This window comes from Rhodohalobacter sp. 8-1, from assembly GCF_038150125.1.
GTDB lineage: Bacteria > Bacteroidota > Rhodothermia > Balneolales > Balneolaceae > SW132.
Map to the genome: position 1 here is coordinate 1 of NZ_JBBVMF010000003.1, position 57671 is coordinate 57671.

Consider the following 57671-nt stretch of genomic DNA (forward strand, 5'->3'; position numbering starts at 1 on the left):
TCAGCCGATTCCTTTGGAAACCATGAGTTTTTCCAACCCGGAGTTGTGCAACAGACTCGGCTGGCGGACCTCCAATCGTGGCGGGTTGATGAGGCTGGCACTTTTGCAAAAAGCTTATAAACCTGAGTTCGATTATTAATCTCATTGAATGTGGTCAAAAAGTCCACTCCTTTCTCAAAGAAGGGATTTTCCCGAAGGGATCCGCCAGCTGGCATGAAGGGGTGGTTTTGCCTTGGCCATCCCTGGAATAACAGTATTTTTTGAGTCTAATTTGAGCTCGAAACCTAAAGCTACCACCCCCTGCCCCTCCTTACACAGGAGGGGAGTATTCTTGCCCCGATTTACAATCGAACTCAGGTCATAAATCTATTCATACTTAGCTCAAACTGGTGCGCCACCACCCAACGCTTCGGGGATCCTCCGCATTCGCTTCGGACGTCCGGAGGTTGGATTGGGAGACCAAAAATAAAAAAACCCCGAATCGGAGTCCGATGCGGGGTTAAGTGCAAGTAGTGAAGAACCAGTCTTCATTTGTTTGCGATTTAGTTATTCATCAGCTTCTTGAAGTCGTCCATCGTGGAGCGGACTGCATCAGCTGATTCATCTAAAAGATCGCGTTCTTTTTCGTCTAAATCAACCTCAATGATCTCTTTGATGCCACCGTGTCCCAGTTTAACGGGCAGGCCGATGAAAATATCATCAATTCCGTATTGGCCGTTTGGTTTTACGGCACACGGAAAAATACGGTTTTGGTCGAGCATGATGGCTTCGACCATTTGCGCGGCTGCAGCTCCGGGGGCATACCAGGCTGAGGTTCCCATCAGGCCAACAATCTCGCCACCGCCTTTTTTGGTGCGGGCTACAATATCGTCCAGCTTGCTTTCATCAATCAGCTGTGTGACCGGGATTCCGGCTACTGTAGTGTATCGCGGCAGCGGCACCATTGTATCTCCGTGGCCACCCATCAGCAGCGCCTGGATGTCTTTAGGTGATACATTGAGCTCTTCTGCAAGAAATGCACGGTAGCGTGCCGTGTCAAGGATCCCGGCCATTCCCATAACTTTGGTATCATCCAGGCCTGATGAGGCGTGAGCCACATATGTCATCACGTCAAGTGGGTTCGATACAATAATCATGATGGTATCGGGAGAGTGTTTCACGAGCTCCGTGGCTACCTTATCCACAATTTTTGCATTTATTTCAAGAAGATCATCACGGCTCATTCCCGGCCGGCGCGGCACTCCTGCTGTAATCACACAAACATCTGAATTTGCGGTGTCTTCATAATCAACGGTTCCGTTCAGGCGGGTGTCGAATCCATGAATTGGTGATGACTCCCATTGATCCAGCGCACGGCCTTTTGAAGGATAAAACGTTTTATCGTCCTCTTTCTTCTCGATATCTACCATTACGACTTCTTTTGCGAAATCGCGTTGTGCGACGCTGAGCGCCACGGTAGATCCTACATTTCCGCCAGCTCCTACTACAGTTACTTTCATTTGTTCGTTTTTTTAGGTTGTTGGTTCGATTTAAAAAAATTAGTCATCTGACTGGCCATCTCGTCCCCGCCGGTTGTCGAGTCCCCACATCAGCTTATTTCGTAATGTCTCAAAATACGTCTGGTTTTTGAGCATCACCAACCCAATGCTTAGCCGGCTTTTTTGTATTTCTACTGTCGTGATGGCTTTATCAAACATACGGCCGTCAGATGAAAATAAGATGTGGTCGGGCCGTTCTTCAACTTCTATTACGAGTTTTTTGTCTGACGGCAATACCAGCGGCCGTGTTGTAAGCGTATGCGGGTTGATGGGGGTCACTATCATCACTGGTGTTCCGGGCATCACAATGGGTCCGCCGGCAGACAAATTGTAGGCTGTGGAGCCTGTGGGCGTCGAAATGAGCAGCCCATCGGCCCAAAACCGGTTTAATAGCGTGCCATCGTAGTCGGCCCTGAGGCTTACCATCGATGACGTATCTTTTTTGGTAAACAGGAATTCGTTAAGTGCATTAAACTCATCACCGTCTTTCGTGGCGGCATGAAGCATGGCGCGTTCTTCAATTTCAAACTGTCCCTCAGCCAGGTCGGTTAACGCCTCCGTAATCTGATTGGGCTGCACGTTGGCCATGAATCCCAAACGCCCGGTATTAATACCCAGTACGGGTGCATTCGAGTGTTTAACATATCGCGCGGCGTGAAGCATCGTGCCATCCCCTCCAATCGCGATGATAAAATCTGCTTCTACAACACACTTTTCTTCGGATGTCATCAGCTTTACGGTATCGTTAAAAGAAATACCGGCAACCGAATCGGCAAAAGCAGAGGATAGAAACACTGTGTGTCCGTTCTCATCACACCAGTGAAGAACCTGCTGAAGAGGGTCTTTTATAGAATATTTTTCAGGATTGGCAAGAATGCCGAGTTTCATGGAGTACCCGTTTGTTCTTCATTTACGGTGATGTTTTCAACAAACAATTTCCACGCTATATCTGTATCCGGGATTCCGCTCACGCTCAAATGTGAGAGTCCGTATCCGGAAGTGACCATCTGCAGCCATGCACCTGATTTTAAGGGAGATAATTTGTTGTGGTATGTATCATTCGAAAACGTATAAACTGCGGTTCTTGAGATGGGTGTTCTGATATCAGTCAGAGCAAATTCTGAATCGGGTACCATGTATTTTTGCTGGATGCTGGTTAGTAACATCCGTGCATAGGGGTCAGTTGTATATGTAACATAATATTGCTCGTCGGCGCCTCTGCCAGCTGAATCTGCTGCCTCAATCGGATTGGGGATCGATAGATCTCCCGAGGTAGCTATAGAATCGAGTGTGACGGCCGATAGCCGGTTTTTAAGCCAGGCCATGTTTGCCCGCCGGGTGTCATTAAAATAGACGTGTACGCGTCGCTCGCCATTTTGATGGAGAGTGTACTGGCTGTTATATCCGGGGGAGAGCGAATTATTGCCTTCCAGGGCAACGCGTTTTGTTTCAGGGCCAATTTCTGGAATCCAGTCCAGATCGTTTGCGGCAAATGCCTGAAAGAGCTGGCTTTCCCGGGGAAAGTAAGTGAAATCTATTCTGTTGAGGCGTGGTGATGAGAGGCGTTTCCCGTTTGAACGGGACTCATCACGGATTAAAATGAGTGTATTGTCGTTTCGCTCCTGGAACCGCAATGCACCGGTACCTACCGGGGATGTTTTAAGAGTTTTACCTTGTATTTGAAGTGCTTCGCGCGGATAGATGGCGAGATAGGGAGACGCAAGCTTTTTTGTGAAATTCGGATCTGGTTCAATCAGGCGGAAGCGCACTGTCTGTGAATTGACAACCTGAATTCCGGACACACCTTCGATTGCCCGTCTCTCGGAATCATAGATGTAGCGCTGATCTTCAAAGTAATCCTGGTATCCTTCTACATTCATAAGAAGTTCAGATGCATTATCAGGAACGGTTGCCCGCGCTGTTCTTTCAAACGCCCACTTGATGTCTGCCGCCTGAACACGCCGCCCGATGCCGCTGATAAAAACGTCACTATCGTGGTAAAAAATATCGGTATTGATATTAAATGTATATGAAAGGCTGTCGTCGGAAACAGTGACATTTCTTGCAATGGCCTGTGTGACGCTGCCGCTTTCATCAACAGTGAATAATCCATCGTAAATAAGCGAGAGCACCCGTTTGGAACTAAGATTGTTGATAAAGAGCGGGTCCATGTTATCCACGGGTTCTATTAAACCCACGTTAAGCTGCATGAAGGTCTCGACAGTGTCGGCTTTTGCAGGCCCTCTTTGGGCGATGTTTTGCGGGGAATCATCAACAACCCGAACCTGCTCACCTGAACCACAGGCTGCCAAAAAAGTAAAAGTTGTTATGAGAAACAGGCTGTAGTATCGATTGAGTGTGTTCATCAATTATTTTGAGGTTTTTAGTCCTTTCATTCCTTTAACGGCTTTCTGGCTAAGTAAGTTTGTTTCATAGCTTTGGACCCGCCCATTTTTTTTCTGATGCTGATCAACAGCAATGCTAAGCAGTTCCTCCATCAGATTATTGAAGCTGATGTTGCTCTCTTTCCACAGGTAAAATGAGAATGAGCCCGGGATGGTGTTTATCTCATTAAAATAAAACTGATTCGTCTCGCCATCCACAAGAAAGTCAAGCCGTGCCAGGCCGGATGCCTGTATCGTCGAAAAAACTTTTTTTGCCGTATCCTGAATGCTTTCGGCCAATTCAGGGGCAATATCGGCAGGGATGACCCGGTCGGCGGAAGCCATACCCTTAGCGCCCTCATCCTGCTGATATTTATCGGCAAAGCTTAAAAGCTCTTCCCGGCCCATGGGACGCTCACAAACGCTTACGCGATTCTTTTCAGGTGTTCCGAGAACAGAGCAATTGATTTCAACAAGGGGGGTAATTGCTTGTTCAACCATCAGGTGGGAATCATAGCGAAAAGCTGTTTCAATAGCTGTTTCTGCTTCCTCTGTATTTTTTACAATTTCAACGCCGATGCTGCTGCCGAGAGACACAGGCTTCACTATTGCGGATTCTCCGAGCTCTTTAATCTGTCCTAAAATCTGATCACGCTCGTCCACCCAGCGATTTTCACTAAAACTGATGCCATTCACCACGGGAATGCCCGCCGATTTACAGAGCTGTTTAGCAATGACTTTGTTCATACCGATAGCGGACCCCATCACACCGCTGCCGGTATATGGAATGTTGTAAACTTCGCAGATGCCCTGGAATGATCCGTTTTCGCCGGCTGATCCGTGAAAGGCCGGAAGCACCGCGTAGATCGGGACTTCTTCGGAACGCGAAAAAATGCCTGATACCAAGGTTTTAAGCACAGGGCGTCCGTCGCTAAGCCGGGTGAAGACGCAAGGCGAAGCGGTGGCCGTAAGTTTATTTAAATCCTTGTAGTTTTTTAGATCGCGCAGAATCTCTCCTGTGTACCACTGACCCGATTTTGAAATGTATAGGGGGATCGCCCGGTATGAAGAATCTTCAAGGGCGGCAAGCACCTGCATGGCCGTTAATACTGAAACTTCATGTTCAGGTGACACACCGCCAAATGCGACGATTACGTTCGGTTTGCTCATAAAAAAGTGATCTTAATTAAGACTGAATGATACAAAGTTCACCCGATAATAGATAGCGCCGGAATGGTAGTTCCAAATGTGCGAGTGGGGCATGATGATCAAAAAATGTGACCACAATGCTTAATACCGAAACAGGAAAGTTTTGCAATATTTTAAAGTCTGCAGTTCGTAACTTTTATTTCTTTGAGCAAGTCGTTTGCAACATGCTAAAGGTGTAACATGTTTTACGCAGTTAATACTGAGACAGACCATAAAAGATCCGTCCCAATTGAATTGCAATAATCACTATTGATAATATCACACAATCCATCATTCAGAAATTTATTTTATGAGTCGTTTTCTGCCTTTTCTTTTATTGCCTCTGATCTTTCTAACGTCTTGCAGCCTGTTCCGTACGGCTTCGAGTGATGGCCCGGTCCGATCGTCCGGCCCTTCATCAAACAGTTACAGCAGCGTCATTACCGGCGATGCAGTAACGACTGAGGGCGTGCTGGATGTTCATTATGTTGATGACAAGATTTACTACGAGATTCCTGACTCCCTTATTGGGCGAGATTTTCTGATGGTGAGCCGCGTGGCAAAAGTGCCTGGCAACTTTTTTGGGTTCATCAGCAGCGGAAGCAAGACGGCAGAACAGGTATTTGCTTTCGAAAAAACGAAAGATAAGATCAACATCCGGCAGCGCTCCTATAACAGCGTTGCAGCAGACACACTCCCGATTTATAAATCTGTACAGGCTAATAATTATGAACCCATCATCGCTACGTTTGATATTGAGGCGCGAGGGCCAGATAGTACTACATCTGTCATACAAATCAACGACTTCTTTGAAAACGATGTGCCGGCTATAACAGGGTTAGTCGGTTTTCTGCGGAATATTTACCAGGTACGCCGCCTCGACAGTAACCGAAGTTATATTGATACTGTCCGGACATATCCCCAGAATGTGGAAGCCCGCCACGTAATGACATACGAAGCGATGGAGTCGCCATCAGCCCGGGGAACAAACACTATTTCTGTTCTGATGAACCAGAGCATGATTCTGCTTCCAAAAGAGCCGATGATGCCACGTCACGCCGATTACCGTGTGGGCTATTTTACCGTCAACCAATTAAATTTCAGTTCAGATGCACAAAAAGCGGATACGAGAACGCTTATTCGCCGTTGGAAACTTGAGCCGTCCAATCCCGAAGCGTATGCTCGTGGCGAACTGGTTGAGCCTGTGAAACCTATCATTTATTACCTGGATCCGGCAACGCCTGAAAGATATCGCCAAAATGTGATTAACGGTGTGGAAGACTGGAATGTGGCGTTCGAGGAGGCCGGTTTTAAAAACGCCATCCAGGCCAAGCTTCCCCCTACTGAAGAGGAAGATCCCAATTTTGAGCCGGAAGATATTCGGTACAACATGGTGAGATGGATCGCCAACACCACCCGGAATGCCGTTGGCCCAAGTACAACCGATCCCCGGACCGGTGAAATTATTGCCAGTGATATTATCTGGTATCATAATCACATCCGCTCATACCGTAACCGTTTGATGCTGGAAACGGGCGCTGCTAATTCCGATGCGCGATCGCTTCCAATTGATGAAGAGTACCTTGGAACAGCAATCCGCCAAGTTATAGCTCACGAAATTGGCCACGCAATCGGTTTGCCTCACAATATGAAAGCAAACTCGTCTTACCCGGTTGATTCATTGCGGTCGCCAACATTTACCGAGGAATACGGTGTGTCGGCGTCGGTGATGGACTATGCAAGGCAAAATTACATTGCCCAGCCCGGTGATGGTGTAGAGCGATTCATCAGGAAAATCGGGCCGTACGACAAATATTCCGTGAATTGGGGTTACCGCGTAATCCCTGGTGCAGAGACAGCCGAAGAGGAAATCCCGACGCTCGACCAGTGGATTCTCGAAAAACAAGACGATCCGATGTATCGCTTTGGCACATCCACCGGGTACGACCCGTCAGCGCAGCGAGAGGCACTTTCTGACGATCCTGTTATGGCCTCAACGTACGGCATGATGAATCTGAAGGCGGTTACCCCGAATCTTGTTGAGTGGACAACAGCACCGGGTAAGGATTATGATGACCTTGAGGAGCTTTACGGTGAGCTGATAGGACAGTGGAGCCGGTATGTGGGACATGTAATTACCAATATCGGCGGCGTGTACCTCGAACGCATTACATCTGACCAGGATGGCCGCGTCTTCAGGCCGGTTCCCAAGGAAGTGCAGGAAGAATCGATGCAGTTTATGGTTGATCATGCGTTTACAACCCCTTACTGGCTGCTTGAAGAGAGCATTCTGAGAAATATTGAACACGCCGGCGCTATTGAGCGGATCAAGCGGCTGCAGGGTCGACATCTGTCTGAGGTGATGGAACCTGAGCGAATGAACAGGATTATTGAAGGCGAATCGTTTCGCGGAGACGAGGCGTATACCCTTGCTGAAATGCTTGAGGATGTGCGAATCGGAATCTGGAGTGAACTTGCTGGTAGCGAAACGATTGATCCTTATCGCAGAAATTTGCAACGTACGTATATAGATGCAGTTCGCGGCCTTATGGAAAGCGATGGCTCAGATGTGAATATTAGCGACATCAAACCAATGCTTCGTGATGAGCTGCGAATTCTGGGTGATCAAATAGATGATTCAGTCGGGAGTACACCCGACTGGATGACCCGAATTCATCTGCAGGATATTTCAGAGCGGATTGATAATATTTTAGATCCGTCTTAATAATCCCCGTCTGACGATTGTCTTTTTCGTCTGACGGGCAGGTAGGTTGAGGCTCCTCGGTCAGCCAAACATGGCATGTCTCGGAAGGGATCTGCACTCGGTTGCCTAAGCAAGTTTTATAACTGGATCCAAGCGTTTCAATAGCAATAGACATGCCATGTTTATGAAAAAGCCATTGAACTCGTCAGCCTGTCCCGCAGGAACTCCTATGAAGCAGAAACAGCATACAGATGAGGGCCCCGTCTGACGATTGTCTTTTTCGTCTGACGGGTGAGATAAGGATTCTTGGATATAATTGAGGAACTCTTCTGAACGGAGCTCAAGCCATTGGATATTATTGAAAAACAGAAAAAGAATTAAGTACAGAGTGTGATAAAACTGAGAATACAGCCTGAAATTCAATATTGATGCAGGCTTGGGCTCATCCGCGGGTCAGCGACGCCGCGGTACTATTTCCAGTGCGACTGCGCAATAGCTTCTTCGCTCTCAGCTTCGGCCAGGAATCGTTCGGCGTCAAGGGCGGCGCGGCATCCTGTTCCGGCAGCGGTAACGGCCTGGCGATAAATGGGATCCATTGCATCTCCGCTGGCAAAAATGCCCGGCAGATCGGTTTCGGTAGATTGCCCTTTGGTTTGGATATAACCTACATCATCCATCGTAAGAACGTCTTTGAACAGGTCGGTATTGGGCTTGTGGCCGATTGCAATAAATACGCCGGTAACATCATCAAGGACAGACTCTTCTTCAGTCTCGGTATTCTTTATTTTTACACCTTCAACGACTTTATCTCCAAGAACTTCAACCAGTTCTGAATTCCAGATAAATTCAATCTTTTCGTTATTAAACGCGCGGTTCTGCATCGCTTTGGACGCACGTAGTTCTTCGCGCCGGTGAATGACCGACACTTTGCTGGCGAACTTAGTTAGGAATGTGGCTTCTTCCATGGCGGTATCTCCCCCGCCTACAATCACAACGTGCTCATTTCGGAAAAATGCCCCGTCGCATGTGGCACAGGCGCTCACACCTTTACCGCGCAGTTTTTGCTCACTTTCAATTCCAAGCCATTTTGCAGAGGCTCCTGTGGCAATGATTATAGAATTTGCAAACACAGTGGTTTCCTCATCAACAGTGAGTTTATATGGCAGTTCGCCAAACTCTATATTATTTACAAATCCATAGCGGCAATCGGCACCAAAGCGTTTAGCCTGCTCCCTGAAATCGTCCATCATTTTTGGCCCCATTACACCTTCGGGATAGCCTGGAAAATTATCTACATCAGTTGTTTGCATGAGCTGTCCGCCGGGCTCAGGTCCTTCAAAAACAAGTGGCTTCAGGTCAGCCCGTGCTGCGTAAAGTGCTGCAGTGAAACCTGCAGGGCCGCTGCCGATGACAATAACGTCAAATGTCTTTCCTTCAATATCTTTCATGCGTGTATAGTTTGTTTATTTATTTTGGCTAAAGGTAACAAATTTTATGGCTCTATTTAGTCAATCTTGTCTATCGGTTATATAGCTTTTGGATAACATTTTTCTTATTTCTTTTGATGGAACCGTTTCCATGGGAAAGTTTATATTGCAAACATCCTAAAAATCTATAAGTTTATGGAAATTCTTATGTTGGAGGAAATAATTACATGATTGGGGTTTGTAAAGAAACGGGTAAAAATGAAAGCCGGGTAGCTCTTACACCGGAAGGGGTAAAAAAATTAAAAGATACCGGTCAGGATATTATCATTGAATCCGGGGCAGGTACAGCATCCAGTTATTCTGATGATGATTATACTGATGCAGGTGCTGAAATTGTTAACGATCGTACAAAGGTATTAACCGATTGCGACATTTTGTTAGCTGTTCAGGCTCCCGCCGCTGAGGATCTCGGTAAAATGAAAGAGGGCAGTGTGCTCATCAGCTTTATATGGCCGCTTCAGAACGAAGATTATGTGGAGGTCCTGAAGAAGAATAAGATTTCAGGACTGGCTATGGATACCGTGCCAAGGATCAGCCGGGCACAGTCTATGGATGCGCTATCGTCTATGAGCAACATCGCAGGTTATAAAGCCGCATTGCTTGGCGCCAATACGCTCGACAAGTATCTCCCGATGATGATGACTGCCGCAGGGACAATTCCTCCGGCCAAAGTGTTAGTGCTCGGTGCCGGCGTAGCAGGTCTCCAGGCAATCGCAACAGCCAAGCGCCTTGGGGCCGTTGTCGAAGCGTTTGATATTCGTCCGGCCGTAAAAGAACAGGTGGAAAGTCTGGGTGCGAAATTTGTGGAAGCTGAATCCGAAGATGACGCGGATGAATCATCAGAAACAAAAAGCGGCTACGCCAAAGAACAAACCGAAAGCGATAGGGAGAAACAGCAGAAGCTGGTTCACGAACATGTCGCGAAATCCGATATCGTTATTACAACAGCACTCGTTCCCGGCCGCCCGGCGCCTAAGCTCATTCCAAAAGAGATGGTGGACGATATGCAGGCCGGCTCTGTGATTGTTGATATAGCCGCAGAACAGGGCGGAAACTGTGAGCTTACAAAGCCCGGCGAAACAGTAAATCATAAAGGCGTACTCATTTTGGGGCCGCTTAATATGCCGTCGATGCTGGCGTATCACGCGAGTAAACTCTATTCGAAAAACCTGCTGTCGCTTCTTGATCTGTTGCTGGAAGACGGAAAACCCAATTTTAATTTTGATGATGAGATCATTGTCAACACTACCGTAACGCATGAAGGAGAGCTCATCTCTCCATTTGTGAAGGAGAACATGTAGCGGAAAAAACCAACCATGTACTCTGATGCCCGGCAATGATTTCGCTTATATTTTTTTGATACGATGTCTGCCACGTCGCCGGCCGGTCATACCCGGTCACTCATATAACCCAAGACTCACGATAAACATCTATGGAAGATCTGATATTTAACCTTTTCATATTCGTGCTCGCCTCATTCGTGGGGTTTGAGCTGATAACGAAAGTGCCTCCAACACTTCATACACCCCTGATGTCGGGTGCAAATGCCATTTCCGGTATCACCCTTATTGGTGCATTGATTATCACAGGCGGTTCCGACTCGCCGTATGCACAGTGGATCGGATTCGCAGCTATTGTGTTTGCCACCATAAATGTGGTGGGCGGATTTATGGTGACCGACCGTATGCTGGAGATGTTCAAGAAAAAGGAGGATAACTGATGAGTCAATTTTTACCGGAAGCAATTCAATCTGCACTCCCAAATATTATCCAGCTTTTCTACTTGCTGGCGACAGGTTTTTTTATCGTAGGAATTAAACGCCTTGGGTCACCGGCAACGGCCCGCTCAGGAAACCAGATGGCGTCTTTTGGGATGCTGATTGGAGTAGCCGTGACGCTTTTCGACCAGGAAATTATCAGTTTTGAGCTTATCATTGCAGGTGTTGTTATCGGCGCTCTTATTGGTATTGTTGCGGCCAAAAAAGTGCAAATGACCGCCATGCCCGAAATGGTTGCTATTTTCAACGGGTTTGGTGGCGGAGCGTCAGCGCTGGTAGCCTGGGGTGAGTTTGCCCGGGTTGACCCGACACTCATTGCAGTAGACGGCTTGATAACCACCGGGCTGAGTATTCTTATCGGGTCCATCACGTTTACCGGTAGCTTTATCGCCTTTGGCAAACTCAAAGGGTTTATTGACGGCGGACGCATTGCACTGCCGGGACAGAATATAATAAACCTGGTGCTGACGGCTGTAGCACTCGGCCTGGTCGGCTGGTTTACGATTGACCCTGCTTACCAGGTGGTGTTTTGGTCGCTGTTCGGGCTTGCGCTGCTGATTGGCGTGCTCACGGTTCTGCCCATTGGCGGGGCTGATATGCCTGTTGTAATTTCATTGTTGAATTCATATTCGGGAATTGCAGCATCTATGGCCGGATTTGTATTAGGTAACAATTTGCTAATCATCAGTGGTGCGCTTGTGGGAGCCGCTGGCTTGATCCTCACCAACGTGATGTGCAAAGCCATGAATCGGTCATTGGTCAATGTACTGTTTGGCGCATTTGGAGGCGGTGACGAGGGCGGGCCCGGCGATACAGGTGACAGTGATAAATCGGTTCAAAAGACATTTGCTGATGATGTTGCCATTCAATGTTCTTACGCCAATAAAGTGATTATTGTACCTGGCTACGGACTTGCCGTAGCGCAGGCTCAGCACGTATTGAAAGAAGTAGCCAATTTGCTTGAAGAAAAAGGTGTCGAGGTTGCGTATGGCATTCACCCGGTTGCGGGACGAATGCCGGGGCACATGAACGTGCTGCTGGCTGAAGCTGACGTTCCGTATGACCAGCTGTATGATATGGATGAAATCAACCCGCAGTTTAAAAATACAGATGTAGTTCTGGTAATTGGAGCAAATGATGTGGTAAATCCCGCTGCTAAAACCTCACCCGGAAGCCCGATTTACGGCATGCCAATTCTAAATGTTGATGAAGCCAAGCGCACAATAATTTTTAAGCGGAGCCTCAGCCCGGGATATGCCGGCATCGACAACGAACTCTTTTACAGTGATAAAAACCAGATGTTCTTTGGGGATGCGAAAAAATCTTTGCAGGAGTTATCTAAGGCGGTTAAAGAACTGGATTAAAAGGAGGGCATTTAGCTAACGATAAATGTTGAATAAAACCTGTCAGATTTTTGAGATTTCAACTTACTTAAAGTAACTAATACTTCAAACCTGACAGATTTAGGATGACATGATAACGGTCTTCCAGACAATAATTAGATATAATTTCTTCAAATAAGGTATAGTATAGCCATAAAAAACCCGGACAGCAATGATCCGACCGGGTTCAATAGATTTAAAAAATATCTATCAGTTTATTATTCCACAGGCACGATTCTGCTAAGAGTCCCTTCCGACTCATTGGTAAAGTAGATGTAACCATCAGGCCCCATCTCAACTTCCCTGATTCTGCCTATTCCATCAAGGAATCGCTCTTCATGAACGTATTCGCCATCTTCAATCACAACACGAGAGATCAGTTGAAATTTAAGAGCTCCATTCATAATGTCGCCTGTCCAGTTCGGGTAGCGGTTGCCTGTGACAAAGGCCATACCCGAAGGGGCGATTGACGGTGTCCAGTGCATCACGGGCTGTTCCATACCTGCTTTTGCCGTGTCAGGCGTGATTTCTGTACCGTCATAATTAACGCCGTGTGTAATTTCCGGCCAGCCGTAGTTATTACCCATTTGTGGGTTGTTAAGCTCGTCACCACCTCGTGCGCCGTGTTCGTTGGTCCAGATTTCACCTGTTTCCGGGTGAACGGCCATCCCCTGGATATTCCGATGTCCATACGAATAAATTTCATCAAGTCCGTTTTCGCCCACAAAGGGGTTGTCATCAGGTATACTCCCGTCAGGATTGAACCGGAACACGTTGCCGTTTGAAAGCGACAAATCCTGGGCCTTATTTCTTTCACCCCGGTCACCGATTGTAAAATAGAGGTAGCCATCACCGCCAAAGGCAATTCTGCCTCCGAAGTGGCGGCCAATGCTCGTGAATTCATTCCCGGTATAAATCTCTTCCCTGTCGACAAGCTCGTAACCATCAAGCCGCATACGCTCTAGTGATGTGACGGTTCCGCCATCAGGTCCCGGCTTGGCAAAGCTCAGGTAAATCCATCCGTTATCCTCATAATCAGGATGAAGGGCGAGATCAAACATTCCTCCCTGGCCTTCGGCAACTACTTCAGGTGTTCCCGAGAGCGGCTGATCCCTCAACATTCCATCTTCAACAATGCGAACGGTGCCATCTCTTTCAGTGATCAGAACAGATCCGTTGGGCAAAAACGCAACTCCCCATGGCACGCCAAGTCCCTCCACAACATTTTCCACGAATACGGAGTGTTCTTCGGTTTGAATAATCTCAGTGGGTTCACCCGGTTCAGCAAAATATTGAACATACAGTGAGTCGCTATTTGTCTGACATGAACTAGCCACCACACCAAAAAAAAGTGTGATAAGTAAGAGTAGTTGATTCCTTAATATCATATGAAGCTTTATATTTTAAATTTAAAAGATTTAGAATTGATTAAATGATGTAATTCATAATATGTTAACAAAGGTAAACTACGGCTAAACAGTAAAATATGCCTAAATCTTGAATTGCCGGGTGTTAAAAGTCATCAATATTAAATATGCCTTCGAGATCGAAGGGAACGCTCTGTTCTTCTGTAAATCCTTCGAGGTCAGCTGAAACGCGAGCCTGACCTGTCAGTCTATACTCAAACTCTTTTCGTCCACCCATCATTTCAACGAGTGCAGATCCCATTTGAGATGCACTGAGCTGCACCGGGATCGTAATCTCTCTCGTGTCAGAACCGTCTACCCGGATTGATTCGCCGAGCCGTGTGTCCAGCCACTCTTTTCCGTTTACCTGGAGAGCATAATCGGCTCCGGCAAGGGTAATGCCAAACGCATTTGGATTGCTTACACGGAATGATAATTCAATTTCTGCTCCTGAAAATGAGAGGCGTTTCATTTCAAAATCTCCAAACTGAATACGGGGTATTTTTGGGATAGGAAGTACACCTTCGGCCTGCACCGGTACGGTTCGGGAGCCGATCACAGGAAGTGAAAATGAAACGGCGGTATCCATCCGGTATGAGACGGAGTCCTGACGCAGGACTGATCGAAATGATTCATACAGGTTTGAAAACGTCATAGATACCGGCACCTGGACCGTGGAGGTGGATTCCCTGCCAATTTCAAGTCGTTCTTCCTGCGTTCCTGAAATAAACGACTGGCCATTGATGAAAAATTCGTAGTTGTATCTGTTGGCAGAAACGTCGAGCCGATTCGGGTTCGTCACATCAAAATCGAACAGGAGTGTGACTCCGTCGAAGTTTATCGTTTGGATAGACATGTTAGAAAATCGGACGGTCGGTTCCTGGATGTCTGCAGCATCGCGCAATGCAGCACAAGAGGATAGTATAGTCAGCATCAACATCAGAAAAGCCGGAAGTAAGTGCTTTTTCATTGGTATTATTCTTTGGGGTTCAAATCTCTGCAATATATTAATTTGATAGCAGGATGTTTGTACCCATAACAAAGAAATTGTTCCGATGCTATTCTCCACGGTTTCCTGTGAAATCGACACAGTGAATGAAAATTCTGCTTTTATGATTCATTTCCACTATACTTTCCGGACCAACCTAAACGATAAATCCTGCCACTTTATGAAACGCTTCTTAAGTACGCTTCTATTATTGATTGTGATATATGGATGCAGCACAACCAGCGATCAGCCATCGCATTTGTCGTTTGATACAGCTGACCCAGCTGAAGCCGGAGTCTATGCCGATTCTCTACAGGCCGTTACAGAATTTTTACAAGCTGCCGTTGATTCAAACAAAATTCCAGGCGCTGTGGCGATGATCGTGAAAGACGGAGCCATCGTGTATAACCAAGCGGTTGGCATGGCAGATATTGAGGAAGGTGAAGATATGGAAACGGATCACATTTTTAGGCTGGCATCCATGACAAAACCGGTAACGTCGGTTGCTGTTCTGATGCTTGCCGAATGGGATTCGCTAAGCGTTAATGATCCGGTAGCGGACTACATTCCAGAATTTTCTGATATTCGTGTGCTTGGCAGCGTAGACATGGCCGATACTACGTGGTCATCTGAGCCGGTTGATACACCGGTCACCATTCATCACTTGCTCACGCATACATCAGGCATTGCGTATGGATTTATCGATGAACAGCTGGGCGCAATTTATACCAAAGGCAATGTGCCTGACGGAACGGTTATGGACGGCCGAACAATTGCAGAAACGATGCCGGCACTGGCAGATTTGCCGCTTAAACATGAGCCGGGTATAAACTGGACATATGGCTTGAGTACGGATGTGCTCGGCCGCGTTGTGGAGATAGCATCAGGCAAGCCTCTTGATCAATTTTTCCTCGATGAAATTTTTGAACCGCTGGGAATGGACAGTACTGGATTCAATATCCCGGCAGAGATGCAGGATGAGATTGTGGCGCTCTACAGAAATCCGGACGAAAACACTCTTTCAAGGGTTTCCCGGCTTTCTATTGAAGGATCGGATTCATTGGACATGGATAGCGAACAGCTTCCCGAGATTACTTATTTTTCAGGAGGCTCAGGCCTGATGGGGACGGTGCAAGATTACCAGGTTTTTCTGCAGACCATCCTGAATGGCGGTGCCTTTGGTGGTACAAGAATTTTCAGTGATGAGACGGCACAATGGCTGATGGAAAGTCAAATTGATGACATTCGCCTTGGCCGGGATGGGTTCAGCTACGGTTTTTGTGTCACACTTCCGGATGGCGAGCTGATTAATATGCGGCAGCCGGGCAGGCTTCAATGGGGCGGACTCTTTCAAACCCACTTCTGGATTGATCCCGCAAGGAACAGCTCGGTTGTTTTGATGACACAGGTATTTCCGTCGGAACATCAGGAAGAACTATACAATGGCTTCGAACAAAGGGTAAACAGTGCATACAAGTAATTTCTGGAAAAAGAGACTTCGTCAAAACACAAATTGAGTTCATGAAATGTTCATTGAAAGCACCTATCTTAGTCAGTCTTTCAATCCCCGACCAAATTCATGAATAAACCGGCTCTTGCGACTGTATTTTTAGTGGTGATGATAGACCTGCTCGGGTTTGGGATCGTGTTGCCGCTGCTTCCGTTTTACGCGCAGGAATTTGCCGCCTCCGCTGTAACGATCGGGCTGCTCTACAGCGTCTATTCGTTTATGCAGCTCATCTTTTCGCCAATCTGGGGAAGTTTGTCCGATAGGATTGGCCGCCGCCCGATCATGCTGTTGAGCACATTTGGTGCTGTTCTGGCGTACATTATCTTTGGCCTTGCGGAAACATTGGGCGTCCTGTTCTTCTCCCGTATCATTGCCGGCGTAATGGGTGGCAACATCTCAACTGCACAAGCCTATATCGCCGATGTGACCGACAAGGAGAATCGTGCAAAAGGGATGGGTTTGATCGGAGCCGCATTCGGGATTGGCTTTGTAGTAGGCCCGGCATCTGCTACGCTGCTGATTCACTCCTCATTTCACGATTTTGTGGGGAGTATCGGGTTGATTGAGTTTGCCGACTGGATGCGAACAAATAAATTTGCCTTGCCGGGATTCTTCGCCGCTTTCCTGAGTTTTTGCAGCTTTTTGATGGTGCTCCTGAAGCTTCCCGAAACCGTGGATACATCAAAGGAGAAGCCTGCAGGAATGAGTCGCCCAAGTGTGTTTACGCCCCGCTTTTGGCGACAGCTATCAAAGCAAAAAAGTACGACCTCCCGCGGCTTTTTGATTCCGCTGATTATCGGATTCTTCCTGCTGTCGTTTGGTGAGTCGAGCCTCTACAGCGCCTTTCCGCTGTTTGCAGAACAGGAGCTGAATCTCACAGCAGAGCAGGTTGGTATTCAGTTTTTTTACATCGGGATTGTGGCCGTCATCATCCAGGGGTTTCTCATCAAACCGCTGACTAACCGTTTTGCCGAGGAGAAGATTTTTCTTGTTGGCAACGTTTTGATGATACTCGGTTTGGCATCAATTCCCCTTGCTGCCGATACATTTCAGCTTGCGATGGCGCTTTGTTTAATGGCGGTTGGTAAAAGCCTCAACACGCCAACTATCACCAGCCTGATTTCCCAGGAAGCCGAAGAGGAACATGTGGGCGCCGTGATGGGAACAGCCCAGGGAATGTCGGGTCTCGGCCGAATGATCGGCCCAACCTGGGGCGGCGCGCTCTTTGCCGTCTATTTTGGAATCCCGTTTGTTGCAACAGCGGCGATTGTGGGGGGCACACTTTGGATTGGGTGGAGTTTGGTTAGGACATCACCCACGGCCTGATTTTCTTGCAATGTAAAAAAGCATCTGCCAAACGGAAAATTGCGTTTCAATAAGCAACCTGCAGGACCGCGAACAGAGTGAGTATTTGGCAGAGTTGCGGATACGTCAACCTAAGATTCTGCTCCGATATGGCAGAGTTGTCGTAAGAACCCATTTAAAATTTCGCTTAAGCATACCCAAGTAGAATGAAGGGATATAACCTATAGCGGATGATAGTCAAAGATGGCTTTTCTTTAATGAAGATTTACTGTTTATGCGGATTGATCAAATTAAGCTGGTTAATATTCTTAAAATCACTGACATTCCTCGTTAGAAGAGTAAGATCATATAAAATAGCTGTTGCGGCAATGATTGCATCTGGTAGCTTGATTTTTGAAGCTTTCCGAACCTTTGCAGTCTCTAACTTGATGTTTTTTTCAAGTTCAAATACGAGAGAGTCATCTATAAAGTTTTGGATTACGACCATATCATTTTCTTTAGGCGCGTTCCAGCAGAGTAATTCAATTTCGGTAATGGCTGAGATAGCCGGTTCAGACTGATCCAAAATTTTATCAATAAATTTCTCAGATGATGGAGGAAACTGTTGCTGAAGATAGTAAATAACGGTATGGGTATCCCATAGATATTTTACTCCCATTCGTTACGTAATTCTTTTAATTGTTGATCAATCTCATTCAAAGGCTGTTTAGTCATAGCTCCTTTGTATTTACTCCAATCCCTTGAAGTCACGTTACGCTCTTTCTTGTCCTCACGCAATCGAATCAGTTTCAGTTTTTCCAAATCCCGCAACAGATTCATGGCCTTATCATTGATAATATCAATTTTTATTGAACGCATAATTATTACCAGCTTTTTGAAGAATGTGGATGCAATATGATTAAAAATGTGAAATATTGATTTACTATCCAATGTGTAAGAAAACAATTACAGAAATAGATGTTTTCACACGTATACTTGATCAAATATAAAAACCCTTTTATGGGGTGGATAATTGTCCGGGAGTTGCTTTTTTGCCCACCCTTAAAGTGAGAAGTTCAAAAATAAATTCAGGTTCTACTAAAAACATGCTTTACAGATAATCATATGCAAAAGTTAAAAATTCCTGAGATGGAATTTAAAATATGTCCAGAATCTGCAACTATAAACTTACTTGCCAAAGGAGAAGATTTTTCTCAATCAATCAAATAGTTCACACCAAAGAAATCTCAGTTCTCTTCGACCAGGCCATTTTCCAGCCCATATTTCTGTCCGTGCGTCACATTGTCCAGAATATCTTTCGGGTTGTTCTCTTCGTCTACCACAACAACGGTAGGCTGATGCTCTCTTGCTTCTTCGGGCTCCATTTCGGCATAGGCCATCACAATTACACGATCGTCAACCTGTGTCAGGCGGGCGGCGGCACCATTCATACAGCAGATCCGGCTACCTCTCTCACCGGGAATGGTATAGGTTTCAAGGCGGGATCCATTCGTGATGTTTACGACCTGCACTTTTTCATAGGGCAAGATATTGGCCATTTCAAGCAGATCTTCATCAATCGTGATGCTTCCCTCGTACATCAGGTTGGCTTCGGTGACCCGCATCTGGTGCAGCTTTGATTTAAACATCGTCAGTTTCATAATCAGTGTCGCTTATAATTCAATCAAGATATTGTCGATCAGCCGGGTTTTGCCGAGATAAGCCGCGCCGGCGAGGATGTAACGCTCATCCTTTGATAACGTTGTTACCGGACTGAGCGTTTTTTCCGTAAACACGTTAAGATAATCAATTTCGAACCCTTTTGCTTCAAGCTCATCTTTCTGATGTTCAATGAGAAGCTTAGGCTCATTCACACCAGATATAATTTGTTGCTCAATGTATTGCAGCGATCTAAACAAGCCGGGCGCTACTGTTCGCTGATCACGCGTTAAATAAGTGTTCCGGCTGCTCAGAGCAAGTCCGTCGTTGGCTCTTTGGATGGGTGCAGCTACAATTTCAACACCGTGATTAAACTCCTTCACCATCTGCCGAATGATCTGTATCTGCTGTATATCCTTTTGGCCAAAAACGGCAACATCGGGCTCAATCAAGTTAAAGAGCTTATTGACGATTAAAAGAATCCCTTCAAAAAAACCGGGCCTGCTGGCCCCGCACATATAGTCGTTCAGGGTGTCAATTTTGATGGAGAGGTAAGTCGAGTCATCGTACATCTCATCGCGGTCGGGGGCAAAGACAATATCTACGCCGGCTTTTTTGCATGCATCGACATCCTCTTGAAGTTGTCTCGGATAGCTGTCAAAATCCTCATTTGGTCCAAACTGTGCCGGATTCACAAAAATGGACACTATAACCGCATCGGTTTTTTGTTTGGCAATATCAATCAGTGAAAAATGTCCTTCGTGGAGGGCGCCCATTGTTGGAACAAAACCAATGGTTTGATTGCCGGCCCGAATGTTGCGGATAGCTTTTTTCAGCTCATCAACCGACGTACAGACGGTAAGAGTATCGGCAGGATCCGGAAAAACTGTGTCTTTACTCATAGTGTGGAGAAAAAAGAAGCGGGACCGATTTTCTCAATCCCGCCTTTTAAAAATTTAGTGAATCTGATCAGATAGCGCGATCAGGGTCGAAATCTTCGAGGAGCTCTTTCACGCGGGTGGTAAAAGCTCCGCCGTGGGCACCATCGATAATTCTGTGATCATAGCTCATCGACAGGAACATCATATGCCGGATGGCAATCACATCACCTTCGGATGTTTCGCGAACCACAGGTCGTTTTTCGATCACGCCTGTTCCCAAGATAGCAACTTGAGGTTGGTTGATGATTGGGGTTCCCATCAGGTTGCCTACACTGCCGTAGTTTGTCAGCGTGATAGTGCCACCCACAAGATCGTCGGGGCTCAGCTCCTTATTACGTGCTTTTGCGGCTAGGTCGCTTACTGATTTTGCAATGCCTGCAAGGTTTTTATCCTGGGCCTGTTTGATAACGGGAACAATCAAGCCGCCCTGGCCGCCTTCACCGAGAGCAACGGCAAGGCCAAAGTTGATATCTTTTTTCAGAATAATCTCATCACCGTCAACAGAGCTGTTGATCAGCGGGAATTCGCCGATTGCCTTAATAAACGCCTCAATAAAGATTGGCGTGAAGGTTAGCTTGATGCCGGTCTGATCCTGAAATTTTGCTTTATTCTTATTTCTCCATTTTACGATGTTGGTCACATCCACTTCGCTGAATGTGGTAACATGGGCTGAAGTCTGTTTGGACCGAACCATATGCTCCGCAATCATTTTGCGCATACGGTCCATTTTAATTCGTTCTACATTTTCTTGAGGTCGTGAGACGTTCAGTTCACCGGCAGAAATTTTGCCGCTTTCAGACCCCTGACGAGCCTGTGGCTGGGATGTCGGTTTCTGAAGGCCACCGGTGCTTTTCTCTTCGGCTGGTTTTTCAACCTTTCCTGCTTTGCGGTCTTCCAAATAGTTCATAACATCCTCTTTTGAAACGCGTCCTTCCTTACCGCTGCCTTCAATAGATTCAAGCTCTTCTTGTGAAATACCTTCCTCTTTGGCGATGGATCGCACAAGCGGAGAGAAGAATCGTCCATCGCTTCCAATACGCTGTGGCTCGGAGCCTTTGCCTTCTGATGGTGGCTGCTTTTCTTCTGAAGATGATTCTGTGGATTTAGCTTCGGCCTTTTCAGATTTTTCTTTGCTTCCTCCGTCACTTTTCGACGCCCCGCCACCGCCAGATGCTGCTTTGCCCGTTGCGATAATTGCGATGGGCTGACCCACTTCAACTGTATCACCCGCTTCAACGAGAATTTCTGCGAGTGTACCGGCTTCGGGCGACGGTACTTCCGTGTCTACTTTATCGGTGGCAATTTCAAGCAGCGGTTCATCTACCTCTACAGAATCACCCACGCTTTTAATCCATTCGATCACTTCGCCTTCCATCACGGATTCACCCATCTGAGGCATCACAACTTCAATACGCTCACCGCCTTCCTCACCTTTATCCTTATCTGTAGAAGCCGCGCCGTTTGATGTGGCCGATGCTTCTGAGGGCTCAGGTTTTTCCTCAGGCTGATCGTCGGTTTCTTCGGCAGATTCCTGCTCTTCAGATTCTGTCTCTTCTTCTACTTCTTCTTTTGATTCTTCATCACCGCTTTCAGATGATGACTCGGGCTCTCCGCCTTCAGTATCAATAATAGCAATAGGTTGACCCACTTCTACGGTTTCATCGGCTTCAACCAAGATTTCCACAAGTGTGCCGGCCTCAGGCGAAGGGACTTCGGTATCCACCTTATCAGTGGCAATTTCAAGGAGGGTTTCATCCACCTCAACGGTATCTCCTACACTCTTTAACCATTCAATAACCGTTCCTTCCATTACCGATTCGCCCATTTGGGGCATTACCACTTCGACCTTTGCCATGGTATATTTTTTACTTTAGCGTGTTATCAGAAACGTGATGTTTCTATATAGTTTTATATCGCTGAAAGATCAGAATAATCGGCTTTAGATCAAAATAATGCATGACCTCCATTTCAGGCTCCTGTAATCACTAATTGACGGTTCAGCAAAAAGAATGATATAATATGGAAGCGCTTCTTAATTATAAACGGATCTCGGTAATTTTGGTTGGCAAACTTCAGCATTTTGCAGGTCATTAGCTGGTAATATAAAGGGCATGATATAAGCCTGATTAAATTTTATAGTTACGAAAGAAAAGAGTGATACAAATGAAACAATCATTTAGCGCCTGGATGAGTAAGTTTGCAGTAAATAAAGCACCCGATATGAGAACATTGAAGATCTTATCCCTTATCTGCATTGCAGTATCAATCTCTGGTATAACAATGGGTTTTGCATTTCATGCCAATACCCCCGCTACTTTATCCTGGTTAACGATGGAGGAGGCTCAGCAAAAATCAATGGAAGACGGCAAGCCTCTCTTCGTGTTTGTTGAAGCAGAATGGTGCGGCATCTGCAAGAGGATGCTTCAAAATGTAATCGAATCAGCGAATCCGTGATAAACTCAGCGCTGACTATCATCCCGTTATGATCGACCTGGATTCAAAAAAACCTATCCTCTTCAATGGGAATGAAATGACAGAACGAGATTTTGCCAGGGAAATGAATGTTTCGGGTACCCCAACTACAATTTTCTTTGATTCATCAGGGAAAGAGCTGGGAAGGCAGGTCGGATTTATCGGTATTGAAGAGCTTCAGCGGTTGCTGGCATATGTCAACTCCGATCGATTCCATGAAGTGCCGTTTGAGGAGTTTGAAGGCGGCAGATAATAAAGTCCGGGGCCAATCGTGATTTAATCAATCATTAAAAGATTCAGCCACCGGAGGCGTTTAAAGAGGGTTTTGCAGCGCCCTTTTCAAGATATTACTCTCCTTCCTGGTAAAGCTCAATACCAGGGTAGAAATCAGACAGTGCAAACCAGTACCCGGTGTATCCGCGGGCGGCAGTCAATCTCTCACCGGCGTTGGGACCTTCGAGAGCGTAGCCGAAAATGTCCCATCCGTTTCCGTGCTGATCTCTCATTACAATAGGCAGCTGACCATTAACCGGTTCAAGCTCAAGGTTGTTCTCAAACTGTGTTACAAGTTTAAATGAGCTTACGAGATCAATCTCGTGGCTTCCCACCAATACAAAACTCTCTCCCATAAACTGATCTTTTATGATTGTCATACCTGTTTCAAAACCACTTAGTGGATACGCTTTTACGTCAGACTCTTCATTTGCGCCGGCCGGCAGCAGTGCGTGAACACGGTCTTTTCGCTGCAGCCTGTTATCCTCGTTCCGGATCGGAAATAGAATGCTGCTGTCGTTTGTGGTATAATCGCTGCCATATACGAAGATGTCATAATTATTATCGAATCCTGTATTCTTCGTCATTGCGTCAGAATCGGGATACATCTCTTTCCACTGTCCCCAGGTTGTTTCAATCACCAGGATGGTTTCTGCATCTGTACCTGAAAATTCCCCTCCAACACTTCTGAGCTGCATTTGCGACCACGTGCTTCTGGTTTCACGATCATACATAATCAGGTTATTCCGGAACAGCAGGCCGGATACTCCAAATTCAAAACCGCCGCCGGTTTGCTGCCTGTCGATGCCTATTGATGTTCCCGTGAGCGGGCAAAACGACAAAGTCACCGATCGCCTATCAACCTGGTGATTTACAATTTCGTGCTGGTCCATTATTTGATGCGGATAGGCTCTGAGTTCATCATCGATTCTTAGCGCAGCGACTCTGCGGCTGTCCTGGAAATCAGTGATATCGGATGCGGTCGCAAAATTCGGGTTTTCGATAGAGGGAATGCCATCGATTCCCGGCCCGCCATCCATAACTTCATTTTCATTGATGAGCCACTCATCAACCTCAAGGCCTCCGGATCCTGAGGAGTTGGACACATTACAGCCGGTGATTGTCAGTGAAATAGCCGCGAATAAAAACACGATATTAGTGTATGATTTATGTACAAGGTTAGTTATTTGCATGGATGAAGGTGTTTTGTGAACTGTTGATGTTTATAAAAAAGGACGCGGACACAGCATACGTTGTAGACGGCTGTAAGCCGTTGAGCTCGTGGTAAAGCGGAATTTGGCCGGATAACTTTATTGAGGTCTGGTCGGAGGTGGTAATGTAGAGATCGGGAATAAGAGTGATCCACTTGCCGCCGGTGTTAGGCAGAACGTTGTCGTTGCGTTCATCAGAGGAAGTAGACCGGTATCGGGCTTTAAGTTTATAAGAGATACGATCCGTAATTGTATCACTTAAACCCAGGATGCTTATAAATTCATTTCCGAACCGGTAGTCATCTCCTTCCACAAATCGCTCGTTTGTTCCTGTAAGGCGATAACTGTTTGTCAATGAAAGATTAATGGTACTTATCGGTAAAAAATTTAAGCCCAGGTTACTCCAGAGTACGCCATCCGTGGCTACTGTGCCCGGCTGCATATCTGCATTAAACCGGCGACCATTGGGGTTGTTTAGAGTAGTGCTGCCAATAGGTGCTTTTACACCACCGCCAGCAGCTATGTAATATCTGTTCCAAAGCGACTGTGGCAGTAAGGTATATCTTAGCAGAGCTATTCCATCGCCAATACCTGCTGTGGTGGATGTTTGCGTCTCCCCCGGAGTTCCTATGCCGCTTGTTCTCTGTTTACGCACGTATGAGAATGTGCCGGAGGCCGATAGGCGGTCGGTTATCCCGTAGTTGATTTCGATCAGGGCAGACTGGGTATTTCGATTAGCGCTGTCGTTTGTGATCTGTTCAGAACCGGTATACAGATTGGTAATTTGATTAAATTCATAGGTGACACCAATCAGTACATTTCCGGCCTCGGAAGCCCCCGAACTTTGCGTGCCCAGCAAAGGGGCGCCGGCACAGCTACAGATTTGAGCGTGCGTGGGCCAGGTAAATAAAAGGGTGAGTATAATGAGAGAGAATAAACTCGCAGTTGGCTTTTGAAAATTTTGCAGCATAGGTGAATAATTGTTGATTTATTCCCTCAACGATTCGTAAGTACATGGAGTTGTGCGTGTTAGAGAAACGTTATACAGAACACAGATTCGTGATTTTCTCTCTTTAATCAACATTTTCAAACGCGAAGCTGGCGCGGTAGATTTAGGGTAAAACGTTAATCAATAAAAAAAGCCACTCCGATTAAGAGTGGCTTAGGTATTACACAAATTATCGGATTGTTTGAGGCAATCCGTCAGATACCGGAGCTTTGGTTAGCTTTTTAGCTCTATATCTAGCGTAATCTTTGCGCCGGCCAATACCTTCGATACCGGGCAGCCTTCTTTTGCTCCATTGGCAATTTCCATAAATGTATCTTTGTCGATTCCGGGAACGTGCGCCTCAGAAACAAGTTTTATATGGGTTATTTCCGGATCATCGCCGCTCAGGTCAAGTGTTACTTCAGCTTTAGTTTCAACTGAATGTGGATCGTGACCTGCACTCGCCAGCTCATTCGAGAGAGCCATCGAAAAGCATGCTGCATGTGCTGCTCCAATCAGCTCCTCTGGATTTGTTTTGCTGCCGGTTTCAAACCGTGATGCAAAATTGTAGTCGGCTTCAAATGTGCCGCTTTCAACCTTAAGCGATCCGCTGCCTTTCTTTAAATCTCCTTTCCATACCGCTTCTCCAATTCGTACTGGCATAATAATTGTGTTTTAAGTTGGTGTTTGTTATTCATTTACATGAATACTTTTAAGCAGATATACGTTCAAACTCAATCCAAAAAACGTGATCATTTTTTTACACACTCCAGTGTTTAAAAAAGTATGTTAACGCATCTGATAACAGGAACCTAAACAGGCCAACGAATGGAGCATGCGCTTAACGATATACAGAAAAAGTGGATTGAAGAGAACCCATACGATTTTTCAGATCTGAAGGCACTATTTCTGAACTGCACTCTCAAAAAAACACCCGAGCTATCTCATACTGAACAACTCATGCAGCTCTCCCAAAAAATCATGAATGCTGTGGACGTCGAAACCGACATGCTGCGTCCGGTGGATTATGATGTTGCCTTTGGCGTGTATCCTGATATGAGCGAGCATGGCTGGGAAAAGGATGAGTGGCCACAAATTCAAAAGAAGGTGATGGATGCCGATATTCTAATCATTGGTACACCGATCTGGCTTGGCGAAAAATCCTCTGTGGCAACCATGGTGACAGAGCGGCTCTACAGCTATTCAGGGAAAACTAATGAGCACGGGCAGTATTCCTATTACGGCAGAACCGGCGGATGCATCGTCACTGGCAATGAGGACGGCGTGAAACATTGTTCCATGAGTGTACTCTACGGACTTCAGCACATTGGCTACACAATACCGCCCCAGGCTGATGCAGGATGGATTGGTGAAGTAGGGCCCGGTAAATCTTACGCCGATGAAGGATCCGGAGGGCCCGAAAACGACTTCACAAATCGTAACACCACCTTCATGACATGGAACCTGCTCCATACCGCCCGCATGCTCACCGATAACAACGGCATGCCCGCTCATGGGAATCAAAGAAGTATGTGGGAGTGATAAAATCGAAAATCGAATATCGGCCATCGCAAATCTTACAAATCGCAGATCTCTAAGTTTTTAACATATTGATGGATGAACTAAGGTACTATTGATTTCCGATTTGTAAGACGTTGCGATTTCCGATTTCCGATGTTTAGATACGAATATAAAATCCAATTGGGACTGATGGTTTTAATTTTTAATTTCTGGAGGCTGTTTCTACGCTTCTATAAAATATCGAGACTAGTTCATCACACTCAATTATCGCTTTTTCCATTGCTAATTTTAATGAGCAAGAACGGGATCGTTTAATAATCGTTTAATAATGGTCAGACATGTAAGGGATTCTCGTAATTCTCTCAACACGATGTTCATCTTGTTAATAAAATCCCTTTTTGAAATAGCACTTTGAGTTTCTCCATAATTTAACGCAGGGAAGTACAGGAGCGTGCAAGTTGGTTCGCAAGATTGTTAGCAAATTTATTGTTCGGCATCTCATTAATTATATCAGCAGTTAAAACTGCAAAATCAATGAGCCTTTCTTCAAGTTCAATTCTATCCATTTTTTTCCTTAATGAAATTATTGTTCAGTTATATGAGCAATATTTTTATCAAGCCTTACAGAAAAAATCTAATTAATTCATCGGTCATGGTAAATCCCATGTCCTTGAAAGGTGATTAGCGAGCAAGAATACGCTATTGATTTCCGATCTAATATTTACTGATAACTAGGCAAAGGACACCCAATCGAATATCGGACATCGCAAATCTCACAAATCGCATATCTCTAAGTTTTTAACATATTGATGGATGAACTAAGGTGCTATTGATTTCCGATTTGTAAGACGTTCCGATTTCCGATTTCCGAACCTTCTCAAATGAGCTATTAAACCCGCTCAAAATAATGCACGCTAAAATACTCCCGATCATCAGTCCAGGTTTTTTTGCGCTCGAAATAGTTTCCGGCGATATCCTCAAACTCTTCAACCGTGTATTTGTGAGAGTTTTCGGTGTGAATAGTTTCACCTTTTTCGAATGATATTCGATTACCGTTGATGTAGACGGCTTGATTTTTCAGGCTTTCAAGATGCATCTCGATACGGCCTTCCCGGACATTATAAAAAGCGCGATGCTGGAAATGATCTAAATCAAAGTTGGCGTCCAATTCCCTGTTAATCCGGACAAGGATATTTTTGTTGAATTCAGCTGTAATTCCTTTGCTGTCGTTGTAAGCGGCTTCCAACACACCCACATCTTTTTTTGAATCTACACCAATAAGTAAGCCGTCGCCGGGCGAAACGTTTTCACCCACCGTTTCGAGAAAAACCGACGCCCGTCCGCGGGTGAAATTTCCGATTGTGGATCCCGGAAAGTAGACAACTCTTTTTTTGATGGCGTCCGATTCAGGGACGTCAAAGGGAGTCGTGTAATCGGCTGCAACAGGCCTAATATCGAGGTCGGGATAATCAGCCTGGAGCTTTCTTGCGGTTTCATTCAGAAAAGTTTCGGATATATCCACCGGAACATACATCTCGAGGTCTTTGCAGTGATCCAGCAACAGGCGGGTTTTCATACTGCTCCCACTGCCAAGTTCAATCAGCTGAACGTGGTCATCAATGTATTCTGTGATCTCGTCGATCTCGTGCTGCATAATACTGACTTCACTGTCGGTGGGATAGTACTCGTCCAATCCGCAAATTTGTTCAAAAAGATCAGAGCCTCTTTCATTATAAAAATATTTACTGGGCAAATATTTTTGGCCGCTTGTCAGCCCTTCCAGAACGTCACGGTTGAACTCTGATACTTTGTCACTCACTACGATGTCTTTCATACTAAAACTTTTTGTTTATAAAGCATTTGATTTGGCACATTTTTCACTGCGAAAATCATCTCTATTTAGCAAGACGAATACTGGTAAACTGCCACCTGAATTTCGCATGAAAGAAATTCCGGTAGGTCTTCCGGTAGTGTGATTTAGACGTGGCGCATGATCCGCCTCTCAATACATATTGATTGCACATAAACTTGCCGTTATATTCGCCCAGTGCACCCGGGAATGTTTCATAGCCGGGATAGGCGGCATAGGAACTCCGGGTCCACTGCCAGGCGTCGCCGAACATTTGTTGCAACCCCGGTTTTGATGGTTGAGCCGGGGCAGGATGGAAATATTTTTTATCTACAAAATTGCCTTCCAGCGGCAGCGGTTCTGATGCCAGTTCCCACTCAAACTCGGTAGGTAAGCGGCAGCCTGCCCAGCGTGCATAGGCATCGGCTTCAAAATAGCTCACGTGGGTAACCGGCTCATTCATGTCGATGGGTTCCAGACCGTTTAGCGTAAAATGATGCCAGTTGCCGTCTTGTTTTTTCCAGTAAAGCGGTGCATTCCATTCATCGTCAACAACTGTGGCATAGCCTTCATCAAGCCAGAATTTTGGATCTTTATATCCTCCATCGTTCATAAATTCAAGATACTCTCCATTAGTAATAAGCCGGTTGGCGAGCTGAAAATCATGAATGTATGTTTTGTGGCGTGGGAACTCATTGTCATAGCCGAACTCTCCGCCGGGGTGACCAATTTCATAGACTCCTTCATCATAAGAGTGCCATGTTAACTCAGGCTGGGGATCAGCCGACGGCCGTTTTTCTGCTGTGTACACAGGATGAAGCGGATTTTGGCCAAACATAATTTTTAGATCAGTGACTAAAAGCTCCTGGTGCTGCTGCTCGTGATTGAGACCGACTTCAATAACGGATCGCCATTTCTCAAACTCCTCTTCGCTGCAAGTTTCTAAAAAGTCCTGCACGTGTTCGTTTACATATTTCCTGTAATCGAGCACTTCCTGTACAGTTGGACGGGAAAGATTGCCTCGTTTATTTCGGCAGTGCGGTTCGCCTGTTTGCAAATAGTATGAATTAAAGAGATATCCATATTTGGGATGTTTTGTTTTATAATCATCCATTGCCTTTTCGAGAAAAAATGCCTCAAAAAACCAACTTGTATGAGCCAGATGCCATTTTGCAGGGCTGGCGTGTTCCACAATTTGAATAATGAAATCTTCCGTTTTTAAAGGCTCCACAAGTTCCATTGTAAAAGATCGTACATCAAAAAAATGATCCAAAACATCGGATCTCTCCGTCAATGAAGTTTTTATTCCGTTCTCTGGTGTTTTTATTTCTGCTCCCATAATTTCAAGTTCTATTAGCGTTTTAAGATCATTATAATAAAACATTATGCGCCCCAAGAGTTCACGTCAAATTTATAAAATTACTAAAATGCTAAAAGCACTTTTTTTCTGTTTGATTGTTTTTGGTTCTGCCGACCTTCATGGCCAGGACCTTGTTAACTGGCGGGATTTACTAAGCGCAGATGTTACCCATTCATATGAGAGAATTCAGGTGGGCCCCGATTCGCTTCAGTTTGCCGACCTGTGGCTGCCTGATGACCATGGCTCCGGCCCGTATCCGGTTGTCGTGCTGATTCACGGTGGCTGCTGGCTGGGGATGTATCCCGGAGTGGCGCTCACACATCCGATGGCGGAAGCGCTGTCGGAACAGGGATTTGCCGTCTGGAATATGGAGTATCGCCGGCTTGGTCACGATGGCGGGGGATACCCAGGTACATTTCTGGATGTGGCAAACGCAGCAGATTACCTGGCTGAAATATCTGATAAATACAACCTGGATTTGAGCAATGTGATTGCCGCGGGACACTCCGCCGGGGGGCATCTCGCAACATGGCTTGCCGCCCGGAAAAATATCAGTCCGGATAGCGATCTTTATGATGAACATCCGCTACCTGTTGGTAAAGTGATTTCACTGGCGGGTATAAATGACCTGGAGAAGTATGCAGAATTTGGTTCATCACCGTGCGGCGATCAAACAGTAGAGAAACTGGTCTCGCTTGACGAACGTGGTGATGGCGCCTACAGCAATACGTCTCCCGCGAAACTGCTTCCATTTTCCGCAACACATTACGAGGTGGTCGCTGCGTTCGATCGTCCTGTCCCGGCGTTTCTTGGTCGCGAGTTTTCGATAGCCGTCACTGATTCAGGCGGTACATCGGAGCTTATCCTTCAAACCGACGCCGGCCATTATGAAATGACAGCCCCGTGGACAGGTGAATGGCAGCAGGTGTTGCAGCTGTTTACCGGTGAGTGAAAATCAGTTTGTGCTGCTGTACAGCTTCGGCAGCTCAAGATGAAACCGAACGGCAATGATGCGAAAGAGGGGCGTGCTTAAAATACCTGCAAGCTGGGCCGTGACCAGGGAGCCGGAAAGAAATTGTGTAGCAGCAAAAACGACTCCGCCCAACACCGCAGCAGATGCGTAAATCTCTTTTCTGAATATCAGCGGTTTGATGGCGGCCAGCACATCGCGGATCACCCCGCCGAAACAGCCGGTGACGGTTCCAAGGGCAACGGAAATTCCGACACTCATTCCTGAATTAAGGGCAATTTGGGTACCGGTGACTGTAAAGAGTCCCAGGCCAACGGCGTCAAAATAGAAGAGCCAGCCCTCCCATTTAGTTATTCTTCTGTAGAAGATAAGAGCGAAACCAAACCCCGTTAAAGCAGACCAAATTGTGATGGTATCCGTAAGCCAGTTGACAGGCGTATTGCCGATCAGCAGATCACGAAGAGTGCCGCCGCTAATCGCTGTAACAAATGCGAGGACCAATATTCCAAAGATATCGTAGCGGCTTCGAATAGCCGCAGTGGCACCTGAAACAGCAAAGGCAAACGTGCCGAGAGCATCGATTGTGGTCAGTAGATCAAAATCTATCAAGGCGAAAAGTGGTTATTCGAAAAGAAAGAGTAAAATCTATAAATCATTTGTCTCTTCATAACTGAATTATCCTTAGAAAATGAATCGAAAGACAATCCTGATTTTTTAGTTGTCATTCTTCGATTAAGAAGTGCCATTGCAGTATTTGACCCAATAACCAATCAACCATTTACCTCATAAACTAATCACTCAAACAGCAATCAGTTTTGAAAAACAGACGATACCAACGTTAAATTGGTCGGCTACTTTAAAGCCAGCACGTTCAAACAATTCGTTGCTTTGTTTAAGAGTCCAGAATTTCACGCCCCCCCATCCGGCCGGCCCCTGCAAGAGTTTTCCAGCGATGGAGTCGGCTTTGAGAAGGTGCATCATAAAAAAAGTGCCTCCCTTCTTGATAACACGCCGGCATTCGTACAGTGCTTTCAGCTCATCGGTGAGCTCATTCAGCGTGCCGCCCATCATCAGCCCGTCGAACATGCCTGCATAAAACGGCATGGTTCGCGCATCGGCACGAATCAGGAACAGGTCGCAATCTTCATTTGATGCTTTTTTTCGTGCCTCTTTAAGCATAGCCTCAGATATGTCGATCGCCACCGCAACGGATTTTTTTTCGGCCTGTTTTACCGTTCGCGCATAGAGCGCGGTTGAGCAGCCCACATCAAGGTAGAGTTTGTCTTTGATGGGTTCCAGCCAGTCGACCAGGAGTTCTTTTTCTTTCTCGATTGGAAATGATTCGCCTGTAAGTATATCCAGTGACCGGTTTCGCCAGACATCTTCGTAAACAGCGGCCGTTACGCTCAGGTGGTTGCTCCAATTTGCAATGGAGTAGTCATGTCCGTTACTCATCAAATCAGCGATATTGCCTTCAATTTTATATTCCCGTCCCTTTCCCGAGGAGAGCGTTCCGGTGTAACGGCTTGAAAGATCTGATACCTGGCCGGGTAGAAGTATCGAGTGTTGATCGCTGTCTGGCGCGCGTAGTTTAAGATCCATGATTCAGATTTAGATATTGACAAGTGTTAGAAGGTACGTCAAAACAGAAAAGGTGTTACAGGAGTTCTGATTGATATTTACTGCCGAATCCTTGTAAGCGAAACGGGTTGAAAAATAGCGTGGGTCTACAGTAGCGTCAGGCAGGTAGTCATGCCGGGCTCAGATCCGTAAAATTCTGTAAGTGACAGCTTGGGTAAAGTGTTGTTAATGTGCTTAAATTAATGTTCGTTGCCTTCATAAACACACCCCTCGTTACACTCATCCGGCGTTGCCGTTTCCTTTAAACTTTTCCCCTCTCGAGATGGGATTTTTATCCTATTACCAACAAAAAGGTGTTGCCAGCAAAACTATGTTAAATCTTTGTAGTGCAAGATTTCTTGGAAAAATTAGTGGTTACCACTAACAACGGATGGTGATCTCCTAACTCATCTGGAAGCGCGGAATGATGCTCTTTTGGAAAATCAAATTCTTAATTAATTGATGAGAGCTATTTTTGCACTACAATCGAGATCTGAGCGCCTTTTTCTACACCGAGCATTTCCCGGGCGTCGCCTTTGTTGATGGCAATTTCTAACACCCCGGAACTGCCAATATATGCAGCCGGCTCACCATCGGGAACATCGCCGAATGTATTCACAATAGTGTCGAAGATAGTATTACCCACATAGATTTTAAGATCGGATCCCGCGCCGGCTTCGCGGATCATAGACTCCGGGATGTTGGATATGAGGTTCCCAAAATGATCGATATGGACGATCCAGCCCTGCACGCCATCTTTATCGGAAATGGGTACGGCCCAGCGATATGTTTCGAGTTTTTCAATGGGTTGGCCGAGCTCGGAAAAATCAACGCCATTTGCAAGATGTGCCGCAACTGGCGCGAAAATATCACGCCCATGAAAAGTTTGGGATGGATTTGGTCGCCAGAATTTGGAGTTCGTCAGTTCAATACCTTTGTAATCGTACTGGTCAGCGATTAATGAGAAGGTTCCGTTATCGGGCCCGACAAAATATTGGTCTTCAATTTTTATCGCGATTGGCTTTCGCTGTGTTCCCACACCGGGATCAACCACGACAAGGTGGACACTCCCGGGCGGAAAGAGCATAGCAGAATTTCGCACGACCCAGGCGCCGGCCATAATATCCTGGGGCGGTATCTGGTGAGAAATATCGACAAGACGCGTATCAGGAGCGATTGAGAGCAGCACGGCTTTCAGAACTCCTACATAGTGATCCTTAACACCAAAATCTGTTGTAAGAGTTATGAGTGAAGGCATTAATCAGGCATAGCTGTTCAACATCACGGGCATGACGAGCATCAGCATTTCTTCCTCTTCCTCTTCATCAGACGGTTTTACGATACCGGCCCGGTTAGGAGTAGAGAATTCAAATGTGGCTTCGTCGCCGTCGACGTTGCTGAGGATATCAGCGAGATATTTTGCGTTAAATCCGATCTCCATTTCACCGGCATCATATTCGCAGCTGATTGTTTCCTTTGCTTCACTGCTCATGTCGATATCCTCGGCGCGGATTGTGATTTTGTCGGGACCGAGTTGAAGGCGAATTTGGCGCGTGGTTGTGCTCGAGAAAACAGCAACCCGTTTTACGGTAGAGAGCATCTGGTCTTTATCGATGCGCAAAATCTTATCGTTGTCACGTGGTATCACCGATTCATAGTTAGGATACTGCTCGTTAATCAACCGCGTGATGATAATAGTGTTGCCGCTCTTGAACTGAACGTGATCGTCAGAAATAGTCAGATCGCAATCGGCATCATCAAGCGCTTTGGAGACCAGGTTGAGTGCTTTTTCGGGAACAATGAAATTGAGTGGTGTTTCGGACGTAAGGTTTGAATTTACAAACCGGACCAGCCGATGACCGTCGGTCGCAACAAATTTACTGCCGCCTGTTCCAATGTCGAAATAGACCCCCATCATAGCGGGGCGAAGATCGTCAGTCGAAACTGCAAACATCGTGCGCTGAATGGCATTCACGATCAGGTCGGTGTCGGTACTTAGCTTAACACCTTCGTCCATATTCGGGATTTCCGGGTAATCATCGAAGTCTTCGCCAACAAGCTTGTATTTCCCTTTGTCAGTTCGAAACTGCACATTGTGATTTTCATCAACCTCAAATAAAACAGGGATATTCGGCAGCTGACGGAGTGTTTCCTGCAGTCGCTTAGCAGGAATGGCAACGGCTCCTTCTTCCTCAATGTCAGCACTTATGTATTCTACAATTGAAATCTCAAGATCGGTAGCGGTTAGTTTCAGCCGGCCATCTTCACTTTCGAACAGAATAGTTTCGAGAATGGGGAGCGTCGCTTTTGTTGGAACAGCACCAATAACTGCTGAGAGGCCTGCGTTTAAGTCACTGCTGGATACATTAAATTTCATACTCGGGAGTCAAAAAGTTGATCGGTAATAATGGTGTTATAGCTTCACAAACGCCTTAATTTCAGACTGTGTATACTAAGAAATCTTGCCTCTTACCGCAACCAATAAAGACGCTAAATTCATGGTGTTTTAAGCGTTCTCTTTAATGATGAATTAAGTGCTGACATAAACAGAGTATACAAAAACCGGGACCATGAAAAATTAATAGTATGATATTCTGCACACCACCATTACCTTTTTGTCTGCCCTTTATAAAGGGTATATTGCGCACTCAATGAAATCGTTTTATATGAGGTTTTTACTTTTCCTGGTACCGCTCGTCCTGCTATCGGCTGGTGCGTCTGGCCAATCTTTTACAAATGCAAAATACGGTGGCGATTTTTTATCCGTTGGAGCCGGGGCAAGGGCGCTCGGCATGGGAAGTGCACATGCCGCCATCACAAATGATGTAACATCGGCTTATTGGAATCCCGCTGGCCTGGCCGATGTGGAATCACTCGATATCGCGTATATGCACTCGGAACGGTTTGCCGGGATTGTAAGCTACGACTACGGTGCTGTAGCCTATCCGTTAAAAAATTCAGAGAGCACTATTGCCGTGAGCATGTTCCGGCAGGGCGTGGATAATATTGCGAATACTCTTAATGCCTGGGATCGAGAACGAAACCTGCCTCGTGAAAACCCGGAGGATTATATAGAACAGTTCAGCGTGGCCGATATGGCATTTATCTTTTCGTATGCCACCCGGGAAAGTGAGCAGCTCTCCTGGGGTTTGAACGCAAAGATTGTTAATCACAGGTTAGGTCCGTTTGCCGATGCCTGGGGCTACTCCATTGATGCCGGCGCAATGTACCGAATGGGCAACACTCAGTTTGGTGTTCACGTGATGGATCTCACCACGATGATGAAATTCTGGTCAGTTAACGAATCTGAGTTCGGTGATTTTGAGGAGAACTTTGGCGACGAGATTCCATCAGGCCAGAACGAGCGCGTGCTGCCGACGCTGAAAGTAGGTTTGGGTCACACCCGCCAGTTCGGCGATTTTCTGATGACAGGGGCGTTTGATGTGGATATGCGATTTGAGAACCGGCAGGCGTTTTTTATCAACCTTGGCCGTGTGAGCTTCGAGCCACATGCAGGAATCGAAGGAACGTACAAAGAGCGGCTCAGCCTCAGGGCGGGACTTACAGATGTAACGACCGATACGCGAAACAGCGTCTATATCTCTCCAACACTTGGTGCAGGCATTCATTTGAAAAATGTGTTTGTTGATTACGGCTTTGCAAACTTTGGCGGCGGCGCCACATCACTGGGTGTGACTCACAGGATCTCCCTTCGTGTAACAATTTGAGCCATTTGAAGGGCTAACTCAAATGCCACTGAGTCATGCCGCACTCCGATGCGGCATCTCCCATTAGTGATGTAAAATCTATTCTTAAGCAGGATTTAAATATCAATCAAAAAATCGAATCGACAGCACCTTTATCCGTAATTGACCAAACAAACCAAACCAACACCATGAACCATCGCATAATGATTGCGGGACCAACGGCGTCAGGCAAAAGCTCTCTCGCCGTGATGCTCGCGAAATGGATTAACGGTGAGATTATCTCCGTCGACTCACGCCAGTGCTATCGCCAAATTAATGTTGGGACGGCAAAACCCACCGAAAAGCAGCTTCGCGATGTGCCGCACCACAACATTTCTAATCTCGACCTTAGCGAGGAGGATTCTGCAATGGCATTCCATAGGCGGGCGATGCAGTGGGCAGAGGAGATTGAAGGGCGAGGCAGAACCGTTATTTTTTGCGGCGGAAGTACGCTCCATCTGCAAAGCCTGGTGCGGTCGCTTGATGATATGCCCTCATCAAGCGATGAGAACATTCGGGAGCTTGAAACCACGATGGAAAATGAGGGAGCAGACGTACTGTTTAAAAAGCTGAAGCAGGTTGACCCGGACTATGCCTCAGGGATGAACGACAGAAATCCGCGGCGTATCATCCGGGCGCTGGACGTTTGGATGCAGACGGGAAAGCCTTTTTCTCATTTTCATAATGATAAACCGTTCGAGCAGCCAGAGAATATGAGCGTCTTTGCCACGCACTGGCCGCGCAAAATGCTGCATCAGCGAATTGAAAAGCGGTGTGATGAGATGCTGGAAAACGGACTGATTGAAGAGACCCGTCAGCTACTGGAGTCCGGCTATTCTCCCGACCTTCAGGCGCTTCAAACCGTGGGCTACCGACAGGTGATTCAGTATTTGAAAGGAGAAATTACCCGCGAACAGATGGAGAAAGATTTTAAAACGGCAACCCGCCGGTATGCCAAACGGCAGATAACATGGCTGCGTCGCTGGCCGTTTTTAACGTGGCTCAGCTGTTCTGAAAACAGCCGTGCCGACCTTCTGGAAACGATTCAACAACAGGTAGCGGCTGACATGAATAAAGGTTAACTTTAAATTTCTCTTTTTAACGCTGAAAACGACCACTATGTACAAAGCAAACGTTCATATAACACTTCGAAAATCAATACTTGATCCGAAAGGGAAGGCGGCTCACCATGCGCTGCATAACCTGGGTCTGACGAGCGTGGAAAACGTTCGTATCGGTAAGTTTATCGAACTAGATATTGATGCTGCTTCCGAGAAGGAGGCTGCCGACATCGCTGATTCTGCGTGCGCACAGCTCCTGGCCAACGAGGTAATGGAAGATTATGAAATTGAGATTTTAAAGCTGGAAACTGAAAAGGGATGACAAAATTGCTTCACAGCGTACAGATGCAGATGGAGGAGCAGGCTCCCCAGAGAGGCCCCGAAACGGAGGTGCTGGATCTGCCCGAAGAAGATGAAGCTGAAGACACACCATGGCGTGTCATATTGTATGATGACGATATTCACACCTTTGAGGAAGTGATCAACCAGCTGCTTAAAGCCTTGGGCTGCTCCGTAGAGAAGGCGGAAGAGATCACCCTAAAAGTACACAATGAAGGAAAAGCTACGGCAAAAGAGGGCTCATTTGAGGAGTGCCTCAAAGTCAACTCAGTACTGCAGGAAATTCAATTAGTCACCGAAATTAAAGGATAAAACACGTGTCAAAAAAAATTGGCGTACTCGTATTTCCCGGCTCCAACTGCGACCACGATGCCTATCATGCCATGGGCAAGATTATGGGGGCCGATACCACATTTATATGGCATAAAGATACCGATCTAACCGGCATTGATCTCCTGATTGTGCCCGGCGGATTTTCCTATGGCGATTATCTGCGCTCAGGCGCCATCGCGCGTTTTTCACCGGTCATGCAGTCTGTTGTACACTATGTAAACGCCGGCCGGCCGGTGATGGGAATCTGTAACGGCTTCCAGATATTGCTGGAAGCCAACCTTCTTCCCGGTGCCATGCTGCACAATGAAAAACTGCGGTTTGTGTGCAAGAATACATACATCAGGGTAGAGCGAGGCGATTCCCAGTTTACATTACACCTCGAAAAAGGCCAGGTGTTGTCGATTCCGGTATCTCATGGCGAGGGGAATTATTTTATTGATGCTGACGGCCTGAAGAAACTTAATGACCAGGAACAGGTATTGTTTCGCTATTGTGATGCGGACGGCAACCTGACGGAAGAAGCAAATTTTAACGGCTCCGTAGATTCAATTGCCGGAATTCTGAATGAACAGGGAAATGTGCTTGGCATGATGCCCCACCCCGAGCGTGCAATGGAGCCTATTCTTGGAAACACAGACGGTAAACTGCTGTTTGATTCACTATTTGATGAACTCCAGATCGCCTGATAAATGGATTTTTCCCTTCTGAAAAAAATCGTTGAACTTCCCGGAGCTCCAGGCCACGAAACGCCCATCAGGGCGTTTATTCGCGAACAGGTTGAGCCTCACGTTGATGAAGTCTATACCGATTCTATCGGTAACCTGGTGGCACGTGTCAAAGGCGACGGCCCCACCGTGATGATGGCCGCGCATATGGATGAAATTTCACTGATAACCACCCACGTGGACGATAAAGGATTTATCCGGTTTTCAACACTCGGTGGCTTCGATCCCGAAACACTGGTGAACCAGAGAGTATGGGTGCACGGTTCAGAAACGGTTCCCGGCGTGATTGGCGGAAAACCGATTCATACTCAATCAGATGAGCAGAAGAAATCAAAAACAAAACTAAAAGAGCTGTTTATCGATACCGGCGTGCCGGGTGATAAGGTGAAAGAGATTGTGAAGGATGGATCCGTTGTGACCCGTATGGGTGAACTGATAGAGCTGGGCGACTGCCTGACGGGCAAATCGCTGGATAACAGGATTTCCGTTTATATTTTGATAGAAGCCTTGAAAAAAGCTGCATCCTGTAACTCTGACCTGCATGCTGTGTTTACCGTTCAGGAAGAAGTGGGCATTCGGGGAGCTCGCGTGGCTGCCCAGGCCATTCAGCCGGAGATCGGCATCGCCCTCGATACCACAATTGCCAACGACCTGCCGGGATCGGGAGATCACGAATCGTGTACAAAACTTGGAGACGGCACAGCCATAAAAGTGATGGACAAAAGTGTGATTTGTACGCCGGGGCTTGTCGCTCATCTCGAAGGACTGGCAGAAGAAAAGAACATAGCACATCAGCGTGAAGTGCTGACCGCTGGCGGTACTGATACGTCGGGGATGCAATATCTGGTGGGAATTGGTAGTTATGTAACTTGTATTTCCACTCCAACACGATATATACACAGTACGGTTGAAACCGTTTCGAGATCAGATGTGGAGGCCGGTATTGAACTTGCGGCCGCCACAATTGAATCGATTGGAGATTATAAACCCGAACGGGACTAATCCCCTCACCTAAATGCTCAAACTTCACAGTGATAAACTTGTAAAAAGCTACCGCGGCCGCAAGGTGGTGGATGAGGTATCCATCAATGTGAAGCAGGGTGAAATTGTGGGCCTGCTCGGACCAAACGGAGCCGGTAAAACCACTACTTTTTATATGTTTACGGGTGTGATTCGCCCGAATAAAGGAAACATTTACCTGAACGACAAACGCCTAACTAAGAAACCAATGTACCAGCGGGCACGCCTTGGTATTGGGTATCTTTCACAGGAGGCAAGCGTATTCAGGAATCTGACGGTCCGTGAAAACCTGGAGTCTATCCTTGAGTTTCACAAGGTGCCAAAGAAAGAAATTAAACAGAAAGCTGATCAGTTGATTGAAGAGTTTGGCCTTCAAAAAGTTGTGAACAGCAAGGGAATCAGTTTATCAGGCGGCGAGCGGCGGCGTACTGAAATTGCCCGGGCGCTTATCACTGATCCGAAATTTATATTGCTTGATGAACCATTTGCCGGAGTTGATCCCATTGCCGTTGAGGATATCCAGGAGATTGTGTCGGACCTTGGGAAACGAAATATTGGAATTTTCATCACGGATCATAATGTGCACGAAACATTAGCCATTACCGATCGAGCCTACCTGATGTTTGAAGGGCGGATTTTGCGTGAAGGAACCGGCGAAACGCTGGCCGATGATGAAGAAGCACGGGAGCTCTACCTGGGGCGGCAGTTTAAATTAGATCGCTATCAGTAATTTAATTCAAATTTAAAATATTCACTTTGTTCAATAAAAGTCCCCTCCTTACACAGGAGGGGAGTCGGTTTTACCCTTATTTTAAATTGAACTCATCTTTAAACCAACATTTGCATGAAAGAAACAACCGTACAGGAACTCAAAAAAAAGAAAGACCGAAACGACGATTTTATCCTATTGGATGTGCGTGAACCTCACGAGTTTCACATCTCAAATATCGACGGCACATTGATTCCGCTGGACGATCTGCCCGCTCGGACCGATGAGCTGGATCAGGATAAAGAGATAGTAGTGATGTGCCGCTCGGGTGCCCGCAGCGCTAATGCCGTGAAATTACTCGAGGAGAAAGGGTTCAAAAATGTCTCAAATCTTGTGGGCGGCGTAAACGCCTGGGCCAAAGAGATTGATACGTCGCTGCCGGTTTATTAGTCATCGATAGCCGCTAATCATGCTCCAATAACGCTGTAATACCATTTGGGAGGTCACATGAACAATTCTCGCCCCGCTAGGGATCTCTTCGGGAAAGGGAAGGGGAGTACTCCGGCTTGCGGAGGGAGTGGTGTCTAACGGATTTATTACAAAACCGAACACCAGACTCAGACGTCGTCATCATGCTTTTGAACACCCCTCGCACCCTGTTCTAAACGAACAGGATGACCTCCCCTCGAAGGGGAGATCTGACTCACAGCCGTTATAATTCAGGCATATCATACAAACCTGAGTTCGATTATTAATCTCATTAAATGTGGTCAAAAAGTCCCCTCCTTTCTCAAGGAGGGGATTTAGGGGTGGTTTTGCCTTGGCCATCCCTGGAATAACAGTATTTTTTGAGTCTAATTTGAGCTCGAAACCTAAAGCTACCACCCCCTGCCCCTCCTTACACAGGAGGGGAGTATTCTTGCCCCGATTTACAATCGAACTCAGGTTACAATTAATTTACAATCTGTTATTTGTAGCTTCTAATTATGCCCAAAAACGGGCAACATCAATTGAGAAGTGACAGAAAATAGAATTCCATGTCGAAAGGGGAAAAGTTTAAACGAAACGGCAACGCCGGATGAGTGTAACGAGGGGTGGGTTTCGTTGTCTGGAAATGGATAAGTTCCGTGATTCTGCTCCATGCCTTCACAGAACACACCCCTGAATCCCAAAACGGACGCTACTCGTTGTTTTGTGTTTCTGTCCCTCTCGAGATGGGATTTGAAAGCTTCCTACATATTTCAACTTTAATCTGTCATCGGTAATTCTTTCTGAATTCGCGTCGAACAATCATTCCGCAATCTGTTTTGAACACACAGCGTCAGCAGATTGGAAAGATCATTCAAATAAAAAAAGGCTGCTGATGCGGATTTCAATGAATCACATCAAACAGCCTTGTTTTATAAGTTTCTGATTTAAGGTTTTATAACTCTAAAAAGAGACATTAAACCATTGGCCCGCAGACGGAGCATTAAAACCTAAACTCTGCCGCCACAGTTGATTTCATCGGCATCTCGTCACGCGGCAGAATGTAAACGTTACTGCCGGTTTCAATGCCTTTAACAGCCAGCCAGTTTAACAAGTCTACGTCTTCGTTTGATGGCTCGTCCGTCAGGTGAACTTCATGATTGTCTTCATCATAATGTCCCCAGCGGTCTTCGTTCATGGAGATGAAAATGTTTTTAGATTTCCCCATCACTGTAGATTCAATGACTTCAGATAAGTTGTTGGACACCTTTGCGCTGGTCTGTTCCGTAAACTGATCGAGCGAATTGTACATGTCTTTCAGAAAGAAGTTCTGGATTTTCTCCCAGCCTGTCTCCTTCAGATCGTGCTCTTTCATGTCATCAGGATTAGCGTTAACAGCATCATCAACCGTTCTCTTGTAGCTGTTGATAGACTTGTAGTATCCCAGGTTATCTTCTAAGCCAACAAGAACAAGCGGGTTATTCTCCTTTTTCAGTTCAGTTGTGATGTCTTTTTCCAATTCTCGAAAGTAGGCTTCAATGATGCCCCGGTGATTATCCTCTCTATTGCCGTGGCCAAAGAACATTGTCTTATCCCGATTGGCCCCTGAGTGAAACTGGAGCTGTTTTTCCTGCACAACTTCCTGGTAATCATCAATATTTGTAGTTGCGGAATCGGGTGTTATATCTGTGGCCTCATTGCGAGTGCACCGAAGGAGCCTTGCGTCTTTTCTGCTAATGGCCAGTACATTGAACCTGCCGTCAAGGCTTACCATCGGCAGTATAGGTGTGATCAGAAAGTGAGTATTTACATACGCTTTCTCCTGCACACTAAAGGGAAGCTGAAAATAATTGAAATACCCTTTTGCAAGGTAAACCACCAGTCCGGAATCCTGATGAGACCAAAATATTGGTTGTTCCAGCAATTCTTTTGCAGGTTTTAAAATCTCATCAATTTCTGGCTGCTTCATTCCCCGGTCAGTGAGTGTATCAGAAACATCAGTTAATAGATTTTTTAACCGAATAGGATCTTGTTTAATTTCTTCGCCCACTCGGTGGGTGGGCATCGTTATGGAGATCAGTGGGTTGCCATCTTTTTCGATAATCTCTTCAACTGTTTTATCACTTACCATGCTTTACCTCATGTGTTTCTTGGGGTTATGGTTCTATTCATCTACTATTATAACAAAAAAATCTTTGCTATAATGGTTCCAATAGAATGATACGGAAGATAGATTAAATTAAATGGGCACAGGCTTAAAAAAAAGCATTGGGCCGGGGCTTGTAATGGCTGCGGCGGCGATCGGAGTTTCTCACCTTGTACAGTCTACCCGGGCAGGGGCTGAGTTTGGGTATGCACTGGTCTGGGCCATTATGCTGGCTAACCTGTTTAAATACCCGTTCCTGGAATTTGGCTCGCGCTATGCCATTGCAACCGGTAAGCATATGATCCACGGGTATGCAAAACTTGGCCGATGGGCACTTTGGGCGTATATACTTTTTACCGTGGGAACAATGTTTGCCATTCAGGCGGCCGTTACAATTGTGACCGCAAGCCTGGCTGCAGAACTGACCGGCATACAGCTGAACGCCGGCCTGTGGAGCGCTATTATTCTGGGCCTCTGCATCCTTTTACTCATTAAAAACAGCTATGCGGTACTTGACTCGGTGATCAAGCTGTTTATGATTGTTCTGGCTGTATCAACACTGGTTGCCGTTGTTGCGGCGGTGTTTCAGTCAACGGGTGGAGCCCAGGAGCCCATATTGGTTGCTCCAGAGATATGGACGGTGTCGGGCGTGGCGTTTTTAATAGCTCTTATGGGCTGGATGCCTATTCCAATAGACGCATCAGTATGGCACTCTATCTGGACGCTGGAGCGTATCAAGCAGACCCGCTACACGCCGAAACTACGGGAATCACTCATCGATTTTAACATTGGCTACATTGGGGCGGCACTGTTTGCCCTTGGCTTTCTTGTACTGGGTGCCGAGGTAATGTTTGGCTCAGGTGAAGCCTTTGCTGCCAGCGGCGTGCAGTTTTCTCAGCAGCTGATCAATCTCTATACCGTCACTCTGGGTGATTGGGCCTACCTGTTTATCTCAGCCTGCGCGTTTTCAACAATGTTCAGCACCACGTTTACAGTTACGGATACCTACCCAAGGGTTTGCAGCGAGCTATTGAATCTTCGAACCCCCGAAACAATTGACCGCGGCAATCTCCAGTATAGGGTTCTGCTGGTTGGAATCACCGCAACGTCTGTTGCTCTTCTTTTTTTGATGGGTGACCGGTTCCGGCTGCTGATTGATCTTGCAACAACTCTCTCATTTTTAACGGCGCCCGTCCTGGCCTACATTAACTACCGGCTTATTTTTCACAGCGATGTGGATCCTGAATTTCATCCGCCGGGATGGTTGCATTATCTTGCTATTTGCGGCCTGTTCTTTTTAACCGGCTTTGCTCTGTTTTATATATACTGGATGATAGGTATTTGACCCCAAACGCATGATGAAGTCATATTTTCTGCTACTGTTACTCGCAACTGCCCTGATCGGTGAGGCCAACGCTCAGTTTGGTCAGGTTAGAGCTCAGGTTTACGGCACGCAATATCGAATGCCAGGCCAGGATTGGCGACAGCTCCAAACCGACCGGTTCCGGGTGATTTATCCCGCCCGCTATGACTCCCTGGCGAAGGAAACGATGGCAATACTGGAGCTTGAATACGCCAATATTCAGCAGCTTGTAGGCGGTAACCTTCAAGATTTTCCGGTCATTCTTAACCCTGCCAATGACCGCTCGAACGGATTTGTCTCGCCGTTTAATTTCAGGTCGGAAATTGAGATCGCCCCGTTTTTGGGCAAATCCCTGAGCCCAAGCTCAGGTAATTGGCTCGAAACAGTGGTACCACATGAGCTTGTTCATGCGATGCATTTCAGCGTGAATCCGCCATCTATTGTACGTCCGTTGGGACTGTTCTCTCCAGACTTGCGGCGGTCAATCCACGCTGCAACACCTTTTGGATTTATCGAAGGCATTGCCGTTGAACATGAAAGCCACGGTGTGATGGATGGAGCCGGACGGGGCAATTACCCGTACTTCAATAATCAGTTCCTGTCAATGATTGGAGCCGATGATCCCTGGTCAATGGGCCAGCTTGTGCAGACATCAGCCTACACGCCGCCATTTAACCGGCACTATATCGGCGGTTATAGGTTTGTTCACTGGCTTCAGGATGGCTACGGAGAAGATGCGATGCGGGGATCAATCCGTCGTCATTATCAGCTGCCATTTCTGGGTTTCGGTGTTGCAGTGCGGCGAACGACCGGTCAGTGGCCGGGCGAGCTCTACGATGAGTTTATTGAGGAGCAGAGAGAATTGTTTAGTAAAAAAATGGATGATCTGAACGCCGATACGGACCTGAGCTCAGAGGAATTGCCATTTAACGCCACATGCCGTCGCGCAAGCCGGCCGGTATGGATCAGCAATACTGAAATACTTTTTTACGGGCGATCCTGCAACCGCCAAACAGGTTTTTATATTCACAATACCGTCAAGCAGGCCACGGAGTTGTTTCACGAGGTTAGCATTACCGGAGATTTTCATTACTCACTGTCAGGCGATAAATCTTCGCTGGTTTATTCGCGCTTCCATACAGATCCAATATATGACAACAGTTTTCTTGCTGATGTGCATGAGTTATCGCTTGAAACCGGTGAGGGCAGAAGGATCACGAATAAATTGCGGGTAACCTCCCCGTCGTACTGGAATGAAAACATCCTTGCAGCCCAGGCAGATGGCCAGACGCGTCGTTTAGTCGTTCTTGATTCCAGGTCAGGCGAGGAGTTGCGAACATATCAAAATGCTGAAAACGCTACGGTGATTAGCACGGCGCCAAAGCCAAATAACCTTACCGCAATTCTCGGAAAAAAACATGGTGTTCAGGCAATTTGGTTAGAGGATCTTACCGCGGTAAACACCCTGTTCAATCGAAAGCCTGACATTGTATTTGAGGGTGCATCCATTTTTGATCCGGCCTGGAATGAAGCAGGCGATGTGCTGTACTTTTCGGCGGACAAAGGTGGTGCTATGAATATTTATGAATTTGATATCGAAACAGAAACCGTCCGCAGGATCACCGATAGCAGATATATTGCTATGGAAAGCTCTGTTTCACCTGATGGAAATCGACTGGCCTACATCAATCAGAAAAAAAATGAACAGCTTCCGGTAATACTGAATTCGTCTGATTTCTATGATCAGCAGTTGTCAGGCGAAGAGTGGGGAGTCACAGAACACGTAAGTGAGATGCTCGACAGGCCGCTGCTGAACGACCAGAACGCGCAAAGATCACTTCGCGAAAATAATTGGGAGGAGTCTGGCTACTCCACTGGTCTCGGCTGGCTGAAACCACGATTGTGGCTCCCGGTAGCAGAAAGCGAAATTGATGACCTGGACCGGCTTGGTGTGTCGCTGGAAAGTGTTGACCTCCTCAGCCAAAACGCATACTCAATGGAGTTAACCTATTTCAGGAGCGCGTTTTGGTTTGATGGGACCTACCGGTATAAAGGCAAGTGGCCGGGTTTTGAGCTCGATGTGTTTAACCGGCCATCCGTGTTTACATTCAGTTTTGAAGGTGAAAATGAACAAACCCGGTTTCTTCCTACGATTGCTCAGCAGCGAGGCAGCACGTTTTCCTTACCATTTCGGTACAGACTGGAACAAAACACACGTTTTTCATCATTTCTCGCAGAGCCTGAGTTTTCACTGAGGCAGGTTCGGTTTATGAACTTTGATGATGCCTCACAGGCGATATCTGAATACGAACAGCCGATTTACACGCTCGGGCTGAATACAACGCTGAATCTTGGGCTGCGTCAGTATACGCGTGATGTGCAGCCCAATAGCGGCCTTCAGTTATTCACGCAATCGCGAATTGGCCTCAACTCAAGCGAGTACACAATTCCGCTACCGGGGGGCACATCCACAAACCCCATCCGGCGGCGAAGTGGATTTCGTGCCGGCGCGGTGTGGTATGTGGCTCCGCTGAGCCGCTTCAACCAGTCGCTGAGAGTGTCGGCCCAGGGATTTACACAAACCAGCGGTCTTGTATTTGATACCGAGTCGGTTGTGTCTAACCTTTTCGAAACCGGCGTGACCCGCGGCGCTACAGAGTTCGGGGTTCTGGACACCCGCTACACCATTCCGCTGATCTATCCCGATGACGGTGGCTTACTGCTGCCGGTTTACCTGTCCAATATTTATATGGTGCTTTTCTCACAAACAGTAGCCGATTTAGACCGGGTTCAGTCATCAGCCCGAACAATTCTGGGCGCAGGCATCCGGTCGAAATTTAAGATCGGCAACCTACAGCTGGATATTGGCATTGCAGTGGGATGGGAGCCGGCCCGGAATCGTGTGGATTACTTGCTGGGGAGTTTTTAGGGTTACCTATATGTCAGATCCGCAATGTCTCATTGAGACATTGCGGATCTTCAAAAATATCAAGGAGCCTGTGACTATACCCCATACCATTATCCGATACCCAGAAATTTGACTTCACACGTTCGATGCACATACACTGTGTGGATATTTGGAAACTTTTTCCTAAAGCATCCTCGTCGGGTGAGGTTTCAGCGAGGTTAAATCCTCAATTTTCACTGGCTTCCCGGATTCAATACTATTACGAGCGGCAATTCCGATCAGGATTGACATGGCCCCATCCCGGCTCCCGGCGGCAAGATTCAGAGGGTCATGGGTTTCCGTATCACGGAAGATTTGATTCTGGAGTCGTTCATCTCCGCCGCCATGCCCGCCGCCGCTTTGAGTTACTTTAATATGTTCATAATCAGCAGTAAAGTTATCCATTACCATAATTTCTTCGAAATCAGTGGCTTCGTCAATTTCTTCCTGCGACATCTCCTGGGCATGCAATTCACTTTGGTTAATCTTCTCCTGTTCTCTCCATGGAATTCCATGCCATGCATCAATCCGTCCATCAAATCCGTTGAAGCCGATCTTCATTCCTTCATAAGGGGAATATGTGGTTAGAGAATAATTTACCTGGACATCATTCGCGTATTTCACCTGGACAGACATTTTATCGTAAATATCAATCTCATGTCTCCAGAGACAGTTATCACGCAGGTAGCCATCATGATTTTCATTGGCTACATAGAGATCCATGTACGTATCATTTTCAGTGATGTCCCAGTAAAAATCACAACTACTTTGGTACGGACAGGTTCGGCATTTATTCCCTCTGAAGGGATTATTACTTCCATAATGCTCCAGCGAGCCTTTCGCATAGACTTCAACCGGATCTGAATTCAGCCACCAATTCAACAGATCAAAATGATGCGTGGCTTTGTGAACCAAAAGCGTCCCGCCACTCGCTTCAATGCCGTGCCACCGGCGAAAATAGGAAGCGCCATGATAGACATTCAGGTACCAATGAAAATCCACAGATGTAATTTTACCCACACGCTGATTCATCAGAAGTTCTTTGATTTTAGTGTGATGTGGGCTGTAGCGGTAGTTAAATCCAACAATTAATTCGGCATCTGATTCTTTCTCAGCATCCAGGATAGCTTGACATTTGTACTCATCGGTAGTCATCGGTTTCTCCGTGATTACATCGATATTCCGTTCGAGCCCTTTTATGATGAACTGATGATGCGTCGCATCCACAGTGGTCACAATCAACAGGTCCGGTTTCGCAGTATCCAGCATCTCATCAAAATCGGTGAAGGTGGGGCAATCGGCTCCAATAAACCCTTTTCCATAATCCAGCCGGCCGGGGTTGATGTCACATAAACCAACGAATTCAATCACGTCATTATATCTCTCCTGCAAACGTCGTCCCCAAAATGTAATTCCGCGAATTCCGGTCCCCACAAGAACCACTCTTCTTTTATTAAATAAATTATTGATGCCTCCTGCTCTGGAGAATGCTGGCCCTGCCAATAAAGCTCCTCCTACTGCTACTCCGGTTGATTTTATGAATTGCTTTCGGGTGTATTGGTCCTTTTTCATAGTTCGCTGGCTTTAAAGTGGCAGTTAAAAAAACACTCGGATTATCAATACTTGATTTAATATGTAACTTGAATGTATAAAAATGAAATACTTTCTAATGAATAGTCATCGGATGAGTTTGTCAACCCTTTGCCCTTTGCTTTTTTAGAGTATATTCACTCATTTTATGACTTAACCGTTACTCAAATCTGAAAAAAAATCAGTCGCATTCTGGTAACAAATCTTTTCAACAATCTTCCTGACACTATCCCATGACAACTGACAACAAGGATTGAAAATGATCCAGATGATTGCTTATGGATTAAGCACAGATCCGCAATGTCTCAAAAAGACATTGCGGATCTTGTTAAAGGTCACTTTTTTAAAGTAAGATTCAAGCACATAATCGGAGAAACATGGCTAATCCAAGAGAGCCTTTTGAACCAGACACTATTTACCATGTTTATAATCATGGAAATGGCAATGACCTGATCTTCAAAGAGGATAAAAACTATCGCTTTTTTCTTGAGCGATTCAGGAAGTACATGAGCCCGGTTGCAAAAATTTATGCCTACTGTTTAATGCCCAATCACTTCCATTTTTTATTGAGGATTAGGAATGAAGAAAAGTTGGGTAGTTATTTTGAAGAGCTATATCCGAAGGAAAGAAGATCCGCAATGTCTCAATGAGACATTGCGGATCTTGTTAAAAGTCACTTTACTAAAGAAAGATCCAAGCAACTAATCGGAGAAACATGGCTAATCCAAGAGAGCCTTTTGAACCAGACACTATTTACCATGTTTATAATCATGGAAATGGCAATGACCTGATCTTCAAAGAGGATAAAAACTATCGCTTTTTTCTTGAGCGATTCAGGAAGTACATGAGCCCGGTTGCAAAAATTTATGCCTACTGTTTAATGCCCAATCACTTCCATTTTTTATTGAGGATTAGGAATGAAGAAAAGTTGGGTAGTTATTTTGAAGAGCTATATCCGAAAGAAAGAAGATCCGCAATGTCTCAAAAAGACATTGCGGATCTGGTGTCGAGGCAGTTCAAAAATATGCTGATCTCCTATTCAAAGTCATTTAATAGCATGTATAACAGGCGGGGGAGCCTTTTTCTGGATAATATTGAACGCATCTCTATTCGCGACGATGAGTATTTCACAAATATGATCCGCTATATTCATTTCAATCCTGTGCTCCATGGATTTGCAGACACTCCGGAAAAATGGAAATTTAATTCTATTCATACTTACTACTACGCAGATAAACGGAGTTCTGTAAGCAGAAGAGAAGTATTTGAATGGTTCGGAGGTCCCGGCCAATTCAAAAGGTTTCATCAACATATACAAGAAGATGAGTTTGATACCATCAATCATTTGAAACTTGAATGAGGCAATGAAATGATCCATAAGAGATAGATCCGCAATGTCTCATTGAGACATTGCGGATCTCGTATACACCACCGTCCTTATCCTCGAACCGCAAACTTACAATAACAGTATCAGGTCAATTGATTCAATTTAAATTGACGAATTGACTGCCTCAAAAAACTCTCTCAGTTTCTGTTCATCAAGTTTGCCGTTTGTCCGAACGCCGCTGCATAGGTCAATACCAAAAGGCTGAACGGTTTTAATGGCCTCGGTAACATTTTCTTTGGTGAGTCCACCTGCGAGGAACAGGGGGATTGATATGGATTCTCTTATTTTTCTGCTGATGTCCCAGTTATGGGTCCGGCCGGTACCGCCAAGCTCTTTGACCGATGCTGTTGGATTGCCGCTATCAAGTAGAATTGCATCCACGAATTCCGAAATCTCAACGGCTTCTTTGATCGATGATTTGTCCATTACGTGAATGACCTGCACCAGCTTTACTCCCCGAAGTTGTTCACGGAGAAAGCCGTAATCCCGATTATTAAGCTCATCAACAAGCTGAATAGTGTTTGTATGAACCCGCTTGTAATGACTTACGATCTCTTTTGGATTGGTTTCGCTGGTCAGAAGAAACGTAGAAATGGGAGGAGGCACTGCATCAGCTATAATTCGAATTTGTTCATCATCGATCACACCAGGCCCGCTTGGCATTCGACTAACAAGTCCCAGCGCCGATGCACCGTGATTAATTGCCATTTCTGTTTCCTCAATACTGCTTATGCAACAAATTTTCACCCTTGGCCTTATCATGGAGAACTAAATTCTTTTGGGTAGTTAACGGTTCCCGACACATGTTGGAGTCCTCCCGGCCCAAGCTCAATCGCCATAAACGCTTCTGAAGAAACATCAAACGGCGCTTTGATTCCCCATTGTCCAGCAGGTTCAAATCCAAACCTTGGATAGTAGTCAGGGTGGCCCAGAACAATGACAGATTTAAAACCGAGATGTTTTGCAACATCAAATCCATGCCGTATAAGCCGCCCGCCAATTCCCTGGTTCTGCAGATCAGGACGTACGGCCATCGGGGCAAGCGCGAGGCTGTCATGTTTTATTCCGTCGCCATCATGGATTGATATCTTCGTGAACAGAATGTGCCCAGCAATCCCATTCTCTGATGCTGCAACGATTGAAAGCTCCGGGATAAAGGCAGATGAGTTTGTTCGTAGTGCATCCACAAGGTTAGCTTCATCCTCGCGATCAAACGCCGTGCGGTTCACATCGTAAACCTCTGCAATGTCCGAGGCTGTTTCTTTCCTGATCGTAAGTTGAGGGGGCATTTCAGTCAATGTTTTAAGCTTTATCTCGGGAATCCGGCAGGCAGCCGATAGGTCTATATGCTGTGCATTTCAGCTATTTATCTTCAGGAAGATTTTCGAACATCTCTTTTTTCTGCTCAAACCATTCCGTCATCGCATCCGGAGATTTCATCTTCTGCTGCATCTTTTTCATGGCATCGATGTGCGGCTGGTCCCCTTTCTGCATCATCTCCATACCGTGCGATTTGCTTAATTCAGCGATTTCATTAAAGCTGCCGGCGCTGAACTTCTTATCACAAGCACCGCCTAATTCCCTGCATGTCATTGTTTTCATACGATTTGATTATGTGAGTGTTGTTTGGTGATGAAAGCGATGCTGTCTGGCAGACACAGCAACATATGAAATTACAGGTACTTAAATCATGGATTATCATTGTTCAGTTCATTCGAATCACTCCGGATAAATCCGATAAGCTGCTCGCGGTTGACGCTCGATTTGATCTGAACTTCTTTTTCACGGGCTGCATCAGCCGAATCAAACGACTCTCTGTACATTAAATTCCAGGGCAAGCCGGTTTTGGTGTGTTTGTTTTTACCGGAATTATGCCGGGCCAGGCTTTTCTCCAGGTTTGATGTTTTGCCCACAAAATAGCGATCGACCAGCGGGCTGTAGAGTATGTAAACAGTAGTTTTCATCAGGTCTGATTCAGCTCCGATTATACGAAGGAATAATCAAACATAATGTAAATGGGGGAGATATCTGAGAGAAACGGATAAAATCATACATTAAAATGCAAAAGGTCACCTGCTAATCTCTTCAGCCTCCCTGGCAATTCTGTTGATCTGCCTTGGGTTGATGCCGGCCGTTTCAAGGCATGTTTTATCGTCTGCAATCTGAGTGCAAAAAATGATATCCTGGTTCAGAATCTGATATTTTTCCTCTTTCGTCAGAGTTGACAGGCAGGTGACCGGGTAGAGGTTTAAATAATCAACCAAATCTTTGACACCCTTTTTTCGGGGATAATCCCAGCTCAGCAGTTTCAACCCAATGCAGTTACCGTACTCTTCCGCGTCGTACGTGAACCGCGAATTAGTAACCAGCCAGGCTTTATGGATTTTTTCAGCAGGTTCCGTTCCGTCGCTCCAGTTCTGTTTTACATCCTGGAATCGGGACTGGACGTAAAGAGGCACATTTACATTGCAGCGCTGCTCATCGCGGGTACAAAATTTACACTCTACCAGGAGATATGCATCATCATTTTGCGCGATTACGTCAATGTCGTGGGTGATGCAGTTGCCAAGAACGGTTACGCCCAATTCAGTTTCGTACCCCAGTCGGCTAAGCAGTTCAGCAATAAACGATTCGAACGGAAATTCGGAATCACCCAGTTCGAAAAGAGCCTCCTTTAACCTGTAGCGTCCAGCCGATCTCTTTGAAAAACTCCGTAGAGATTTAAATGCTTCCTTATAAATGTCTTCTGTTGAGATGCCGTCATAAAGAATTCCCTGAACTCTGTTTACCGTTTCGTCAATTTGATGTTCAGGTGCCCCGGCACTTTGCAGGGATTGACGAAGTTTGGATTCATCATATGTTTCTGTATTTCCGGAATACTTGGTGACATGAACCGGGGCCATAGCAGGGTAGGTTAATTATGTTAGCTGTCTGAGGCCTAATATACAATGAAATTTGTTTTATGCTTGATTAACCCGGGTGTTTCTAAAGAGTATGGATGCTCCCGCATTTGGGGTGATCTTATGCATGAAGCCGAACTTACAGGAAGACAGCTCGTTCAATTTCGACGATTAGTTAAGAAACTCACCAAGAAGAACAATTCTCGAATGGCTAAGATGATTACCCTCCCTCTTAATCTTACCATATTCGGCTATTGGGGTAGTTTTGTAGAGGCACTTAATTGGGTTGAACAAGCGTATTAGGCTACACCACTTAAGCCAGACTCACCTTAGTGAAATTGGGTTCGTATTCGGTTGATCGCTTAAACTGCATCAAACAACCAAAATAAAAGTTGGTATGTCAAAAGTTGTACTTAGCTGTGAGTTGTTATCAGATCCGAATGGTATTGGGACTATGGGCTTGTTTATAGTCCCATACTTCGCCGTAATTAAATTTGGGATTGTTCGATCTCGTTTAGTTCTTGAGTAAGTTTTCTCTTTCTAAAATGATTGATAGTTGGTGTATTGTCGATCAAATATTTGGCATCGTAGATTTCACCATTTAGAGTCATTAAAATAGCTTTTCTCATGATATACATAATGCTCTGTTCTCCAACTATTAGTCTTAGTTTATCCAAGGTGTCACTCATTTGAGCAGTCTTCCCTAAAACTCTTAGGATCTCGAATTTTTGTATTAATGGATAAGGTGAATTGGGAAAATCTGCTATGCCATTTTCTGCATACTCCAAAGCTTTATCAGTATCCTTTTTGACAATTTGGTAGTATCTACTTTTTGTTGTTAGCTCAATTTCTTTTCCTCTTTCTGTTTTTACCTTTTCAAGGTCATGAATCAGTTGATCCAATGTAGAAACAGTCTTTTTATCATATCTATTTGTTGTATTGAGAATGCAAATAAAATAAGATTGAATATGCAAAGGGTTAGTTGTACTGTGAATATAATTCTCTTTAGCATACTTTTTTGCATTCTTGTAATCATTATTATCCATATATGACTGGACTAATTCATGCTTTGCTCGGTGAAAATTAGGGCTGTCTTGTAACGCTAGTAAAAATCTATCAATTGCTTGATCAAATTTACCAATGCGACGATAATAGTAACCGAGTAGGAAATCATATTCTCGTGTGTGTCTGAAAAACTGTACTTCTTCTAAAAATTTTTCACTCGCCATTCGAGCATAAGAAAGACAAACCCAATATTTTATCTCTCGTAAAATAAATTCATCAAGGTTTTCTTCGTTCTCTAAAATTGTTCTTCCAAGGTCTATAACTCCAGAATAATCTCTGTCATTTTGATACTTATCAATCATTGATTTTAAGTAGTGAGAAGGAATTAGATACTTTTTTGGAATTTTAAACCCGTTGTTTAGCGCTTTTTTAATTGAAATAAAAAAGTTGGAAATATCTTCTACGTGTAAGTCTTCGTTTTTTACCCATTGATCGACGTGCCTCTTTAGATTTTTTTCATATTTATTGGATAATTTTTTATTCCCTCTCATTATATAATTCCGGACAGCATCTATCAGTCGGATGTATTCTTTATTACGTCCGAATAGTTCACAAATCGCCTTGTTAATGAAATCATCGATATAATTTAATGATATTTCTTCATTTTCGAGAAGCGTTGAAAGAAAGTCATAACTGATAAAGTCAAATTCAGATAATAGACGAAGTAGTTCGAAAGCTTTGGCATCATCTTCAAACTCAGTCAATAAAGTGCTTATTTGGTCATGATTGAACTCCCTTATTTTGTCAACATTCTTTTTTGCATAAGGAAGGCCATTTTTCTTGATGAAATTCGAGGTGTAATATACATGCATTGGATAACCGGAGAGATGCTGGGAAAAGAATTTAAGGTCTTCTGAACTCAATCTAAGACCCTTAAGGTCACAGTATCTCTTGAAGAGCCCCTTACGTTCACTTCGAGATAATTCTGGTACCTCCATATAGTAAATTGAATCGTACCTATTTAAAAATCCCTTGTTGGTGTTGAATCTTGAAGATATGCACAAAGCAATTTTGCTTTGGTTTATACATCCTAATTCTAAGATCTTCAAAAACCAATTTGCTATATGTCCACCAGGTAAGATGATTCCACCTGTATCTTCAATGAATATTATTTCATCTGAAGATTGAATATCATTAATCAATTTACATGCAATATCTGCTTTCTGTTCAATACTCTTACTAATAAGATTATCTGTGCTTATGTCAGCAGAAATACCCAAGTCATAACATTTGAGTATGAAATCTTCGATACTTTCATGGCTGTCAATAGGTATAACATATGGTTGAAAAGACTGCTTCAAAACTACATTGGACTTAATTAAGCAGTGTTTCATTAATGATTTTCGACCAATATTAGGCAAGCCTGAGGCAAAAATTACACAAGGTAAGTCCAAATCATAATCATCAATTCTTTGCTCAAACTCTCTAATCAATCCGTTTCTTCCTACAAAGATTGATTTTCTTGCTTCAAGTGTAGGATGTTTTTCCCAAGATAGCTCTTGGAGTTTTTGTTTGATTAATCTTGAGAAAATGACAGGTCTTGCCACATACTTAACATTATAGTGATCTGTAAGCCATTTTGGTATGTCGGTTGATTTATAGGATATATTTGGATCTATTATTATTGGTAATATTTTTACTAGGTTTCTCTCTTCAAGGCCTTGCGCTTGGTCCATTTCCCGCTCAACCCACTCAGATTTAAGTGAGTTTTCAGATATAAATAAGACAAATAAGTCAGTTTTATTTAATCCATTCATTATTTCATCTAAAGTTTTTCCTCCCGCCTCAAATGAGAATTCATCGTAGATTATATCGGATTTTCGCAGTTCTTTAATTACTTGTCTAACATATTTTTTGTCTTTACTGCTGTGTGATAGAAATACTTTTGGCATGATGAAATACTTTTTTGGTATTAGTTGTGTCTAGCTCTTTCTTTTGCTTAAAGACTAATAGAAAGGGTTATTTTAACATATGCAAATAAATAATGTTTGTACATATGTTTGTGCCACATAATATAAAAGCCTTGCAAGTCATTGACTTACTAGGCTTAGTGTGCCTTCGTCTAGATTTCTGAAGCTCTTAATGTTTTGAGAAAAGATTTGACATCAATTTTTATAGAGATTTTATCAAAGTGCTCTCAATAAAGATTAGAATGATAGAGGATATTATGTGTTTGTTATCACTAATGTTTGCACCATAAAATAAAAAAGCCCATGTAAATCAATGACTTACATGGGCTTTTAGTGGGCGCTGAGGGATTCGAACCCCCGACCCCCTCGGTGTAAACGAGATGCTCTAAACCAACTGAGCTAAGCGCCCTGTTTTTCAAAACAGACTTAAATATACGAAGCTTAGAATTCCGAGCAAAACAGATTTTGAATGGTTTTGAAATTTTTTTGGAGAAAATATCACCATTCGAAAAAACAACTTAGAATTACCTTAGCCAGGAGTAGTTAACGCAATGTATGATGTGACAGGCGAACTTGCACTGGTAGGATCCGAACACCCCTCGATCCGCCATCGGGCGGACCACTCCCCTCAAGGCGAGATATTCTGTACCCATTTTAAAATGAATTATTTAAGGCTGTAGCGGCCTCACCTGCACATCCGTATAATGAAAGTTCTGCGGGCATTTTAGCATGTGAACGACCGATGCCGCAAGATCCTCTGGCTGCAGTTTGTTTTTATTTGATTCAGAAAATCCGGTATCTACCGAGCCGGGTGAGAGGCAGCTGACCTTCACTCCAAAATCGCGAAGCTCCTGATGGAGCGATTCCGTGATTCCGTTCACAGCGTACTTAGTCCCGCAATAGGCACTCATTCCGGCAATACCGTTTGTGCCTGCTCCGGAGCCGATGTTAATAATATGTCCGCCCTTCTCTTTTTTCATCAGGGGAATGATCCGCTTTGTGGTATAAAAAATTCCGTGCACATTCAGATCGAACAGTTGCCGCCACTTGTCACTCGGCATCTCTTCCATTACCCCGCGATATCCCATGCCCGCATTGTTGATAAGAATGGGAATAGAATCGCCAAGTGTTTCGATGGTAGACTGAAAGGCTGTTTCCACAGATTCCTCTATTGTCAGGTCCGCTTTGATGTGATGGAAATGCTCATGAGAAAACTCTTCCGGCGGCGTTCGGCTCCATCCGGCAATGGTTACGCCTTCATTAACGAGTGCTTTTGCGATTGCCAGCCCGATTCCCCGGCTGGCTCCTGTGACAATGGCTGTCTTGTTTTGAATGTTCATGATGTGAAATTTTATTGAGGTTTACTCGTCATTCCGGCCTTGAGCCGGGATCTCCAAAATCGGTTATGAATAGATACTTTCCAATGGTAAAATCTAAAGTCCAAAAGAAA

53 protein-coding genes and 1 tRNA gene are annotated in these 57671 nt (G+C 45.4%); 22 read left to right on the forward strand and 32 right to left on the reverse strand.

The genetic code is table 11. The annotated features are described in order from the left end of the window. Window positions 1-542 precede the first annotated feature (542 nt). From mdh to AABW11_RS03200, 4 genes are read right to left on the reverse strand one after another with little or no spacing between them, the layout of a single operon-like run. Complete coding sequence (gene mdh, locus AABW11_RS03185; RefSeq protein ID WP_340103323.1) at window positions 543-1499, reverse strand: malate dehydrogenase; 957 nt, start codon at window positions 1497-1499, stop codon at window positions 543-545. 39 nt (window positions 1500-1538) lie between these two features. After that, a complete protein-coding gene (locus AABW11_RS03190; protein WP_340103324.1) occupies window positions 1539-2426 on the reverse strand; it encodes an NAD(+)/NADH kinase in 888 nt (295 codons plus the stop codon). After that, window positions 2423-3904, reverse strand: a complete 1482-nt coding sequence (locus AABW11_RS03195) for an ABC transporter substrate-binding protein (protein WP_340103325.1) — start codon at window positions 3902-3904, stop codon at window positions 2423-2425. The genes AABW11_RS03190 and AABW11_RS03195 overlap by 4 nt, the downstream gene beginning before the upstream one ends. A 3-nt stretch (window positions 3905-3907) precedes the next feature. After that, a complete protein-coding gene (locus AABW11_RS03200; protein ID WP_340103326.1) occupies window positions 3908-5092 on the reverse strand; it encodes a D-alanine--D-alanine ligase in 1185 nt (394 codons plus the stop codon). Between the two features lie 328 nt (window positions 5093-5420). Here AABW11_RS03200 and AABW11_RS03205 point away from each other — a divergent pair, with 328 nt between their 5' ends. After that, a complete protein-coding gene (locus AABW11_RS03205; RefSeq protein WP_340103327.1) occupies window positions 5421-7835 on the forward strand; it encodes a zinc-dependent metalloprotease in 2415 nt (804 codons plus the stop codon). A gap of 449 nt (window positions 7836-8284) precedes the next feature. On the opposite strand, the gene trxB is transcribed toward AABW11_RS03205, so the two are convergent. Then, entirely contained in the window at window positions 8285-9262 is a 978-nt protein-coding gene (gene trxB, locus AABW11_RS03210; protein ID WP_340103328.1) for a thioredoxin-disulfide reductase, read from the reverse strand. 206 nt (window positions 9263-9468) lie between these two features. On the opposite strand from trxB, the gene AABW11_RS03215 reads away from it, so the two are divergent. The 3 genes from AABW11_RS03215 (at window position 9469) to AABW11_RS03225 (ending at window position 12442) form a co-directional block, all read left to right on the forward strand. Continuing rightward, complete coding sequence (locus AABW11_RS03215; RefSeq protein ID WP_340103329.1) at window positions 9469-10602, forward strand: Re/Si-specific NAD(P)(+) transhydrogenase subunit alpha; 1134 nt, start codon at window positions 9469-9471, stop codon at window positions 10600-10602. A gap of 131 nt (window positions 10603-10733) precedes the next feature. Then, the gene (locus tag AABW11_RS03220; protein WP_340103330.1) at window positions 10734-11021 is read left to right on the forward strand and encodes an NAD(P) transhydrogenase subunit alpha; all 288 of its coding nucleotides are present in this window, start codon (window positions 10734-10736) and stop codon (window positions 11019-11021) included. Further along, window positions 11021-12442: an NAD(P)(+) transhydrogenase (Re/Si-specific) subunit beta gene (locus AABW11_RS03225; RefSeq protein ID WP_340103331.1), complete on the forward strand. Its 1422-nt coding sequence runs from the start codon at window positions 11021-11023 to the stop codon at window positions 12440-12442. The genes AABW11_RS03220 and AABW11_RS03225 overlap by 1 nt, the downstream gene beginning before the upstream one ends. A gap of 236 nt (window positions 12443-12678) precedes the next feature. Here AABW11_RS03225 and AABW11_RS03230 read toward each other — a convergent pair whose 3' ends face one another. Both AABW11_RS03230 and AABW11_RS03235 read right to left on the reverse strand, forming a co-directional pair. Next, entirely contained in the window at window positions 12679-13848 is a 1170-nt protein-coding gene (locus AABW11_RS03230) for a PQQ-dependent sugar dehydrogenase (protein WP_340103332.1), read from the reverse strand. Window positions 13849-13972: 124 nt separating this feature from the next. Then, a complete protein-coding gene (locus AABW11_RS03235) occupies window positions 13973-14836 on the reverse strand; it encodes an LEA type 2 family protein (protein ID WP_340103333.1) in 864 nt (287 codons plus the stop codon). Window positions 14837-15035: 199 nt separating this feature from the next. Between AABW11_RS03235 and AABW11_RS03240 the strand changes: the two genes are divergently transcribed. Beyond that, window positions 15036-16334: a serine hydrolase domain-containing protein gene (locus AABW11_RS03240; protein ID WP_340103334.1), complete on the forward strand. Its 1299-nt coding sequence runs from the start codon at window positions 15036-15038 to the stop codon at window positions 16332-16334. Between the two features lie 99 nt (window positions 16335-16433). Next, a complete protein-coding gene (locus AABW11_RS03245; protein WP_340103335.1) occupies window positions 16434-17690 on the forward strand; it encodes an MFS transporter in 1257 nt (418 codons plus the stop codon). 244 nt (window positions 17691-17934) lie between these two features. On the opposite strand, the gene AABW11_RS03250 is transcribed toward AABW11_RS03245, so the two are convergent. The 5 genes from AABW11_RS03250 to sucB form a co-directional block, all read right to left on the reverse strand. Further along, window positions 17935-18327: a type II toxin-antitoxin system VapC family toxin gene (locus AABW11_RS03250; RefSeq protein ID WP_340103336.1), complete on the reverse strand. Its 393-nt coding sequence runs from the start codon at window positions 18325-18327 to the stop codon at window positions 17935-17937. Next, window positions 18318-18527 carry a hypothetical protein gene (locus AABW11_RS03255; protein WP_340103337.1) on the reverse strand — a complete coding sequence of 70 codons (210 nt, stop codon included), beginning with the start codon at window positions 18525-18527 and terminating at the stop codon, window positions 18318-18320. Before AABW11_RS03255 ends, AABW11_RS03250 begins: the two co-directional genes overlap by 10 nt. A 368-nt stretch (window positions 18528-18895) precedes the next feature. Beyond that, window positions 18896-19309, reverse strand: coding sequence for an aspartate 1-decarboxylase (gene panD / locus AABW11_RS03260; protein ID WP_445263734.1), 414 nt, complete (start codon window positions 19307-19309; stop codon window positions 18896-18898). Between the two features lie 12 nt (window positions 19310-19321). Next, window positions 19322-20209, reverse strand: a complete 888-nt coding sequence (panC, locus tag AABW11_RS03265) for a pantoate--beta-alanine ligase (RefSeq protein ID WP_340103339.1) — start codon at window positions 20207-20209, stop codon at window positions 19322-19324. Window positions 20210-20276: 67 nt separating this feature from the next. Next, the gene (sucB, locus tag AABW11_RS03270) at window positions 20277-22103 is read right to left on the reverse strand and encodes a 2-oxoglutarate dehydrogenase, E2 component, dihydrolipoamide succinyltransferase (RefSeq protein ID WP_340103340.1); all 1827 of its coding nucleotides are present in this window, start codon (window positions 22101-22103) and stop codon (window positions 20277-20279) included. A 308-nt stretch (window positions 22104-22411) separates the two neighbouring features. Here sucB and AABW11_RS03275 point away from each other — a divergent pair, with 308 nt between their 5' ends. Together AABW11_RS03275 and AABW11_RS03280 are read left to right on the forward strand one after the other, a co-directional pair. Beyond that, on the forward strand, window positions 22412-22702 hold the full coding sequence (locus AABW11_RS03275; RefSeq protein WP_340103341.1) for a thioredoxin family protein: 291 nt from the start codon (window positions 22412-22414) through the stop codon (window positions 22700-22702). 28 nt (window positions 22703-22730) lie between these two features. Then, window positions 22731-22973, forward strand: a complete 243-nt coding sequence (locus AABW11_RS03280) for a thioredoxin family protein (protein WP_340103342.1) — start codon at window positions 22731-22733, stop codon at window positions 22971-22973. Window positions 22974-23067: 94 nt separating this feature from the next. Here the strand turns inward: AABW11_RS03280 and AABW11_RS03285 are convergent, their stop codons facing one another. From AABW11_RS03285 to AABW11_RS03295, 3 genes are all read right to left on the reverse strand, one after another. Beyond that, the gene (locus AABW11_RS03285; protein ID WP_340103343.1) at window positions 23068-24186 is read right to left on the reverse strand and encodes a DUF3179 domain-containing protein; all 1119 of its coding nucleotides are present in this window, start codon (window positions 24184-24186) and stop codon (window positions 23068-23070) included. Then, entirely contained in the window at window positions 24173-25174 is a 1002-nt protein-coding gene (locus tag AABW11_RS03290; protein WP_340103344.1) for a hypothetical protein, read from the reverse strand. Before AABW11_RS03290 ends, AABW11_RS03285 begins: the two co-directional genes overlap by 14 nt. A gap of 252 nt (window positions 25175-25426) precedes the next feature. After that, window positions 25427-25855, reverse strand: a complete 429-nt coding sequence (locus AABW11_RS03295) for an OsmC family protein (RefSeq protein WP_340103345.1) — start codon at window positions 25853-25855, stop codon at window positions 25427-25429. A gap of 165 nt (window positions 25856-26020) precedes the next feature. On the opposite strand from AABW11_RS03295, the gene AABW11_RS03300 reads away from it, so the two are divergent. Further along, complete coding sequence (locus tag AABW11_RS03300; protein WP_340103346.1) at window positions 26021-26734, forward strand: flavodoxin family protein; 714 nt, start codon at window positions 26021-26023, stop codon at window positions 26732-26734. Window positions 26735-27001: 267 nt separating this feature from the next. Here the strand turns inward: AABW11_RS03300 and AABW11_RS20070 are convergent, their stop codons facing one another. The 3 genes from AABW11_RS20070 to egtB all read right to left on the reverse strand — a co-directional run bounded on the left by AABW11_RS20070 (window position 27002) and on the right by egtB (window position 29946). Continuing rightward, window positions 27002-27160, reverse strand: coding sequence for a four helix bundle protein (locus AABW11_RS20070; protein ID WP_445263737.1), 159 nt, complete (start codon window positions 27158-27160; stop codon window positions 27002-27004). A 442-nt stretch (window positions 27161-27602) separates the two neighbouring features. Further along, complete coding sequence (gene egtD, locus AABW11_RS03305; protein WP_340103347.1) at window positions 27603-28547, reverse strand: L-histidine N(alpha)-methyltransferase; 945 nt, start codon at window positions 28545-28547, stop codon at window positions 27603-27605. A gap of 61 nt (window positions 28548-28608) precedes the next feature. Then, the gene (gene egtB / locus AABW11_RS03310) at window positions 28609-29946 is read right to left on the reverse strand and encodes an ergothioneine biosynthesis protein EgtB (RefSeq protein ID WP_340103348.1); all 1338 of its coding nucleotides are present in this window, start codon (window positions 29944-29946) and stop codon (window positions 28609-28611) included. 43 nt (window positions 29947-29989) lie between these two features. Between egtB and AABW11_RS03315 the strand changes: the two genes are divergently transcribed. Further along, window positions 29990-30874, forward strand: a complete 885-nt coding sequence (locus AABW11_RS03315) for an alpha/beta hydrolase (protein ID WP_340103349.1) — start codon at window positions 29990-29992, stop codon at window positions 30872-30874. A 3-nt stretch (window positions 30875-30877) separates the two neighbouring features. On the opposite strand, the gene AABW11_RS03320 is transcribed toward AABW11_RS03315, so the two are convergent. From AABW11_RS03320 to dnaN, 4 genes are all read right to left on the reverse strand, one after another. Then, the gene (locus tag AABW11_RS03320) at window positions 30878-31501 is read right to left on the reverse strand and encodes a trimeric intracellular cation channel family protein (protein ID WP_340103350.1); all 624 of its coding nucleotides are present in this window, start codon (window positions 31499-31501) and stop codon (window positions 30878-30880) included. A gap of 189 nt (window positions 31502-31690) precedes the next feature. Next, window positions 31691-32494, reverse strand: coding sequence for a class I SAM-dependent methyltransferase (locus AABW11_RS03325; protein WP_340103351.1), 804 nt, complete (start codon window positions 32492-32494; stop codon window positions 31691-31693). A 487-nt stretch (window positions 32495-32981) separates the two neighbouring features. Further along, the gene (locus tag AABW11_RS03330; protein ID WP_340103352.1) at window positions 32982-33770 is read right to left on the reverse strand and encodes an SAM hydrolase/SAM-dependent halogenase family protein; all 789 of its coding nucleotides are present in this window, start codon (window positions 33768-33770) and stop codon (window positions 32982-32984) included. A 3-nt stretch (window positions 33771-33773) separates the two neighbouring features. Further along, window positions 33774-34889, reverse strand: a complete 1116-nt coding sequence (gene dnaN / locus AABW11_RS03335) for a DNA polymerase III subunit beta (RefSeq protein WP_340103353.1) — start codon at window positions 34887-34889, stop codon at window positions 33774-33776. A gap of 289 nt (window positions 34890-35178) precedes the next feature. Between dnaN and AABW11_RS03340 the strand changes: the two genes are divergently transcribed. The 8 genes from AABW11_RS03340 to AABW11_RS03375 all read left to right on the forward strand — a co-directional run bounded on the left by AABW11_RS03340 (window position 35179) and on the right by AABW11_RS03375 (window position 40895). Beyond that, window positions 35179-36240, forward strand: coding sequence for a PorV/PorQ family protein (locus AABW11_RS03340; protein WP_340103354.1), 1062 nt, complete (start codon window positions 35179-35181; stop codon window positions 36238-36240). 35 nt (window positions 36241-36275) lie between these two features. After that, window positions 36276-37340: a tRNA (adenosine(37)-N6)-dimethylallyltransferase MiaA gene (gene miaA, locus AABW11_RS03345; RefSeq protein WP_340103355.1), complete on the forward strand. Its 1065-nt coding sequence runs from the start codon at window positions 36276-36278 to the stop codon at window positions 37338-37340. Window positions 37341-37377: 37 nt separating this feature from the next. Continuing rightward, on the forward strand, window positions 37378-37641 hold the full coding sequence (gene purS / locus AABW11_RS03350; RefSeq protein WP_340103356.1) for a phosphoribosylformylglycinamidine synthase subunit PurS: 264 nt from the start codon (window positions 37378-37380) through the stop codon (window positions 37639-37641). After that, a complete protein-coding gene (locus AABW11_RS03355; RefSeq protein ID WP_340103357.1) occupies window positions 37638-37970 on the forward strand; it encodes an ATP-dependent Clp protease adaptor ClpS in 333 nt (110 codons plus the stop codon). The genes purS and AABW11_RS03355 overlap by 4 nt, the downstream gene beginning before the upstream one ends. A 5-nt stretch (window positions 37971-37975) precedes the next feature. Then, the gene (gene purQ, locus AABW11_RS03360) at window positions 37976-38677 is read left to right on the forward strand and encodes a phosphoribosylformylglycinamidine synthase subunit PurQ (protein ID WP_340103358.1); all 702 of its coding nucleotides are present in this window, start codon (window positions 37976-37978) and stop codon (window positions 38675-38677) included. A gap of 3 nt (window positions 38678-38680) precedes the next feature. Further along, window positions 38681-39718, forward strand: coding sequence for a M42 family metallopeptidase (locus AABW11_RS03365; RefSeq protein ID WP_340103359.1), 1038 nt, complete (start codon window positions 38681-38683; stop codon window positions 39716-39718). Between the two features lie 13 nt (window positions 39719-39731). Beyond that, window positions 39732-40466, forward strand: coding sequence for an LPS export ABC transporter ATP-binding protein (gene lptB / locus AABW11_RS03370; protein WP_340103360.1), 735 nt, complete (start codon window positions 39732-39734; stop codon window positions 40464-40466). Between the two features lie 114 nt (window positions 40467-40580). Continuing rightward, window positions 40581-40895 carry a rhodanese-like domain-containing protein gene (locus tag AABW11_RS03375; protein ID WP_340103361.1) on the forward strand — a complete coding sequence of 105 codons (315 nt, stop codon included), beginning with the start codon at window positions 40581-40583 and terminating at the stop codon, window positions 40893-40895. A gap of 1021 nt (window positions 40896-41916) precedes the next feature. Here the strand turns inward: AABW11_RS03375 and AABW11_RS03380 are convergent. Beyond that, on the reverse strand, window positions 41917-43044 hold the full coding sequence (locus tag AABW11_RS03380) for a baeRF7 domain-containing protein (RefSeq protein WP_340103362.1): 1128 nt from the start codon (window positions 43042-43044) through the stop codon (window positions 41917-41919). Window positions 43045-43156: 112 nt separating this feature from the next. On the opposite strand from AABW11_RS03380, the gene AABW11_RS03385 reads away from it, so the two are divergent. Together AABW11_RS03385 and AABW11_RS03390 are read left to right on the forward strand one after the other, a co-directional pair. Beyond that, a complete protein-coding gene (locus AABW11_RS03385; RefSeq protein ID WP_340103363.1) occupies window positions 43157-44404 on the forward strand; it encodes an Nramp family divalent metal transporter in 1248 nt (415 codons plus the stop codon). A gap of 10 nt (window positions 44405-44414) precedes the next feature. Next, window positions 44415-47351 (forward strand): hypothetical protein, encoded by a 2937-nt coding sequence (locus tag AABW11_RS03390; RefSeq protein WP_340103364.1) that lies wholly within the window; start codon window positions 44415-44417, stop codon window positions 47349-47351. Window positions 47352-47513: 162 nt separating this feature from the next. Here the strand turns inward: AABW11_RS03390 and AABW11_RS03395 are convergent, their stop codons facing one another. Next, the gene (locus AABW11_RS03395; protein ID WP_340103365.1) at window positions 47514-48941 is read right to left on the reverse strand and encodes a Gfo/Idh/MocA family oxidoreductase; all 1428 of its coding nucleotides are present in this window, start codon (window positions 48939-48941) and stop codon (window positions 47514-47516) included. A 395-nt stretch (window positions 48942-49336) separates the two neighbouring features. Between AABW11_RS03395 and AABW11_RS03400 the strand changes: the two genes are divergently transcribed. Both AABW11_RS03400 and AABW11_RS03405 read left to right on the forward strand, forming a co-directional pair. Continuing rightward, complete coding sequence (locus tag AABW11_RS03400; protein ID WP_340103366.1) at window positions 49337-49609, forward strand: hypothetical protein; 273 nt, start codon at window positions 49337-49339, stop codon at window positions 49607-49609. Between the two features lie 65 nt (window positions 49610-49674). Next, window positions 49675-50319: a hypothetical protein gene (locus tag AABW11_RS03405; RefSeq protein WP_340103367.1), complete on the forward strand. Its 645-nt coding sequence runs from the start codon at window positions 49675-49677 to the stop codon at window positions 50317-50319. A gap of 129 nt (window positions 50320-50448) precedes the next feature. Here the strand turns inward: AABW11_RS03405 and AABW11_RS03410 are convergent, their stop codons facing one another. The 8 genes from AABW11_RS03410 to AABW11_RS03445 form a co-directional block, all read right to left on the reverse strand. Further along, entirely contained in the window at window positions 50449-51108 is a 660-nt protein-coding gene (locus AABW11_RS03410) for a phosphoribosylanthranilate isomerase (protein WP_340103368.1), read from the reverse strand. Further along, window positions 51105-51635: a GNAT family N-acetyltransferase gene (locus tag AABW11_RS03415; protein ID WP_340103369.1), complete on the reverse strand. Its 531-nt coding sequence runs from the start codon at window positions 51633-51635 to the stop codon at window positions 51105-51107. Before AABW11_RS03415 ends, AABW11_RS03410 begins: the two co-directional genes overlap by 4 nt. 73 nt (window positions 51636-51708) lie before the next feature. Beyond that, on the reverse strand, window positions 51709-51948 hold the full coding sequence (locus AABW11_RS03420) for a hypothetical protein (RefSeq protein ID WP_340103370.1): 240 nt from the start codon (window positions 51946-51948) through the stop codon (window positions 51709-51711). 86 nt (window positions 51949-52034) lie between these two features. Next, window positions 52035-52310, reverse strand: coding sequence for a GIY-YIG nuclease family protein (locus AABW11_RS03425; RefSeq protein ID WP_340103371.1), 276 nt, complete (start codon window positions 52308-52310; stop codon window positions 52035-52037). Between the two features lie 105 nt (window positions 52311-52415). Next, a complete protein-coding gene (locus AABW11_RS03430; RefSeq protein WP_340103372.1) occupies window positions 52416-53249 on the reverse strand; it encodes a restriction endonuclease in 834 nt (277 codons plus the stop codon). Between the two features lie 485 nt (window positions 53250-53734). Then, the gene (locus tag AABW11_RS03435) at window positions 53735-56203 is read right to left on the reverse strand and encodes a toll/interleukin-1 receptor domain-containing protein (protein ID WP_340103373.1); all 2469 of its coding nucleotides are present in this window, start codon (window positions 56201-56203) and stop codon (window positions 53735-53737) included. Window positions 56204-56555: 352 nt separating this feature from the next. Continuing rightward, window positions 56556-56630, reverse strand: a tRNA-Val gene (locus AABW11_RS03440). Window positions 56631-56889: 259 nt separating this feature from the next. Further along, window positions 56890-57561, reverse strand: a complete 672-nt coding sequence (locus tag AABW11_RS03445) for an SDR family oxidoreductase (protein WP_340103374.1) — start codon at window positions 57559-57561, stop codon at window positions 56890-56892. Window positions 57562-57671 lie beyond the last annotated feature (110 nt).

Excerpts from the sequence above, each read along its gene's own strand:
- mdh (WP_340103323.1), bottom strand. The coding sequence starts at position 1,499 with ATGAAAGTAACTGTAGTAGGAGCTGGCGGAAATGTAGGATCTACCGTG.
- AABW11_RS03190 (WP_340103324.1), bottom strand. The coding sequence starts at position 2,426 with ATGAAACTCGGCATTCTTGCCAATCCTGAAAAATATTCTATAAAAGAC.
- AABW11_RS03195 (WP_340103325.1), bottom strand. The coding sequence starts at position 3,904 with ATGAACACACTCAATCGATACTACAGCCTGTTTCTCATAACAACTTTT.
- AABW11_RS03200 (WP_340103326.1), bottom strand. The coding sequence starts at position 5,092 with ATGAGCAAACCGAACGTAATCGTCGCATTTGGCGGTGTGTCACCTGAA.
- AABW11_RS03205 (WP_340103327.1), top strand. The coding sequence starts at position 5,421 with ATGAGTCGTTTTCTGCCTTTTCTTTTATTGCCTCTGATCTTTCTAACG.
- trxB (WP_340103328.1), bottom strand. The coding sequence starts at position 9,262 with ATGAAAGATATTGAAGGAAAGACATTTGACGTTATTGTCATCGGCAGC.
- AABW11_RS03215 (WP_340103329.1), top strand. The coding sequence starts at position 9,469 with ATGATTGGGGTTTGTAAAGAAACGGGTAAAAATGAAAGCCGGGTAGCT.
- AABW11_RS03220 (WP_340103330.1), top strand. The coding sequence starts at position 10,734 with ATGGAAGATCTGATATTTAACCTTTTCATATTCGTGCTCGCCTCATTC.
- AABW11_RS03225 (WP_340103331.1), top strand. The coding sequence starts at position 11,021 with ATGAGTCAATTTTTACCGGAAGCAATTCAATCTGCACTCCCAAATATT.
- AABW11_RS03230 (WP_340103332.1), bottom strand. The coding sequence starts at position 13,848 with ATGATATTAAGGAATCAACTACTCTTACTTATCACACTTTTTTTTGGT.
- AABW11_RS03235 (WP_340103333.1), bottom strand. The coding sequence starts at position 14,836 with ATGAAAAAGCACTTACTTCCGGCTTTTCTGATGTTGATGCTGACTATA.
- AABW11_RS03240 (WP_340103334.1), top strand. The coding sequence starts at position 15,036 with ATGAAACGCTTCTTAAGTACGCTTCTATTATTGATTGTGATATATGGA.
- AABW11_RS03245 (WP_340103335.1), top strand. The coding sequence starts at position 16,434 with ATGAATAAACCGGCTCTTGCGACTGTATTTTTAGTGGTGATGATAGAC.
- AABW11_RS03250 (WP_340103336.1), bottom strand. The coding sequence starts at position 18,327 with ATGGGAGTAAAATATCTATGGGATACCCATACCGTTATTTACTATCTT.
- AABW11_RS03255 (WP_340103337.1), bottom strand. The coding sequence starts at position 18,527 with ATGCGTTCAATAAAAATTGATATTATCAATGATAAGGCCATGAATCTG.
- panD (WP_445263734.1), bottom strand. The coding sequence starts at position 19,309 with ATGAAACTGACGATGTTTAAATCAAAGCTGCACCAGATGCGGGTCACC.
- panC (WP_340103339.1), bottom strand. The coding sequence starts at position 20,209 with ATGAGTAAAGACACAGTTTTTCCGGATCCTGCCGATACTCTTACCGTC.
- sucB (WP_340103340.1), bottom strand. The coding sequence starts at position 22,103 with ATGGCAAAGGTCGAAGTGGTAATGCCCCAAATGGGCGAATCGGTAATG.
- AABW11_RS03275 (WP_340103341.1), top strand. The coding sequence starts at position 22,412 with ATGAAACAATCATTTAGCGCCTGGATGAGTAAGTTTGCAGTAAATAAA.
- AABW11_RS03280 (WP_340103342.1), top strand. The coding sequence starts at position 22,731 with ATGATCGACCTGGATTCAAAAAAACCTATCCTCTTCAATGGGAATGAA.
- AABW11_RS03285 (WP_340103343.1), bottom strand. The coding sequence starts at position 24,186 with ATGCAAATAACTAACCTTGTACATAAATCATACACTAATATCGTGTTT.
- AABW11_RS03290 (WP_340103344.1), bottom strand. The coding sequence starts at position 25,174 with ATGCTGCAAAATTTTCAAAAGCCAACTGCGAGTTTATTCTCTCTCATT.
- AABW11_RS03295 (WP_340103345.1), bottom strand. The coding sequence starts at position 25,855 with ATGCCAGTACGAATTGGAGAAGCGGTATGGAAAGGAGATTTAAAGAAA.
- AABW11_RS03300 (WP_340103346.1), top strand. The coding sequence starts at position 26,021 with ATGGAGCATGCGCTTAACGATATACAGAAAAAGTGGATTGAAGAGAAC.
- egtD (WP_340103347.1), bottom strand. The coding sequence starts at position 28,547 with ATGAAAGACATCGTAGTGAGTGACAAAGTATCAGAGTTCAACCGTGAC.
- egtB (WP_340103348.1), bottom strand. The coding sequence starts at position 29,946 with ATGTTTTATTATAATGATCTTAAAACGCTAATAGAACTTGAAATTATG.
- AABW11_RS03315 (WP_340103349.1), top strand. The coding sequence starts at position 29,990 with ATGCTAAAAGCACTTTTTTTCTGTTTGATTGTTTTTGGTTCTGCCGAC.
- AABW11_RS03325 (WP_340103351.1), bottom strand. The coding sequence starts at position 32,494 with ATGGATCTTAAACTACGCGCGCCAGACAGCGATCAACACTCGATACTT.
- AABW11_RS03330 (WP_340103352.1), bottom strand. The coding sequence starts at position 33,770 with ATGCCTTCACTCATAACTCTTACAACAGATTTTGGTGTTAAGGATCAC.
- dnaN (WP_340103353.1), bottom strand. The coding sequence starts at position 34,889 with ATGAAATTTAATGTATCCAGCAGTGACTTAAACGCAGGCCTCTCAGCA.
- AABW11_RS03340 (WP_340103354.1), top strand. The coding sequence starts at position 35,179 with ATGAGGTTTTTACTTTTCCTGGTACCGCTCGTCCTGCTATCGGCTGGT.
- miaA (WP_340103355.1), top strand. The coding sequence starts at position 36,276 with ATGCCGCACTCCGATGCGGCATCTCCCATTAGTGATGTAAAATCTATT.
- purS (WP_340103356.1), top strand. The coding sequence starts at position 37,378 with ATGTACAAAGCAAACGTTCATATAACACTTCGAAAATCAATACTTGAT.
- AABW11_RS03355 (WP_340103357.1), top strand. The coding sequence starts at position 37,638 with ATGACAAAATTGCTTCACAGCGTACAGATGCAGATGGAGGAGCAGGCT.
- AABW11_RS03365 (WP_340103359.1), top strand. The coding sequence starts at position 38,681 with ATGGATTTTTCCCTTCTGAAAAAAATCGTTGAACTTCCCGGAGCTCCA.
- lptB (WP_340103360.1), top strand. The coding sequence starts at position 39,732 with ATGCTCAAACTTCACAGTGATAAACTTGTAAAAAGCTACCGCGGCCGC.
- AABW11_RS03375 (WP_340103361.1), top strand. The coding sequence starts at position 40,581 with ATGAAAGAAACAACCGTACAGGAACTCAAAAAAAAGAAAGACCGAAAC.
- AABW11_RS03380 (WP_340103362.1), bottom strand. The coding sequence starts at position 43,044 with ATGGTAAGTGATAAAACAGTTGAAGAGATTATCGAAAAAGATGGCAAC.
- AABW11_RS03385 (WP_340103363.1), top strand. The coding sequence starts at position 43,157 with ATGGGCACAGGCTTAAAAAAAAGCATTGGGCCGGGGCTTGTAATGGCT.
- AABW11_RS03390 (WP_340103364.1), top strand. The coding sequence starts at position 44,415 with ATGATGAAGTCATATTTTCTGCTACTGTTACTCGCAACTGCCCTGATC.
- AABW11_RS03395 (WP_340103365.1), bottom strand. The coding sequence starts at position 48,941 with ATGAAAAAGGACCAATACACCCGAAAGCAATTCATAAAATCAACCGGA.
- AABW11_RS03400 (WP_340103366.1), top strand. The coding sequence starts at position 49,337 with ATGGCTAATCCAAGAGAGCCTTTTGAACCAGACACTATTTACCATGTT.
- AABW11_RS03405 (WP_340103367.1), top strand. The coding sequence starts at position 49,675 with ATGGCTAATCCAAGAGAGCCTTTTGAACCAGACACTATTTACCATGTT.
- AABW11_RS03410 (WP_340103368.1), bottom strand. The coding sequence starts at position 51,108 with ATGATAAGGCCAAGGGTGAAAATTTGTTGCATAAGCAGTATTGAGGAA.
- AABW11_RS03415 (WP_340103369.1), bottom strand. The coding sequence starts at position 51,635 with ATGCCCCCTCAACTTACGATCAGGAAAGAAACAGCCTCGGACATTGCA.
- AABW11_RS03420 (WP_340103370.1), bottom strand. The coding sequence starts at position 51,948 with ATGAAAACAATGACATGCAGGGAATTAGGCGGTGCTTGTGATAAGAAG.
- AABW11_RS03425 (WP_340103371.1), bottom strand. The coding sequence starts at position 52,310 with ATGAAAACTACTGTTTACATACTCTACAGCCCGCTGGTCGATCGCTAT.
- AABW11_RS03430 (WP_340103372.1), bottom strand. The coding sequence starts at position 53,249 with ATGGCCCCGGTTCATGTCACCAAGTATTCCGGAAATACAGAAACATAT.
- AABW11_RS03435 (WP_340103373.1), bottom strand. The coding sequence starts at position 56,203 with ATGCCAAAAGTATTTCTATCACACAGCAGTAAAGACAAAAAATATGTT.
- AABW11_RS03445 (WP_340103374.1), bottom strand. The coding sequence starts at position 57,561 with ATGAACATTCAAAACAAGACAGCCATTGTCACAGGAGCCAGCCGGGGA.